A 53,724-nucleotide genomic window follows, 5' to 3' on the forward strand; every position below is an offset into this window, starting at 1 on the left:
AGATGTGTATAAGAGACAGATGCGTGCCAACGCGGTCGCCGGGTCGGAGAAGTCGATGCTGGCGATCCATTCCTCCGGCTCGTTCAAGGCCACGTAGGCATGCAGCGTGGCGTTGGCCTCCCGGTGGGCCAGGATGCCTTTGCCCGGCGCGATCGCCAGCAGCGAACCGCCACCCACGGCTTTCGCGGTGGCTCCATAGCGGTTGTCGCTGTCGAACAGGTACGTCTCGATAAAAGAGGTACCGACATAAGCGGGTGCGGCGTCGGAGAGAAGAGGGCGGACTTTCGACCAGGCGCCATCGGCACCCACGAGAAGACCGACGGTTGCCGTTGCGCCATTGGCGAAGGCGAGCGCGTGCCGACCGCCGTCCACCGGGTTCGCGGCGGTGAGCTTGTGTCCCCATTGAATCGTGCCGGCGGGAAGCGAGTCGAGCAGAATGCGGCGAAGGTCGCCTCGGTGCACTTCGGGCCGGCTGCCGTTGCCCTCGTCCAGGTCATCGAGCAGGACGATGCCATGCTTGTCGAGCACCCTCTGGGCATCGGCGCCCGCCTGGATGATCCCGAGGAACGCGTCGAAGAGGCCCGCCGCCTTGAGCGCGAGCTGGCCGTTGTACTCGTGGATATCGAGCAGTCCTCCCTGACCGCGGGCGTCTGCCGAGGTTTCCGCTTCGTAGACCGTCGTCGCGATGCCATGGACATGAAGCACCCTCGCAAGCGTCAGCCCACCCAGGCCCGCACCGATGATGGCGACAGGGGAGTTCATGAGGATGCTCCTCGCGTGAACCAGCGGGCGGCTGCGTCATCCAGGCCGCCGACATCGGGGACGCCTTCCGACACCCATGCGACGTATCCGTCCGGGCGTACCAACAAGGCACCCAGTCCGAAGGAATCCTTCGGACGTGCTGTGACATAAGCGATGTGACCGCCGTATTGGCCGGCGAACTTTTCGAGCGAGGCGTTCCCCACGAAATCAAAAAGGACACCACGGCCGTCATGCATCAGTCCACCCATCGTCCTGCCGTCGTCGAATTCGAACTCGGGAACACTGTGGCCCAGCAAGGGATGGCCCTCGCCGAAGGGATAGCGGGCGGAGATGCCCCATACCTTTCCAGCGAAATAGGTCGCGCCATCGCGCGTATCCATCAGGTCGCGGACGATCGCGTTCAGCGCGCGGGCGTGCGGCTCGGGTCGCATGATGGCGACCTGTGCGCGTGACCAGTCCAGGATCCTTTCGCCGATCGGGTGCCGCTCCGCGTGATAGCTGTCCAGCAAGTCGCCTGGTGCCTTGTTCCTGATGGCCGCGGCAAGCTTCCAGCCAAGGTTCATCGCATCGCCCAATCCCAGGTTGAGTCCCTGGCCGCCGAGTGGCGAATGGATGTGCGCGGCATCGCCTGCCAGGAAAACGCGGCCCTTGCGATAGACCGTGGCCTGTCGCGCGCGATCGGTCCACGTCGCCGCGATGTGCAAGGCGTCGATGCTCACATCGGTGTCGGAGATCCGTCGTAGAACGTCCTGCACGTGTTCCCGGGTGATGGGCGTGCCGGCCGCATGAAACGCACCGCCGTCGAAATCCTGCATTACCAGATGACCCGGTTGCGACTGCAAGTACATCCCGTAGGGCGTCGTGATGCGGCCCGGCTTCAGCTTCTCCGGATCGGCGATGTCCACTTTCGCCGTATAGCCGGTGAACTCCGGCTCGGTACCGGCGAATTCGAAGCCGCCCAGTTTGCGAACGGCACTGCGGCTTCCATCGCAACCCACGAGCCATCGGCCTTCGAAAGCCTGTTCGTGGGAATGGACGACAACCCCGTGCCCGGTCTGCTCGAAGCCCGTTACGGCTCGACCGCGCAGGATGCGGACGCCAAGGGTTTCCGCGCGCCGGGCCAGCACGGATTCGAGTTCTTCCATTTCCGATAGCAGATGGGAGGGTACCGAGCCCGGCAGACGATAGGGCCATCGGGCGGTGTCGATGTCGTCGTCATGAAAGGGGATGCCGGCGAAATGCCCCGCTTGCCGGCGTGGCCCCTGCCCGACATGTTGATGCGGACTCTGGATGCGCTTGTGGATCTGCAGTTCACGCAGCAGCCCGCGCCGGTGAAGGGCCTCGATCGTCGGCACCCAGAGCCCGCGTATCCCGAAGGGCACCCGTTTGAGCGGCGAGCCGGGGTCTTCCGTCCTTTCCAGCACCAGCACGGAGCACCGGGCCAGGGCCAGTTCGCAGGCCAGGAACAGACCCACAGGGCCAGCGCCGGAGATGATCGCGTCGTAGTTTTCGTTGTCATGGAACGTCATTCCATAATATTGGAACGCCGTTCCATTTATGTCAATATATGGCACATGGGCAAACGTGCACGACGAGAAGAATCGCTATCGCGGGACCGCATCATCGAGGCATCGATCGCGCTCCTGGACAGCCGTGGAGAAGACGGGCTCACTTTTCGGGCGCTCTCCGAGCACTTGGCGACCGGGGCCGGCGCGATCTATTGGCACGTCGAGAACAAGGGCGACTTGCTGACCGCGGCCTGCGATGCGGTCGTCGCGCGCACGATGGCGCCCTGCGCGGCCGGAGCCTCGCCTGAAGACACCATCCGCGCTTTGGCCCTCGGCCTGTTCGACGCGATAGACGCGCATCCCTGGGTGGGCTCGACACTCACCCGCGCGGCGGGGCAGGCGCCCATGCTGAGGATCGTCGAGTGCTTGGGCCAGCAGGTTCGAGCCCTCGGCCTGTCCGATGAAGACCAGTGGACGGCGGCCTCGGCACTGTTGCACTACATCCTGGGCGTTGCCGGGCAGAACGCCGCCAACACGCAATTCGCCCGCACGCACGACATCGACCGCTCCGATTTCCTGGACGCGATGGCGACGGTCTGGTCCCAACTCGATCCGAACGAATATCCCTTCACGCGCAGTGTCGCCGGCCGCATGCGCGAGCACGACGACCGCGCGGATTTCCTCGCGGGGGTCGATCTCATCCTGGGTGGCATCGCGGCGCGGGGCGGGCGCTGACGTACGCGTTTCCGACCGGTTCGACACATCCCGCCGGTGTGGTTAAAGTCGCGGGCGACGCCACCCCGACCACGGAGAAGCGAGATGACCGACGGTAAATTCACGAATTGTCTCTTGTTCCATGGCAATGAAGCGCGCGAGGCCGCGGAGTTCTACGCGGCGACTTTCCCGGACAGCCATGTGGACGCCTCGACGGATCATCCCGGCGGCCCGCCGGGCACCGAGTTGATCGTCGAGTTCACCGTGCTCGGCCAGGCCTTCGTCGGCATCAACGGTGGACCGGACGTCAAGGCCAACGAATCGGTCAGCTTCATGGTCCTGACCGACGACCAGGCCGAGACGGATCGCTACTGGAACGCGATCGTCGGCGGTGGCGGCAAGGAGAATGCCTGTGGCTGGTGCAAGGACCGCTGGGGCTACTCCTGGCAGATCACGCCACGCGCCTTGCTCGCGGCGATGAGCCATCCCGATCGCGCCGCCGCCAAGCGCGCGATGGAGGCGATGATGTCGATGCACAAGATCGATATCGCGAAGATCGAGGCGGCCGTTCGCGGCGGCTAGTCGACCTTCCGTTTGCCACCCCGCACGGGACGCATCATGACGACGGTATCTTCCGGTTGAAGAACCCTGCCGTCTTCGGAACGCGGCCGCATTTTCGCGACGGGGCGCCCCGCGTGACGATCCACGAGAGAAACGTGCCGTTCGCCCGGTTCGAAGAAGAAATCCTCGCCCCATTGCCTTAACGCGACGAGCAGGGGAAACAGGCCGCGTCCTTTTTCGGTGAGCACATATTCCTGGTAGGCGCCGCCGTCCGAGGCGGGCACCGCCTCCATGATGCCGTAAGCCACCAGGTGCTTCAGCCGGGCCGCCAGGATGTTCTTGGCGAGGCCAAGGCTCTTCTGGAATTCGCCGAAGCGGCGCAGCCCGCCGAACGCGTCGCGGACGATCAATAACGACCAGCCATCGCCGATCGCGTCGAGCGGGCGCGCGACGCCGCACGCGGAGTCTTCATGGGTGATTCTCTTGACCATGGTTGCAAGGTAAAACCTTGTCTGCTAAAAGACAAATGGTTTCATATTGAAACCATAATTCCTCAACAAGGGTTTCCCATGATCCGCTCCGATGCATCCTTCGACGGCACGTTTCCCTTCATGCCTCGATTCACCCAGGCCGCGGGGTTCCGCATGCATTACGTGGACGAGGGGCCGCGCGATGGGGAGGTCGTCCTGTGCCTGCATGGCGAGCCGACATGGGGCTATCTGTTCCGCCACCTCGTGCGGGCGCTGGCCGGAACACACAGGGTCGTGGTTCCCGATCACATGGGTTTCGGCAAGAGCGAGACGCCGGCGCACCGCACCTACTGGCTGCAGGATCACATCGACAACCTCGAACACTTCGTGCTGTCGCTGGACCTGGCGGCGATAACGCTGGTTCTCCACGACTTCGGCGGCCCCGTCGGCATGGGCCTCGCCGCGCGTCACCCCGGGCGCATTCGCCGCGTCGTCACGACCAATGGCCCGACCCCTTTCGGGCAAGCCGGACTCGGCGAGCACCTGCTGGCGAACGCCCGATCGTCGCCATGGTTCCAGTGGATCGTGGAGGCCGACTCGCACGGTCGTCTCGAGAACGTACTGGGCGAATTGCGCTTCAACATATTGAGCACGTTGAAGCTCAACGGTTTCGAGAACCATGCGTTGATCGGCGATACATGGTTGCGCGCCTATGGGGCGCACTTCGAAACGCCCGCGGATTGCGCGGGTGCGATTGGTTGGGCCAAGGGTTTCGCCACGGGTGCGCATCGTTTCGAGGTTCCCGACGCCGACGCCGTGCGCGCGCTTTCATCGAGGCCCGCGCTGGCGATCTGGGGGACGGCCGACCGTACCTTGCAGGCGGAGCATTTCCTTCCGCTCTTCAGCGAAGTGTTTCCAGACGCGCCCGTGCACACACTCGACGGTGTCGGGCACTACAGCCTGGAGGACGCGCCAGGGCCGATCGGCCGGTTAATCGGCGAATTCCTGGCGCGAACCTGATCACTCTGGCCGTGTCGCCACGCCGTCCAGTTCCGTCATCACGTCCTCGGGCAACTCCAAAGCCGAGGCGGCAAGGTTCTCGCGAAGGTGCGCGACGGACGAGGTGCCCGGAATCAGGAGGATGTTCGGGGCGCGACGAAGCAGCCAGGCGAGCGCTACCTGCATCGGCGTGGCGTCGAGTCGCTGGGCGACCCCGGAAAGAACGGACGACTGCAACGGGCTGAAACCACCCAGCGGGAAGAACGGCACATAGGCGATGTCTTGGCGGGCGAGTTCGTCGATGAGCGCGTCGTCGCCCCGATGCGCGAGGTTGTACTGGTTCTGCACGCACACGATATCGCAGATGCGCCGTCCCTCCGCGACCTGCGTCGAGGTGACATTGCTCAGCCCGATACGACGCACGAGGCCTTGCCGCTGGAGTTCGGCCAAGACGGTGAGGGGTGCCTCGATCGAGCCTTCGGCGGGACCGTGCACATCGAACATGATTCGCAGGTTGACCACGTCGAGCACGTCGAGGCCGAGGTTGCGCAGGTTGTCGTGGACCGCCTGGGTGAGCTCCTTCGCCGAGAAGGCCGGGCGCCATGACTTATCCTCGCCTCGCAGGGCGCCGATCTTGGTGACGATGACGAGGTCGTCGGGGTAGGGCGCGAGCGCTTCGCGGATCAGGCGATTCGTGACATGCGGACCGTAGAAGTCGCTGGTGTCGACATGGTTCACGCCGGAAGCGATGGCTTCGCGCAACACGGCCACCGCCGCGTCATGGTCCTTGGGCGGGCCGAACACGCCGGGGCCGGCGAGTTGCATGGCGCCGTAGCCCAGGCGCTTCACCCGGCGGTCGCCGAGGGTGAATGTTCCGGCGCGGTCGATGCTGGACATGGTGGTATCTCTTCGTGTGCGGATGAACCTTCAAGGTAGCCACTCTCCGCCGCTTCGATAATCCGGCACAATCCGTACGGGCTGTACGGAACGGCGAACAATGAAAGTCGACCTGAACGATCTGAACGCATTCGTCGCGGTGGCCCGTGCCGGTGGATTCCGTGAGGCCGCGCGGGTGAACGGGACCAGCGCGTCCAGCCTCAGCGAGGCGGTGCGCCGCCTTGAGGCGCAGACGGGCGTCCGCCTGCTCAACCGGACGACCCGGAGCGTCGCCCCCACCGATGCGGGCAAGGGTTTGTTGTCGCGGTTGGGCCCCGCATTGACCGAAGTGGAAGCGGCGCTCGAGACGGTGAACGACTTTCGCGACAGGCCAGCGGGGACGCTTCGCCTGAACGTGCCCGTGGTCGCCGCACGACTGGTGCTGCCCGCGATCGTGCCGCCGTTCCTCGCCGCCTATCCGGACATCCGCCTCGAGATCGTCGCCGAGGAGAATTTCGTCGACATCCTCGAAGCTGGATGCGACGCCGGCATTCGCTACGACGAGCGCCTGGAACAAGACATGATCGCCGTGCCGATAGGGCCTCGCGTGCAGCGTTTCGCCACGGCCGCGGCGCCGTCGTACCTCGCGCGTCGTGGTCGCCCGGAACATCCGCACGACCTTCTCGACCATGCCTGCCTGCGGGGCCGGTTCCCCAGCGGAACGATTCCACCGTGGGAGTTCGAGCGCGATGGCGAGGTCGTTCGGGTCGACCCTGCCGGACCGTTGATCGTGCGGATCGGTGGCGGTGCCGATCTCAATGTCGAGGCCGCTCTCGCCGGCACAGGCATCATCTACCTGTTCGAGGATTGGCTTCGTCCGTACCTCGACAGTGGCGCGCTCGAACCGATCCTCCAGCCTTGGTGGCAGAGTTTTTCCGGACCCTTCCTCTATTACCCCGGGCGGCGACTCGTGCCGCCGCCGCTCAAGGCTTTCGTCGACTTCGTTCGTGCCTCCGCCTCCAGGTAGGCGCAAAACATATCGGCCATGGCATCGGCATACGCCTCGATCTCCGCGTGCGTGCGTGGCGTTTCCGAAAACTGCTTGCCCACCGCGCTGAACGTCGTGGTGATCAGGTCCCCGGCGAGCATGCGGAGCGCCTCCGGGGCATCCGGCAGTGCTTCCCGCATGAAAAGCCTGATCGTACGTTCGCCCGCTGCCTTCGCCTCTCGCGCTTCGGGCGCATCGCGATAAAGCGGAGCTGCATCGTTGAGGGCCACGCGCATCGTGGCCTCTTCGCACTCGGAATGGATAAAAGCGTGGACGAGGGTGCGCAGGCGTGCGAGCGGCGGGTGGCGCGTGTCCTCGAGGATCTCGCATAGCAGGTTCGTCGTCTGTCGCCATTCATCGCTTTGCAGGCGAAAGAGGATGGCCGCCTTGTTCGGGAAATACTGGTAAAGCGAACCGATGCTGACGCCCGCTTTTTCGGCCACCCGTGCCGTGGTGAAGCGGTGCGCGCCTTCCTTGGCCAAAACCTGAGCCGCGGCTTCCAGGATGGTGGCGACAAGCCCGGACGAGCGGGCCTGCTTGGGCTGTTTTCGCGAGGAAATAGGCGGATTTCTGCGTTCGGTCATGGGCGGCGCCGTAATGCGATTAGAAAACGCGATTAAACCATCGCATTCTAATCCGGCGCGAACCCAAGCGCATTTCAGACCGGAGAAACCGCATGTCCACCCTTACCGCCACGCCGCTCGCCACGCTGATCGACCGCTTGTTCCACGAGGCGGACCAGACCTCCCCGGCAAGCGCCCCCGCCATCGCCGAGCTCTCGCGCGACGACCATGAGCGCCTCATGCGCAGCACGACCGAATACCTGGACTTCTATGGACGCCTGAAGGACATGCCGTTGGCCGTTTCCCGCGAGACGGGCAAGCTGCTCTACATGCTGGCACGCGGAAGCGGCGCGCGGACGATCGTCGAGTTCGGCACTTCGTTCGGCATCTCGACCCTGCATCTCGCCGCCGCCTTGCGCGACAACGGTGGCGGCCGTCTCATCACGACCGAGTTCGAGCCGTCCAAGGTGGCGCGGGCCCGGGACAACCTCATTGCCGGTGGTCTCGCCGACCTGGTAGAGATTCGCGAGGGCGATGCCTTGGAGACGTTGGCCACCGGCCTTCCCGAGACCATCGACCTGCTCTTGCTCGATGGTGCCAAGGCTCTCTATCCCGCGGTCCTCGACCTGGTGGAAAGCCGCTTGAGGCCGGGCGCCTTCATCGTCGCCGACAACGCCGATTACAGCCCCGACTATGTGGCGCGCGTGCGTTCGCCGGCACGTGGCTACCTGTCCATGCCCTTCGACGAGGATGTCGAGTTGTCCGTGCGGATCGGAGGTTGACGTCATCTTCGTGATGCCTTGTCCCCCTCTAAGGCATCATGAAGCATACAAGTATGCACAGAGGGGACGGAGCATGACGAAGGTACGTGTCGCTGGATTCACCTTGTCGCTGGACGGCTTCGCGGCCGGACCCGAGCAAAGCCTGGATCAACCCCTCGGGCTGGGAGGCGAGGCGCTGCACCGATGGCTGGTCGGTACGAAAACCTTCCATGCGATGACGGGCGAGGAAGGTGGCACGTCGGGGGTCGACGAGACGTATGCCGCGCGATCCATGCAAGGCATGGGCGCCTGGATCCTCGGCCGCAACATGTTCGGTCCCGTTCGCGGCGCATGGCCCGACGACCGCTGGAAGGGCTGGTGGGGCGATACACCGCCCTATCATTGCCCTGTCTTCGTCCTGACACGGCATGCGCGGGCGCCGGTCGAGATGGAAGGCGGCACGGTCTTCCATTTCGTCACCGGTGGCATCGACGAAGCACTGGCGTCAGCCAGGAAAGCAGCCGGCGCAGCCGACATCCGCATCGGCGGCGGCGCCTCGACCGTCCGCCAATACTTGCAAGCCGGCGTGATCGACGAGTTGCACCTGGCCATCTCGCCGGTGCTACTAGGCCGGGGCGAGGCCTTGTTCACGGGCATCGATCTTCCCGCCCTGGGCTATGCGGTGGTCGAACATGCCCAGGGTGAGAACGCCATGCACGTGGTGCTGGCTCGTCAAACGCCCCCGAAATAAGCCGGCTGGTCGATATCGGCAAGCAGCCCCGGCTGCGTCGGTTGCCAGCCGAGCTGCGCGCGCGTCCGTTCGCTCGATGTCGGCGCGTCGATCCCGGTGAACATGGCGAACCAGCCGAAGTGGGTCTTCGCTTCCTCGACTGTCTTGCTTGCGACGGGAATGCCCAGGCGGCGGCCGATCACCGCGGCGATGTCCCGGAACACTACGCCTTCTTCGGCGATGGCGTGAAACCGGCCGCCGATCGCATTGGCATCCAGGGCGAGGCGGTACAGGCGCGCGGCGTCCATGCGATGCACGGCAGGCCACCGGTTGGTTCCCTCGTCGATATATGCGGCCACGCCTTTCTCGCGAGCGAACTGGATGAGGCGAGGCACGAACCCGTGGTCTCCTTCGCCATGCACGGACGGAGGAAGGCGAACCACCGATGCGTGCACGCCACGCGCCGCGAGTTCGAACGCCGTCGTTTCCGAGGCGCGCGGATAGGTGCTGGATGTCGGCACCGGGCCGTCTTCTTCCGTGGCGAGACGACCATGGGCGAGATGCGCGACGCCGGAGGTGACCAGCAGGGGGCGCTGCGAGCCCTGGAGGGCGTCGCCGAGCGCAAGGATGGCGGCGCGGTCCATCGCGCAGTTTTCCGCGAAGCGGGAGAAGTCGTGGTTGAAGCCCGCGTGGATCACGGCATCCGCCATGGACGCCCCGCGGCGCAGGCTGTCCAGATCCTCCAGCGAGCCGCGATGCACCTCCGCACCCGCCTCGCGCAGTGACGCAGCGCCTGCATCGGAGCGGGCGAGGCCGAGCACGGCATGTCCCGCATTTCGCAATTCCTTCACGACGGCCGAGCCGACGAAACCCGTTGCACCTGTCACGAACACACGCATGGAAATCTCCCGTCGATCGAATGATGGGCGTACTCTCCGCAGATGATCGATCGGGGTGAAGTAGTGACGTTATACGGGTATGGGAACTAATACGATGAGTGTGCCGCTCGCCAGGAACAACGCGCTGGGAGAGTTCCTGAGGGACCGCCGCGAGAAGCTCGATGCGGCCGCCCTGGGATTCCCGTCGGTACGGCGGCGCACGCCGGGCTTGCGCCGTGAAGAAGTCGCCCAACGCGCCAACGTCAGCGCCACCTGGTACACGTGGCTCGAACAGGGAAGGGGTGGCGCTCCATCGGCCGACGTGCTCGACCGCATCGCGCGTGCGCTCATGCTTACCGATGTCGAACGCGAGCATCTCTTCCTGCTCGGCCTGGGCCGGCCGCCGGAGGTTCGCTATCAGGCGAAGGGGGACGTGACGCCGCGCTTGCAGCGCGTGCTCGACGCCTTCGACCTCAGCCCGGCCATCGTGCGTACCGCCACGTGGGACGTGGTCGCCTGGAACCGCGCCGCGGCGGCGGTGTTGACCGATTACGGCGAACTCATGGCCGCGGACCGCAACATCTTGCGCCTGATCTTCTCCCATTCCCGCGTCAGGGAGCGGCAGCTCGACTGGGAAAGCGTCGCGCGTTTCGTCGTCGCGTCGTTCCGTGCGGACGTCGCGCGCGCGGGGGCATCCAGGGAGATCGAATCCTTCGTCGCCGAGTTGCGTGGCGAGAGCGCCGAGTTCGACGCGATGTGGCGTAACCACGACGTCGGCCACCATGGCGGAGGCACGAAGATCTTTCGTCACTCGGATGGCGGACTGTTGACGTTGGAATACTCCGCGTTCACGGTCGATGGCCGGCCCGATCTCAGCATGATCGTATACAACCCGGCCACGCCCGCGGACGCGGCGCGCATAAGGGCGCTCCTCGCCGCATCGCCGGATTGAAGAAGGGTTGCCAATCCCCCGGGTGACACCATGTGGTGGGCTTGCACCTTCGAAACCCCTTCAGGAGAACCACCATGGCGCAACCCGCGCTATTCAAGCCGATCCAGGTACGTCGCCTGGAGTTGCCCAACCGTATCGTCATCGCACCCATGTGCCAGTACTCGGCAGAGGACGGCCGGATGACCGATTGGCACCAGATGCACCTCGGCCAGCTCGCCATGTCCGGCGCATCGCTGCTGACGATCGAGGCGACGGGCGTGCTGCCCGAAGGCCGCATCAGCTGGGGCGACGTCGGCCTGTACGACGACGCGACCGAGGAAGCGATGCGGCGCACCCTCGAAAGCGTCCGCCGCTGGTCGCACACCGCGATCGGCATCCAGCTCGGCCACGCGGGGCGCAAGGCATCCACGGAGGTCCCCTGGGCGGGTGGGCACCAGCTCCCGCCGGACGATCCGCACGGGTGGCAGACGGTCGCGCCATCCGCCGTACCGTTCAACGAGGGCGACGTGGCCCCCGTGGCCCTGGATCGCGAGGGCATGGTCCGTATCCGCGATGCCTTCGCGGCGGCGGCGGTCCGCGCAGCGCGCCTGGGCCTGGATTTCGTCCAGCTGCACGGCGCGCACGGTTACCTGTTGCACCAGTTCCTCTCGCCCTTGTCGAACCGGCGCACCGACGAATACGGCGGCTCGTTGGAGAACCGCATGCGGTTCCCGCTCGAGGTCTTCGAGGCGGTGCGCGCGGCATTCCCCGTCGACCGTGCGGTCACCATGCGCGTATCGGCCACCGACTGGGTGGAAGGCGGCTGGGACCTGGAGCAGACGATCGCCTTCGCCAAGGCGCTGGAAGCGCGTGGCTGCGATGCCATCCATGTTTCCACCGGCGGGCTCCACCCCGCGCAGCGCATCCCGGTCGGCCCGAGTTACCAGGTGCCGTTCGCGCGTGCCGTGAAGCAGGCGGTGAAGATGCCCGTGGTGGCGGTCGGTCTCATCACCAGCCCCGAACAAGCCGAGGCGATCGTCGCCACGGGCGACGCGGACATGGTGGCACTGGCGCGCACGATCCTCTACGACCCCCGCTGGCCTTGGCATGCGGCGGCCGAGTTAGGGGCCACCGTGCTCCCGCCAAAGCAGTACCTGCGGTCGCAACCGGCACGGCACCGTCACCTGTTCGGTGTCGATGGGCCGGTGGGGCCGACGGCGTCGTGGGAGCGCGACGAGAACGGCGCGTACTGGTGAGGTGACGGGGCGGCTGCGACAAGATGATGCAAGTCGTCCTGTCGCAGCCGTCGTTACACTGGGCGCTCCCTCCAGCAAGGAGCGCGAGCATGGCGGCGCCCATTCCCCCGTTCACGCACGAAACCGCCGTCCAGAAGGTCCGCCTGGCCGAGGACGGATGGAACAGCCGCAACCCCGAGAAGGTGGCGCTGGCGTACACGCCGGATAGCCGCTGGCGCAATCGCGCGGAGTTCGTCAACGGACGGGCCGACATCGTCGCCTTCCTCACCCGAAAATGGGCGAAGGAGCATGAATACCGCTTGATCAAGGAACTCTGGGCCTTCACCGGCGACCGCATCGCCGTGCGTTTCGCCTATGAATGGCACGACGACAGCGGCAACTGGTTCCGGTCCTATGGCAACGAGAACTGGGAATTCGACGACGCGGGCGAGATGCACCATCGCTATGCCTGCATCAACGACTTGCCGATCAAGGAAAGCGAGCGCAAGTTCCATTGGACACTCGGCCGCCGCCCCGACGACCATCCGGGGCTGTCGGACCTCGGCCTCTGATATCTTCCCCGGCCTGCGTGGACACGAGGCCGACGATTCATGAGCAAAGAACCCAAGCGTTGCGCCTGGGCGGGAACGGACCCGCTATACCTGGAATATCACGACATGGAATGGGGCGTGCCACTGCACGACTCGCGCATGCTGTGGGAGCAATTGATGCTGGAGGGTTTCCAGGCCGGCCTGTCGTGGATCACCATCCTGCGCAAGCGGGAGAACTTCCGAAAGGCGTTCAAGGGATTCGACCCCGCCAAGGTCGCCCGCTTCGGCGAGAAGGACATCATGCGACTGCTCGACGATCCGGGAATCGTCCGCTCGCGGGCCAAGATCGAGGCCACGATCGAGGGCGCGCGCATTTATGAGGACATGAGCGCCCGTGGAGAGGACTTCGACCGCTATTGCTGGTCGTTCACCGGCGGGAAGGTGCTGCGTGGGGATGGCCGTACGGTACAGGCGCAGACGCCGCTCTCCGTCACCATCTCGAAAGACCTGAAGAAGCGCGGCTTCAAGTTCGTGGGACCGACGATCACCTATGCCTGGATGCAGGCGGTGGGAATCGTGGACGATCATGCGCTGGGGTGTTTCAGGCGCTGAGGGGGACATCGCGGACAGGGTCCGCTCCCACCAGGCATGCTTATGGAGAGGTTCGGTCCCACCAGGGCATGGGTACGGTGGGGTCCGCTCCCACTGGCGCGGAGCTGGTGGCGTAGAATTCCCCGTTCCGCATACCGGGTTGCCGCCTTGCTTCCGACCGACGCCATTCCGTCCGCCAGCCACGCCACGTTCGACGAGGCCGATCGCGCGTGGATGGCCCGCGCGCTCGAACTGGCCGTGCATGCGCGCGATGCCGAAGGCGAGGTACCGGTCGGCGCCGTGGTCGTGCTCGATGGCGTGGCGGTCGGCGAGGGCTGGAACCGGAACATCACGCTCAACGATCCCACCGCGCATGCGGAGATCCAGGCACTGCGCGCGGCGGGCGAGACGCTTTCGAACTACCGGTTTCCCGGGGCCACGCTCTACGTCACCCTGGAGCCGTGCGCGATGTGCGCGATGGCGATGGTGCACGCGCGCATCGCCCGCGTGGTGTTCGGGGCCACCGATCCGAAGACCGGGGCGGCAGGCAGCGTTTTCGACACCCTGGTGTCGCCCCGGCACAACCATCGCGTCGAGGTGACGGGTGGCCTGGAAGCCGAGGCGGCGGGCGATCTGCTGCGCCGCTTTTTCCGCGACAGGCGCTAGGCGTACGGCGCCAGTGCTTCAGCGCAGGAGCGCTCGATCTTCAGCGAGATCAGCCCGTCGGCTCGCGTCACGCCAAGGTTCACCGAGGCGATGGGCAGGCCGCGGCGCGATGCCTCGAGCACGAACCGGTAGCCCGAATAAACCATCAGCGACGAGCCCACGACCAGCATGGCATCGGCCCGGCCCAGGTGCGCCCACGCGGTGTCCACGCGGGCGCGGGGCACGTTCTCGCCGAAGAAGACGACGTCCGGCTTGAGGATGCCGCCACACACCGTGCAGGGCGGAATGGAAAACGCGGAGAAATCGACTTCATCGAGATCGGCGTCGCCGTCCGGCGCGATGGTGGCCTGCAAGGCCATCCACGTGGGGTTGGCCTCTTCCAGGCGCGATTGCATGGCCTCGCGCGTGGTGAGGTCGCCGCATTGCATGCAACGCACGCGATCGAGCCGGCCATGCAGGTCGACGACATTCAGGCTGCCGGCTCGTTCGTGCAGGCCATCGACGTTTTGCGTGAGCAGCAGTTCGATGCGGCCCGCGCGCTCCATGGCGGCCAGGGCGCGATGCGCCACGTTTGGCGCGACACCGGCGAAGTGGCGCCAGCCGATCATGCCGCGCGCCCAATAGCGAGCCCGCGCGGCAGGCCCGCTCATGAATGCCTGCAACGTCATCGGCGGACTTCGTTTCCACGCCCCGCGGTCGTCGCGATAATCGGGAATGCCCGAATCGGTGCTGATGCCCGCGCCGGTCAGGACGAACAAGCGTGGATGCGCGTCGACGAAGCCGCGCAGCGGGTCCGCGATGGCGGTGTCGGGGGAGGGCAGGGTACTCACGACCCGGGACTATAGCCCATCGGCCCGACGTGTTCCCGAAGGGCTCGCAGCACCTGGCCGGCATCGTCGGCGAAGCGCAGGATCGCCTGGTCGAGGTAGCGGTTGCGCCCTTGCCCGAGCTCCCGTTCGAGCGCCAGTCCCACGCAGGACAATTCGGTGGCCTCGGCCATGCCGAGGGCGCCCGATACCCTGTGCAGCCAGGTTTGCAGGTGGCCGGTTCCCGGCTCGCCGAGCAGCGCCCCGAGGCCGGCGAGGTCGCTGCTCAGCGCGCGGTCGAGTGCGGCGATCACTTCGCGCAGCGCGTGTTCGCCACCGAGCGTGGAACGCAAGGCCTCCACGTCGATGCGTGGTGGCACGCGCGGCCGTTCGAAGGCGAGTTCGACGATGATCCGGTTGCCGATGTCCGCGTCCCATTCACGATGGACCACGCCGCCGACGGCGGCGACCATCCTCGCCACCTCGTCCAGGCAGGCATGGTCGTCCGCCGTGGGCCTGTGTTCGTCGGCCACCGTGAAATGCACGATCTGCGTCGCCGCGTCGTCGCCGACGACGTCCACGTGTAGCGCGACATACCGTGTACAGGCATGGAGCGCGTGTTCCAGCAGCAGGGACAGCGCACGGCCAAGTGCGGAAAACGGACCGTGCAGGTCGCCGTCGAGCGCCGGGTCGATCTCGAAGTCGAGCCGGATGCCGCGTACGAGCGCGTCCCGCGCGTAGTGGCGGCCAACCCTGCCCAGTAGTTGCGGCAGGCTGGTGCTGGCCTCGATGCGCCGTCGTGAAGCGACGGTCCCGCGGTGCTTCCACCATGCGGCGATGCGATGCAGGAGTGGCATCGGAAGGCGCGATGTGCTCAACTCTGCGGCCCGCCCACGATGCTCCAGACCGGCACGTGGGTGGTTGGACAAGCAAGAAAGGATGGATCACTCATGGTCTACCGCGTCATTCTGGCGGACGATCACCCCGTCGTGTTGAAGGGCCTCAGCCTCGCCCTGGCCAAAGACGGCCTCGCGACGGTGGTAGGCGAAGCCCAGTCGCCGGCCGAACTCCTCGACCTGCTCGCAGTGACGCCCTGCGACGCGCTGATCACCGATTTCAGCATGCCTGCCCCGGGGCAGGATGGTCTCGTCCTGTTGCACGAGATACGCCGGCGACATCCCACGCTTCCGGTGATGGTGATCACGACGTTGGCCAATCCGGCGTTGTATCGCGAAATCATCGGGACAGGTGTGCTCGGCCTCATCGGCAAGTCCGGCGACACCCGGGAAATTCCCGAGGCGTTGATGGAAATCCTGTCGAATCATGTCTACCTCGGTAGTTCGGTGCGCGATCTGGTCGCCACGCCACATGGCGAGCCACTGGGCAAGTCCGGGACGCTGGCCGACCTTTCACCGCGCGAACTGAAGATCCTGCGGCTGTTCGCGGCCGGTAACAGCGTCACCGATATCGCCAAGGCGACCGGGCGTGGATTGTCGACCGTCAGCCAGCAGAAATCGAACGCGATGCGAAAGTTGCGACTGGACACGGATGCCGAAATTTTCGAATACATCGAGCGGCTGCGCTTGTGATGCGCCATCGCCAGGCACAACGATAACCATCGCCGGACGCGACGGACATGGAAGATTTCTTAAAACACGTCGTATGCTTGGGGACCGGATCCCAGGAGAGCCATGGTGAGTGCCAAGATCAGCCCACTCGCGGGAAAGCCCGCGACGGAGAGCCAGCCTGTCGACGTGGCGGCCTTGCTCGCCGCCTACCACGACCTCAAGCCCGAGCCATCCGTGCCCGAACAGAGGGTGGTCTTCGGCACGTCGGGTCATCGGGGGTCCTCGTTCGACCGTTCATTCAATGAATGGCACGTGCTGGCCGTGGTCCAGGCGATTTGTGAATATCGTGCGAAGGATGGCGTCGATGGCCCGGTGTTCGTCGGCATCGACACCCATGCGTTGTCCGGTCCGGCTTTTGAAAGCACCCTGGAAGTGCTGGCCGGAAACGGCGTGGAGACGCAGGTATCCGCCGGTGGCGAGTTCACGCCGACACCCGTGGTGTCGCACGCCATCCTGGTCCACAACCGCGGCCGCGACACCGGCCGCGCGGATGGCATCGTCATCACCCCGTCGCACAATCCGCCCGACAGTGGCGGTATCAAGTACAACCCCCCGCATGGCGGTCCCGCGGATACCGACGCCACGTCGTGGATCGCGGCGCGCGCCAACGCCTTGATCGAAGGCGGCCTGCGCGAGGTGAAACGCATTCCCTTCGCCCAGGCCCGCAAGGCCGGAAGCACGCACGAATTCGATTTCCTGCAACGCTACGTCGGCGACCTGGACGACGTGCTCGACCTGGAAATCATCCGCGCGAAGGGCGTGCGCATGGGCGTCGATCCGCTCGGTGGCGCGGGCGTCCATTACTGGAGCGCGATCGGCGAGCGCTATGGCCTGAACCTCACGGTGGTGAGCGAGACCGTCGACCCGACGTTCTCGTTCATGTCGCTCGACTGGGATGGCCGCGTGCGCATGGACCCATCGTCCTCGTATGCGATGCAGCGGCTGATCGGCCTGAAGGACAAGTTCGACGTGGCCTTCGCCTGTGACACGGACCACGACCGGCATGGCGTCGTCGCGCCGAGTTCGGGCCTGATGCAGGCCAATCATTATCTTGCGGCCGCGGCCTGGTATCTGTTCCAGAATCGCCCCGGCTGGCGTGCCGACGCGGCCATCGGCAAGACCGCGGTGAGCACCGCGCTGCTCGACCGCATCGCCGGGCACCTGGGCCGCCCGTTGCGCGAGGTGCCGGTGGGCTTCAAGTATTTCGTCGCGGGCCTGTACGACGGCAGCATCGGCTTTGGCTGCGAGGAGAGCGCCGGCGCGTCGTTCCTGGCCAAGGATGCATCGGCATGGTCCACCGACAAGGACGGCATCGTGGCGGCCTTGCTTGCCGGCGAGATGACGGCTCGCCTCGGCAAGGACCCGGGTGAGTTGTATTCGGACATCACCAGGCAGCTGGGCGAACCAGCCAACGCGCGCATCGACGCCCCGGCCAACCATGCGCAGAAGGCGAAGCTGTCGAAGCTGGCGCCGGAGCAGGTCACCTCCCGGACCCTCGCGGGCGATCCGATCGTCGAGGTGACCAACAAGGCGGGCGGCCAGGCCATAGGCGGCATCAAGGTGATCTCGGCGAACGGCTGGTTCGCCGCGCGTCCGTCGGGCACCGAGGACATCTACAAGGTCTATGGCGAGAGCTTCCGCGGCAAGGAGCATCTGCAGACCGTCCTCGCCGAGGCCCAGGCGATGGTCGACCGCGCTCTTTCCGGCTGATACCGAGGTTCCGATGTCCAACGACAACACGCCGATCAAGGTCCTGGTCGGCTCGCGCAATCCGGTCAAGATCGGCGCCGTGCGTAACGCGCTGGCGCCGCTGTTCCCCGGCCGCCTGGTCGAGTGCGAGGGCATGCACGCGCCTTCGGGCGTTCACGACCAGCCCATGTCCGCCGCGGAAACCCGCGAGGGCGCGATCAATCGCATGAACTTCTGCCGGCAGCATGGCGAGGCCGATTTCTACGTCGCGCTGGAAGGCGGCGTCGATGTCACCGAGGATGGTCCCGGTACGTTCGGCTATGTCGCCATCGCGAACGGTGTCGACGTATCGGTAGGGTGCAGCGCGTGGCTGCCCCTGCCGCCTGCGGTCTACGAAGCCCTGCTCGAGGGCGAGGAACTCGGCGACGTGATGGACCGCCTGTTCAACACGGTGAACATCAAGCAGCAGGGCGGCGCCATCGGCCTGGTCACCAACGGCCATGCGACACGCGAGGGCGCGTACACACAGGCGATGGTGCTGGCGATGGCGCCGTTCCTCCATCCGGAACTCTACGGGCTCCGGCCTGCCGTCTGACCGCCCGGCGTCAGCGCATGCCGCCCGAGGCGATGATCAGTTCGCCGGTGATCCAGCGCGCGTCGTCCGAGGCCAGGAAGGCGACGATGGGGGCGATGTCGTCCACCTGGCCGACACGGCCGAGCGGCGTCTGGCTGACCGCGAAGGCCTCGAAGTCGGAACCCTCGATGCCTGCCGCCTTCACGCCTTCGGTGATCACCATGCCCGGGTTCACCGCGTTCACGCGGATACCGCGCGGACCCAGTTCGCGGGCGAGCACGCCCGTGATCGCGTCCACCGCACCCTTGGTACCGGTGTAGACGGCGCTCTCGGGCGGCGTGATGCGGGTGGCGGTGGAACCGATGTTGACGATGCTGGCACCCTTGTCCAGGTGCTTCACGGCCGCTTGGGTGACAAGGAGCGTGCCGAGCACGTTGATGTCGAAGGTGCGGCGGTACAGCTCCTCGGTCGTCACCTCGATCGAGGCGAACTCGTAGACGCCGGAGTTGTTCACCAGGACGTCCAGACGGCCGAAATGCTCGATGGTTTTAGCGACGAGGTTTTCCGCGTCCGCTTGCTTGGAGACATCGCCACCCACGGCCACGGCCTTGCCACCGGCCGCCTCGATCTCGGCCACGACCTTGTCGGCGCCGGCCTTGCTGGAGGCGTAGTTCACGATCACCGATGCGCCTTCGGCCGCCAGCGCCTTGGCGATGCCCGCGCCGATGCCCTTGGATGCGCCGGTGACCAGTGCGACCTTGTCTTTGAGCTTGCTCATGTTGATGTTCCTTGGACTAAGTGAGAGTCCGCCCAACGGGCGGTCGGCCCCGATGTGGGGCCCTGCACCGATCCATGGGGACGAGGGCGCGCGGGCTGTCATACCTCCCGGCTCATAACACTTATGCCGCCAAGGCAATGGTGATTGGGAAAGACGTACTTGAAAGGCGCGAACGGCGCCTTATTCATGTTCCGGTCGAGGTGACGGCAGCATGCCGCCCACCCAATCGCCATCGGAATCCCCACATGAACAGTTCCACCGCGCTCGAACCCGTAGATTCTTTCGATTACGTCATCTTCGGTGCCACAGGCGACCTCACGATGCGCAAGCTGTTGCCTGCGCTGTACCGGCGTTTCGCCGAAGGGCAGGTTCCCGCCGATTCGCGCATCGTGGGTACCGCACGCTCACCGCTGGACGACGAGGGCTACCGCGAGCGAGCACGCCAGGCGCTGCGCGAGCACGTGCGAGCCGACGAACTCATCGACGGGACGGTGAACCGCTTCCTGCGCATGGTTCACTATGTGAGCCTCAACGGCGCCGAATCCACGGGTAACTGGGAGGGACTGAAGTCCCTGCTGGCATCGAATGTCGCGGCCGACAGGGTGCGCGTCTTCTATCTGGCCACGGCGCCGGACCTGTACGGCGACATCGCACGCAACGTGGCGGAGAAGGGACTGCGCAGCGAGTCGTCGCGCATCGTGCTGGAGAAGCCGATCGGCACCGACCTGGAAACGGCACGCAAGGTCAACGAAGGCGTAGGCCGCTATTTCCCCGAGGGGAGCATCTTCCGCATCGATCACTACCTCGGCAAGGAAGCCGTGCAGAACATCATCGCGCTGCGTTTCGCCAACCCGATGCTGGAACGCATGTGGGATCGCGACTCCATCGAGTACGTGCAGATCACTGCCGCCGAGACCGTCGGCCTCGAAGGCCGGGGCGGTTACTACGACGGGTCCGGCGCGTTGCGCGACATGATCCAGAACCACTTGTTGCAGGTGCTCACGGTGGTCGCCATGGAACGTCCCGTGTCGCTCGACGCCGATGCGCTGCGCGACGAGAAGGTGCGCGTACTGAAATCGCTGAAGCCACTCGATCGCCACAACTTGCGGGCGAACGTCGCGCGCGGCCAGTACGTGCAGGGAACGGCAGGCGGAAAGCCGGTGCCTGCCTATCGCGAGGAGCTGCCGGGCGAGACGCCCAGCAACACCGAGACCTTCGTCGCCTTGAAGGCGGAGATCGACAATGCCCGTTGGCGTGGCGTCCCCTTCTACCTGCGTTCGGGCAAGCGCATGCCCGAGAAGCTTACCGAGGTGGTCGTGCAGTTCCGGGCGGGCGAGCCGGGCCTGTTCGGCGAGGCGCGGCCGGGCAGCCGCCTCGTGATCCGCGTGCAGCCGAACGAAAGCGTCACGTTGCCGCTGTTCGTTAAGCACCCCGGCAACAGCTTCGGCCTGGACGAGGTCGACGCGTTGTCCCGGCTCGGTGAGCCGGGCCGCATCCGCTACCGCGACTCCTACGAGGGGCTGATGCTGGACGCCGTGAAAGGCAGTCCCGCGTTGTTCGTCCGCAAGGACGAGACCGAGGCGGCCTGGCAGTGGGTGACGCCGATCCTGGAAGGCTGGCGCGAGGACGAGAACGGTCCCGACACCTATGAAGCCGGCACCTGGGGCCCCGATTCGGCCCGCGAGCTGTTGCGCCAGGCGGGTCACCAGTGGGTCGAGGACATCGCCGCCTGAAGGGCCTCCCGGCCGCCTGTCCCATTGCATCCAAGACGGGCGGCCGCATTATGTGGAGAGTGCCGGGAAGAGGGTCCCCGAGCCCCATTCCCAGGCAACCTTCCTTCCCCTGGAGGCCTCCATGTCCGAGTATCGCAAGACCCCCGAAGCATTGGCGAAGTTGACCCCCGAGCAGTTCCGGGTCACCCAGCAGAGCGGCACCGAGCGGCCGTTCCACAATGAGTTCCACGACAGCCACGCGCCGGGCATCTACGTCGACATCGTCTCGGGTGAACCGCTGTTCTCCTCGCTCGACAAATTCGACAGCGGCTGCGGCTGGCCGAGCTTCACCCAGCCACTCGAAAACGAGCATGTCGTCGAGAAGCAGGATGTCAGCCACGGCATGGTCCGGACCGAGGTCCGCTCGACCCACGCCGACAGCCACCTGGGCCATGTCTTCCCCGACGGCCCGCGCGACCGCGGCGGCCTGCGTTATTGCATCAACTCCGCCTCGCTGCGCTTCATCCCCCTGGCCGACCTGGAGAAGGAGGGCTACGGGCAGTACGCGAGCCTGTTCGCCGACGCGAAGGGAGGTGTCGCATGACCGCGCGCGCCATTCTCGCCGGCGGTTGCTTCTGGGGCATGCAGGACCTGATCCGCAAGCAGCCGGGAGTGATCTCCACCCGCGTCGGCTATACCGGCGGCGACGTGCCCCATGCCACCTATCGCAACCACGGCAGCCACGCCGAGGCGATCGAGATCGAGTTCGATCCGGACAAGCTGAGCTACCGCAAGGTGCTGGAGTTCTTCTTCCAGATACACGACCCGACCACGCTGAACCGGCAGGGCAACGATCTGGGCGAGAGCTATCGCTCGGCGATCTTCTACCTCGACGACGAGCAGAAGGCCGTGGCCGAGGACACCATCGCCGACGTGAACGCCTCCGGCCTGTGGCCGGGCAAGGTGGTGACCGAGGTGGCGCCGGCCGGACCGTTCTGGGAAGCCGAGCCCGAGCACCAGGATTACCTGGAGAAGTACCCCAACGGATACACCTGCCACTTCATCCGGCCGGACTGGGTATTGCCCCGCCGCGCCACTTGACCCGGCAGCACCCCCGGCTCTGGTATAAGAGCCGCGGGGTGCTGGCAACGCAGGGGGCGGGCAAGGCATGGAGAGTGCGATCGGTAAGGGATCTCGACCGTCCTGGCGGCATGGCCACGGCGTGTGGCCCTGGCTCGCCCTGCTCGTCGCCATCGGCGTGCTGCGCGCCACCAACCGGTATCTCGTCGACGTCGCCAATGGCCATCCGTCGCTCTTCGCGCCGAAGCTGATCGACGAACTCACCGGCTCGCTGAGCTTCGGCGTCTTCCTGCCGGCACTGTTCCTGATGCTGCGGCGCATGCCGCGTACCTGGCTTGCGCACGCGGGCTTGTTCCTCGCGCTGTCGATCGCCCAGACCAGCTTGATGATCGCCTTTCGCCAGCTCGTGTTCGGTGCGGCCGGCATGCCCGAGTTCGCTTATTCGCCGACGCACTGGCGCTACCTGATGGAGATGCCGACGCAGCTGTTCTTCTACGTGGTGATCGTGGCCGGGGTGTGGCTGTTCGACCGCTACAGGGAGGGGCAGGCGCGGGAATTGCGCGCCGCGCAACTGGAGTCCGCATTGTCCGAGGCGAGGTTGGACGCCTTGCGCCTGCAACTCAACCCGCACTTCCTTTTCAACACGCTCAACGCCGTGTCGGAGCTGATGTACGAGCGGCCGCGCGTGGCCGACGAAATGCTTTCACGTATCGGTGAGTTGCTGCGCAACACGTTGTCCGCATCCAGCCATGAGCACAGCCTCGCCGAAGAATGGCGCCTGGTCTCGTTATACACGGACATCCAGCGCGTTCGCTTCGGCGACGGGCTGGACGTGCAGGTCGAGGCGAATCCCTCGCTCGACGACCTGCGGATTCCCTTCCTGCTGCTCCAGCCGCTGGTGGAGAACGCCATCGAACACGGCGGCTCCGGCGATGGACGGCGCGTGCGCGTGGACGCCTCGCGCGAAGCCGGCAGGCTCACTGTTCGCGTGCGCGATGACGGCGGCGGTGCCATGGCCCGGCCGGGGCACGGCATCGGCCTGGGCAATGTCGGGGCACGGCTTCGGCACCTTTATGGCGAAGAGGCGGGGGTACGGCTCGAGCCAGTGGTCGGCGGCGGCAGCGTCGTCAGCGTCTGGCTGCCGGCCAGGCGCTGGGAGGTCGCATGAGCCTGCGCGCGGTCGTGGTCGACGACGAGGCTCCCGCACGGGCCAAGCTGCGTCGCTACCTCGCCGAAAGCGAGGGCGTGCAATGGATCGGCGAAGCGTCCGATGGCCGTGAAGCGGTGAGGTTGATCCAGCGCGACCGCCCCGACGTGGTCTTCCTGGACATCAGCATGCCCGGCCTCGACGGCTTCGCCGTCTTGCAGGCGTTGGGCGATCCGTTGCCGGCGGAGATCGTCTTCGTCACCGCGCACGACGACCAGGCGGTACGCGCGTTCGAGGTGCATGCTTTCGACTACCTGCTGAAGCCGGTGGGACCGGAGCGCTTCGCCCGTGCGTTGGCGCGCTTGCGCGACAAGGTGGCACCCGCGCTCGGGATAGCGGTACGCGTGGAGGGACTGCTGGGGGACGCGCCGCTTCCGCAACGCTATCTGGATCGCCTGCTACTGCCCAGTGGCGATGCCGCCGAACTGGTGCGCGTCGAGCGCATCGACCGCATCGAATCCGACCGCAACTACCTGGACGTGTATGTGGACGGCACGGCCCATCGGCTGAGGGGAACGCTGGACGCGATGCAGGGTCGCCTGAATCCCCGTCAGTTCGTGCGGGTGAACCGATCGGCGATCGTCCGTCTCGACGCGGTGCGCGAGGTGCAGCCCTGGCCCGACGGCGAACGGCGGCTTCTGTTGGCCGACGGTGCGCGAGTCACCTGGACGCGCCGCTACCTGGCGAACCTGCCCGAAGGCCTCTCCCTCGGGGCCTGAGCTTGGCTCCGCTTCCTGTCGCCGCATCCGTCCTGGCCGGGATTCGTCCCCGGCACTCCTGGCTTCGTCCCTGGCGGCACCTGCGGGCGGCCCGTGCCGCTCCACACTCCGTCCACCTGTCGGAGATCAATCATGGCGAAGAAAGCCCTTGTCGCTGCCGGAATCCTTGTCGCGCTCGGCGCCGTGGGATGGGCGGTATTCCGTCCGGATCAGGCGCTGCGTGTCGCCGCGGGTGTCGCGGCCCACCACGTCTGTTCGATGACCTTCGTGGGGAATCAGGACCCGAAGCGGACGTACGACGAACTGGTGACGCCGATGATCGGCGATACCGCCGCCCGTCTGCTCACGCCGCATGTGTCGCGAGATCCGGCCGGCGTCGAGGTTTCCGGGCCGTTCCGGTCGCTGGCCCGCGCCGAGTTCGTACCCGGGTACGGTTGCCGCCTCGTCTTGCCCGGCAACCGCCCGCTGCCCGCCGATGCGACGAGCCATGCCGTGGCGGTTGCCGATGGATTCGCACCGGCCGATGTCGTCGCCGCCACACGACCCGCGATCGCCGCCGCGGTGGACCGTGTCTTCCGGGACGCACCGGGCAAGCCGCCGAAGCGCGTGAAAGCGGTCGTGGTGGTGAAGGATGGCCGCGTGATCGCCGAACGCTATGCGCCTGGATTCGGCGTGCACACGCCCTTGATCAGCTTTTCCGTCGCCAAGTCGTTCACCAATGCCTTCCTCGGCATCCTCGCGCGGAAGGGCAGGCTGCGCGCGGACCAGCCCGTGGACGCGCCCGAGTGGAAGGCGCCGGGCGACGCACGCGCCGCGATCACGATCGAAGACCTCATGCGGATGCGCAGCGGGCTCGCCATCGAGGAAGCCGAATCGGCCTTCAGCCCCGTGGCGAGGATGGAATTCCTGCATGCCGACATGGCGGGATTCGCCGCCGCGCAACCGGCGAAGGAGCCGCCGGGCTCGTCCTTCGAATACACCTCGGGAAACACGATACTGCTCGATCGCCTGCTGGGCGAGAAGGTGGGTGGAGGTCCCGCGGGGCTTCGCGCGTTCGCACGGCGCGAATTGTTCGATCCGCTGGGCATGGGCGAGGTCACCATGGAATTCGACGGACGAGGCAGCTTCGTCGGTTCCACCTACGTGTATGCCAGCGCCCGCGACTATGCGCGCTTCGGCATGCTCTACCTGAGCGATGGCATCGCGCCGGACGGTAGGCGGCTGCTTCCCGAAGGCTGGGTCGGCTGGTCGCGAACCTCCACGCTGGGAGCCCCTTACGGCGCCGGCTTCTGGACCAACGACGGCCCGAGCGACCTGGCCCGCCGACGCGTCGAGGGTGGCTTCCCCAAGGACGGATTCTTCGCCAGCGGCACCATGGGCCAGCGCATCTACATCGTGCCGTCCGAGCATCTGGTGGTGGTGCGCTTCGGTTACTCCGCGCCGCCCGACTACGGCATCGTCGACGACGTGGGCCTGATCGAGGCGGCCATCGCGGCCACGCGGTGAGAAAGCCGGGTCAGCCGACGGCTTCGGAGGAGGCGAGGGACAGGAGTTCCGGCATGCGGTCGATCACCGCCACCGCGCCGGCACCGTACAGGTCGAGCGACTTGCGATAGCCGTAGCTGACCAGGACGAAGTCCATGCCCGCGTCGCGCGCGGCGAGCACGTCGCTCTCGGAGTCGCCGACCATCAGGCTTCGTCCGATCGGCACGCGCGCCTCGTCGGCGAGGTGGCGCAGGGGCACGCCGCTGGGCTTGCGCTCGGGCAAGGTGTCGCCACCGACGATGCCGTCGATGTAAGGCAGCATGCCGCGTACCTCCAGCAAGGGACGCACGAATTCCTCGTTCTTGTTCGTGCATACCGCCAGCTTCACACCCCGCGCGTGAAGCGCCTTCAACGTCTCGACCACGCCGTCGTAGGCGACGCCGTCGAGTGCGGTTTCCGCGTAATGCGCGAGGAAACCCGGCATGACCTCGTCGATATCCGCGTCGCTTCCCGCATGGCGGAAGGCATAGGTGATGAGCTTTCGCGAGCCCTCGCCGATCCAGCCGGTGACCTGGCTCGTGTCGTAGGTGGGCAGTTTCCAGTCCCGCAACGTGCGGTTCACCGATTCGGCGATGTCGGCCGCGCTGTCGACCAGCGTGCCGTCGAGATCGAAGATGACGAGGGAGTAGGGGAAGGACAAGGCACCGCTCCGCGCGAAAGACAACGATTCTACGCCTTCTGCGCCGCCAGCCCGTGGCCGAGCAGGGCCACGGCGTGTCGCGTGATCTCCTCCGGCCCGATGTGCTTGCGCAGGGGGTCGTCCTTCCATTTGCGCAGCGCGGTCATCGGCAACACCGTCAGGCTGAGTACCGAGGTCATCAGCAGGACGGGGTCCAGCGCCTTGTTCAGCCGGCCCTCGTCCTGCCAGCGGCGAATGGCCGTGACCAGGGCGGCCTGTCGACTCGCCTTGACCCGCTTGCGCAGGTGCTGCTTGAACAGGTCGTGGTCGTTGAGCAGCTCGCCGAAGAACACGGGGCCCATCCACGGATGTTCGGCGGCAAGCTCGACGAAACGTTCCGCGAGCCGGGCGAACGCCGCCGCCGGGTCGTTCGCGTGCGTCTGGAAGATGTCGTCGATCCGCGCTCGCATCGGCGCGATGTGTACGTCGAAGATGGTGTCGAACAGTTGCTCGCGCGTCTTGAAGTAGTAGTGCACCGCGGCGGGCGTCATGCCGGCGGCACGTGCGATCGCGGCGAGCGTGGTCGCGGTGTAGCCCTGTCGCGCATACAACTCCAGCGCGATGCCGACCAGCCGTTCTCGCTGGTCCGGGCCGTCGGGGTGGGAGGGTGGACGGCCCGGACGGCGAGCCTTGCGGGGGGAAGTAGTGACCACGGTGTCTCCGGAATCGATGACCGCATGGATACCATGAATGGCCCGGCATTTGACCGCATGCGGTGCCGGGCATATATTAACTCACCACTTAATTAATTGCAGGCGGCGCGCCGTGACGACCGAAACAGCCCAGGATGCCGCGGCGACGCCGGCCAGCATCGCCGCGCCCGATCCCGTTCCCGTCGCGCCGGCACCCGTTCCGTCGCTGCGCCTGCTGTTCATCGCCCTGATGCTGGTGATGTTGCTGGCCGCCCTCGACCAGACCATCGTCTCGACCGCGTTGCCGACCATCGTGGGCGAGCTGGGGGGCTTGAGCCAGTTGTCGTGGGTGGTGACCTCGTACCTGCTCACGTCGACGGTGGTGGTGCCGCTGTATGGCAAGTTCGGCGACCTGTTCGGTCGCAAGATCGTCCTGCAGACCGCCATCGTGATCTTCCTGCTAGGTTCCATCCTGTGCGGGCTCGCGCAGGACATGACCCAGTTGATCCTGATGCGTGCCTTGCAGGGCTTGGGTGGCGGTGGCCTGCTGGTGGTGACCATGGCGTCGATCGGCGACGTGATCCCTCCGGCCGAGCGCGGCAAGTACCAGGGCTTGTTCGGTGGCGTTTATGGACTGGCCACGGTGATCGGCCCCTTGCTCGGCGGCTTCATGGTCGACCACCTTTCGTGGCGCTGGATCTTCTACGTGAACCTGCCGTTGGGCGTGTTGTGCATCGCCGTGATCGCCGCGGTGTTCCATCCGCACGTGCGCCACGTCCGCCATACGATCGATTACTGGGGCGCGGGCTGGTTGGCGCTGGCATTGAGTTGCCTCATCCTGTTCACCACCGAGGGAGGCACCACGCTGCCGTGGGATTCGGCGCAGTTGTGGTTCATCCTCGCGTTCGCGGTGGTCGGCGTGGTCGGTTTCATCTACGAGGAAAGCGTGGCGGCGGAGCCGATCATCCCGTTGCACCTGTTCCGCCACCGCACCTTCCTGCTCAGCAGCCTCATCGGATTCTTCGTGGGCACGGCGTTGTTCGGTTCCACGACCTACCTGCCGCTGTACCTGCAAGTGGTGAAGGGCGTGTCGCCCACTGGTGCGGGCTTGCAGTTGTTGCCGCTGATGGGTGGCGTGCTGGTCAGTTCCATCGCGTCCGGGCGCCTCATCAGCCGGTTCGGCCGGTACCGTGTGTTTCCGATCCTCGGCACGCTGATCGCGGGGATCGCCCTGGTCCTGCTGGGCACGGTGCGCGACAGCGATCCGCTGTACCTGATCTACCTCTATGCCGGCTTTCTCGGCCTCGGCCTGGGCATGGTCTTGCAAGTGTTGATCCTCGCCACGCAGAACAGCGTGGAGGCGAAACACCTCGGCGTGGCGACATCGGGTGTCACCCTGTTCCGTTCGATCGGGGGTTCCATCGGCGTGTCGGCGTTCGGCGCCATCTTCAGCAATGGATTGCAGTCGCGATTGAACGACGTGATGCCCGAGGGTCCCCGCACGCCGCGCTCCCTGGGGCCCGACGCGGTGCGCGCGCTCCCGCCGGCGATCCACGACCGCTACCTCCACGCCTTCGGCGCCTCGCTGCACACGGTGTATCACGTGGCGGCGGTGGTCATGGCGGTGGCGTTCGTCCTGGCGTGGTGGCTGCGCGACGTGCCATTGCGCCGCGCGCACTGACGTGTGGGGGTCGACCCCCACCAGAGCGGCTCCCACCAAAGGGGTTGCCACTGAGCTGGGCTGCCGCCTTGAAGGGCTTTCATGGTGGAGTGGGTGTGCATTTCCGGCAGGGATGATGGGCAGACGCTATTCACGGCCATCGGGCGACGTAGTATCGATCGGCCCATCGCCGCGGCGCTTGGGTTACAGCGTTATTCCTTACGATCAAACCCCGTGCGATCCACCAAGGAGTCATCCGCTATGACGAACAACGCTTCGCAGTCCCACGATGCATCCACGAAGACCCGTGCCTTCGCCCGCCTCAGCGCCTTCGAGGTGGCCGCGGTTCCCGAGGACGACAAGGGTGGCCTGTTCCTGACCATCTACACCGATCCTGACCGTCCGGAACCGGAAATCGGCATCATCGGCGGCTGATACGTACGCATCGTCCGACCCCGCGCCCCGCACTCGCGGGGCGCATCGTCATGGGAGGTTCCATGCGTCGTCCCCTGATCCTCGCTCCTTCGAACGACCCACATGCGTGCGCACTGGCATGGGCGATCCGCCAGCAAGGCGTCGAGCCTTTATGGATGCCTTCGTTACGCGCGGAGAGAGGCATCCACTACAGCGTGCGGACGGGAGGCGAGGGTACGTCGTTCAGCGATTCGCTTCTGGCCGGCGACAGCATCGGGTCGGTATGGAACAGGCGGCTGCATGACCCTGTGCCCGACTGCGCGGAGGAAGACAGGAACTTCGCCACGTGGGAATGGAAACTGTTCCAGCGTAATGTCTTCAGTCTCGAAAGCACCTACGGCGATGCCTTGTGGGTGAATGGGCTGGCGGCATCGCAGCGGGCGGAGTTGAAGCTCGTGCAACTCGACACCTGCCGGCGCCTGGGTATTCCGTTCCCGGAGACATTGGTGACCACCGATGTCGCCGAGGTGGAAGCGCTGATCCGGCGGTGCGGTACGGTCGTGTTCAAGAGTTTCCTCGTGCACCAGTGGCAGGAGCGCGCAAGCGGCAGGATGCACGCCGTCGGCGTCACGCTGCTCAACGGCGACAGCGAATTGCCCGCGGAGGCCATCGCGGTCTGTCCAGGCATCTACCAGCGTTACATCGAGAAGCGCCACGATGTGCGCGTCACCTTCATCGGCGATCGCGTGTTCGCGATGAGCCTGGGCAAGGCGCAGGGCGACGCGTATATCGACTGGCGGGGCCAAGGCAAGGATCCGGCCTTCCGCGCAGAGGCGATAGCCTTGCCTGCGGGGGTTGAAGCGAAGCTGCGCACGTTCATGCGCGAACTCGGCCTCGTGTTCGGATGCATCGATCTCGCCGTCGACAAGCAAGGGGATTTCCATTTCCTCGAAGTGAACCAGGCCGGCCAGTTCCTGTTCGTCGAGGACTTGCTGCCCGAATACCCGGTGTTGCAAAGCATGACCGCCTTGCTCGTCACCGGGCGCACCGATGCGTCCATCGATGCGTTGGCGCCTGTCTCGATGGAGGCCTTCTGGCAGTCGGACAGCTATGCGGCCTTGCGCGCCGGCGTACGGACGAACCTGCCGGAACGTTCCCTGTTCACGCTGGAATAGGCGACGCGGCGGCGTGCGGCTATCCGAAGGTGAAGGAATAGACCTGGATACCCGGATCGAGAAACTCGATCTCGACGTCCCGGTCGGTAATCTCACCCGCCTGCCGGATCAACTGGTACATCCGCGGCTTGCTCACCGTGCCGCTGCCGTCGGCGGCGACATCGACACCGTGGCCGGCGCCCGGCGGCTTGCCGTCGATGAGCACCCGGAAACGAACGGGCGCGCCGCTCGACGACGGCCCCATCACCAGGTGGACGTCGCGTGCATGAAAACGGAAGACGATGCGAGCGTCGGCCTTGTCGGACTGCGCGGATTCCGCCTTGACCGTCCAGTCCCCGGCAAAACCCCAACCACCGGGTGACAGGTCGTCGGGACGTGCGTACGTCTTGCTCCGGCCCTGCCGCATGCCGCCTGGGGAAGCGAAGCCGTCGGCACGGTCGTAACCGACATAGGTCTCGCCCGTACGTAGTTGCGCCCAATCGGCCTGCGCTTCGACGCCTTCGGATGTCACCTTGGTCGGTCCGGCGGGCAAATCGGCGTGCCCGGCTTCGGCCAGCAATTGCCTGATGATCGCTTCGGTATGTTCGTATTCGCCTTCGCCGAAGACGTGGTGGCGGATGCGTCCCTGGCTGTCGACGACGTAGAGGGCGGGCCAGTATTCATTGTCGAAGGCACGCCACACGGCATGGTCGCTGTCGACGGCGACCGGATAACCGGGAGCGATGTCCTTCACCGCGGTGCGCACGTTGTCCAGGTTCTTCTCGAAGCCGAACTCCGGCGAGTGGACGCCGATGACGACCAGGCCCTGGTTCCCGTATCTGGCGGCCCATGCGCGAAGGTAAGGGACTTGCCGGAGTGAATTGATGCAGGAGTACGTCCAGAAATCGACGAGCACCACCTTGCCGCGCAACGCGGCGGGCGAGAGTGCCGGGGAGCCGATCCAGGTCGTCGCGCCGGTGAGGGACGGCATTCGGCCCTCGACCGGGAGTTCGATCGCCGAGGGGGGCGAAGCGACGGCATCGCCACCAGCGGCCGGCTGGGAAAACACGGTGGTGAACGCCAGCGAGATCGCCAGCAACGTGTATGGTTTCATGAAGCGCTCCCGGTATCCGGCGACATGTCACTACAATTCGCACCGGATCTCTTGGAGGGACGTGCCTTCGTGGCGAGGCCTCAGTCTTGCCTGTCTTGCGGAAGCAGGCGGTCGTATTCCCGTTTGACCACGGCATAGCATTCGCAGGTACGTCGCTCGAGCCCTTCGCGATCGAGCACAGTGATGTGTCCACGCCGATAGTGGATCAACCCGGCACGCTGCAAGTGTCCGGCAGCCTCCGTGACGCCTTCGCGGCGCACGCCAAGCATGTTGGCGATCAGTTCCTGGGTCATGACGAGGTCGCTCCCGCCCAGGCGATCCAGGCTGAGCAGTAACCACCGGCACAGCTGCTGGTCGAGCGAATGGTGTCGATTGCAGACGGCGGTCTGCGACATTTGCGTGATGAGGGCCTGCGTATAACGGAGCAGCAGGTGGAGAACCGGCCCAGCGCGATTGAATTCACGCAGCATCGCCGCCGCTTCCAGCCGGAATCCCTTTCCCGCGCTTTGCACCAGCGCCCTGCTGGGGGTCGATTCCCCGCCCATGAAAAGCGAGATGCCGACGATGCCCTCGTTACCGACCACGGCGATTTCCGCCGAGGCGCCGTCTTCCATCACGTAGAGGAGGGAAACGATGGACGTGGTGGGAAAATAGACGTGGCCCAGCCGTACACCCGGCTCGTACAACACCTGCCCCAGGGGCATATCGATGGGTTCGAGCAGGGGCGACCACGACGCGAGGGAGTCATCGGGCAACATGGCGAGCAAACGGTTGTCGCGCGGATCCAGAGCCGAGGCCATGCGCTTTCCTCCATGGGGTCCGCCCCGGGAGTCTACTACCTAAGTGCGCCAGCGCACCGACAATACGCTCGCATGGGTGCAGGGTGGGCGTCTGCCCGGCATCCTGGGCCCAAAGAGTGCCATGATCCCTTTTCCCCGCACCAGCGCCGGCGTGTGACCGGCAAGACCATGTGGCGCACCGCCACGAAAGCGCCTGCCGCCGAACGTGAACCGGCGCTCCGTTCCGAACTCTTCAACGCCGACCAGCTGGAAGCCCACGGGTCCGTACTGGCGAGCCGCCATGGACTCGCGCGGAAGCGATCGTCGGAATGGCTACTCCCACGGCTGGCCGAAAACGAGACCGTCATCCTCGAAGCCTGCCGGGCGTTGGTGGCGGCTGGCCGGCGTGTGGATGGCGCCACCCCCGCGGGGGAATGGCTGCTCGACAATCTTTACCTGATCGAAGAACACATACGGATCGCCCACAAGGACTTTCCCAAAGGCTATAGCCGGGAGCTGGTACAACTGGAGAACGGCGCCTCGAAGGGCCTGCCGCGGGTCTACGATATCGCCCTGGAAGTGATCTCGCATGGCGACGGCCGGCTCGACGCGGCAGGCCTGGCGCGTTTCCTCAAGGCTTACCAGGCCATCGTGCCGCTCAGCCTGGGCGAGTTGTGGGCCATTCCCATCATGCTGCGCCTGGCCTTGATCGAAAACCTGCGGCGCATCGCGGTGAGGGTGATGCTCGACCGTTCCCGGCGGCACCGTGCCACGCGCTGGGCGGACGCCATGACTCGCATGGCCGTGAACGATCCGAAGAACATCGTCCTCGTGGTCGCCGACATGGCGCGTTCCTCGCCGGTGATGAGCGCACCCTTCGTCGCTGAGCTGGCGCGCCGGTTGCAAGGGCAGGGCCCGGCACTGGCCATGCCGCTGGGCTGGGTCGAACAGCGGCTGTCGGAATCCGGCCGCAGCATCGACTACCTCGTGCAGGTCGAATCGCAACAGCAGGCCGCCAACCAGGTTTCCGTCGCGAACAGCATCGGAAGCCTGCGCGCGCTGGCGACCATCGACTGGCGCGACTTCGTCGAGGAAGCGAGCCAGGTCGAGGCTATCCTGCGCGAGGATCCGGCGTCGATCCATGCGGCGATGGACTTCGCCACGCGCGACCGTTACCGGCATGCCGTGGAGCGCCTGGCCCGAACGAGCCGCCGCGATGAAGTGGCGACGGCGCGTGCCGTATTGGCCGCCTGCGGGAGACCGGACAACGACGAGTTGGCCAGGCATGTCGGTTTTCACCTGATCGGCGCCGGCGCGCGCGCGATGGAAGACGAGCTGGGAGTACGGCCCGGATTCGCCACGCGCTGCCGGCGTATCTTCGACACGGCTCCCTTTGCCTTCGCGCTGTCCGCCCTGGTGGTGGTCACGGCGGTGTTGGGCCGTGGAGTCATCGCGACGGCTTCGTCGCCGCCGGTGCCCGCGTGGGCGATGGCGGGCATCGTCATCGGCTCGCTGCTAGTGGCGAGCCAGCTCGCGATAAGCCTGTTGAACCTGTTGGCCACATTGGTCACGACACCCGATTCGCTGCCACGGATGGACTATGCGGAGGGCATACCGGCCCAGGCGTCCACGATCGTGGTGGTGCCGACGTTGCTGGGCTCCATGGACGATGTCGAGTCCATCGTGGAATCGCTCGAAGTGCGGTTCCTCGCCAATCGCGACACCGCCCTGTATTTCGCGTTGCTCACCGATTTCATGGATGCGGACTCCGCCTCGATGCCAGGCGATGCGGCCATCCTCGATTCGGCGCACCGGCTGATCGCGTCGCTCAATGCGAAGTACGCATCGCCCGACGCCGACCGCTTCTTCCTTTTCCACCGGCCCCGGACATGGAGCGAGACGGAGCGCCGGTGGATCGGCGCCGATCGCAAGCGCGGGAAGCTGGTGGCGCTGAACGCGCTGCTTCGTGGCAAAGGCTCGGAGGCCTTCATGCGCGTCGTGGGGCGATTGTCCAGCCTGCCGTTCCTTCGCTATGTGATCACGCTGGATACCGATACGCAGCTACCGCGCGATACGGCGCACCTGCTGGTCGCCGCGATGGACCATCCATTGAATCGGCCGGTGTTCGCCAGCGACGGAAGGAAGGTGCTTTCCGGTTACGGGATCATGCAACCCCGTGCGGGCATCGGCCTGCCTGCACGCGCGCGTTCGCTCTTCGCGCGCCTTTATGGAAGCGACGCGGGAATCGATCCTTACACGCGCGCCGTGTCCGATGTCTACCAGGATCTCTTCCACGAGGGCTCGTTCATCGGCAAGGGCATCTACGACATCGATGCGTTCGAGCGTGCACTGGCGGGACGGCTGCGAGACGAGCGTGTCCTCAGCCACGACTTGATCGAAGGCTGCTTCGCGCGTTCCGCCTTGCTCAGCGATGTGACCGTGTTCGAGGAAATTCCCGAACGGTACGTCGACGACATGCTGCGGCGCCATCGTTGGATACGTGGAGACTGGCAGCTGTTGCCCTGGTTGCTGCCGAAGGTCCCCGGCAGGACGGGCTGGCGGCGGAACGACCTGTCGGCGCTGTCGCTCTGGAAGATCTTCGACAATCTGAGGCGCAGCCTGGTGCCATTGGCGTCGGTGGCGCTGCTTGTCGTGGGCTGGTTGTGGATACGGCCCGCGCCGACCTGGACCCTGGCGATACTGTCCATGACCTTCGTGCCCGTACTGCTCCAGGCACTCATGGAGGCCTCGCGCAAATCGAGCGACATCGATTGGTCGCAGCACCTTCGCGTGTCGTTGGCGGGGGCGGGCCAGCACGGCGCGAGGCTGATACTGTCCATGGCGTGGCTGCCCCACGAGGCGGCATCCGGGCTCGATGCGATCCTGCGTTCCCTCTGGCGCATGGCAGTGAGCCGGCGGCATCTGCTCGAATGGCGTTCGTCGAGCGAAGTCGAACGGCGGGGGCGTGGATCACGGAGTGTTCCATGGCGGGCGATGTGGGCCGGACCCGTGCTGGCATCCGGCCTGGTCGCCACGCTCTGTTTCGTCCGCCCGGCGGTGCTGCCGGTGGCCATGCCCGTTCTTCTCCTATGGTCGTTTTCGCCGGTACTCGCCTGGTGGATCAGCCGCCCCAGGATCGGATCGGCCTTCGAGCCGAACGACGCCGAGCGGCGTTTCCTTCGCGGCCTGGCAAGGCGTACATGGTCGTTCTTCGAGGAATATGTCGGTCCGGCGGATCGCTGGCTTCCGCCCGACAACGTGCAGGTGACCCCGGACCCGGTCGTGGCGAGGCGCACATCGCCAACGAACATGGGCCTTGGGCTGCTCTCCGGCCTCGCCGCCTACGATTTCGGTTTCATCGGCATGGGCCGCTTCATCCAGCGGACATCCGCCACGCTGGAGACGATGCGCTCGCTAGAGCGACACCGCGGGCACTTCTACAACTGGTACGCCACCGATACGCTCGCTCCCTTGCCGCCGCTGTATGTCTCCAGCGTGGACAGCGGCAACCTCGCCGGTCACCTGCTCACGCTGCAACGTGGACTGTTGGCCCTGGCGGACGAACCGGTCTTCCGGATGTCGTCGCTGCTCGGCTTGCGCGACTCGGTGGACATATTGGCCCACGAAGCCGGCACGGCCGATGCGAAAGCCGACCTGGGAACCTGGTCGGCCGCATTGGCGAGCGCGATGGATTCACCCCCGGCCAACCTCGACGAGGTGCTCGCCCTGGCGATGCGTCAGGGCGAGCACCTGCGGACGGTGACCGCGCGACTGGCGCGCACCTCATCCGCCGAGGTGGCGTTCTGGCTCGAACGCGTGGGCGTCCAGTGCGAAGAGCTGCTTGCCGATGCGCGACAGTGGCAAGGCGCTTCCACCGCGTCCTCCGCGATCCCGACACTGGGCGGTATCGCCGCCTCCGAACCAGGGACTCCGGCGCAAGTCCTTGCGGTCGAGCGCATGCGCGATGTCTCGGCACTCGCGGCGCTCGCCCGTGAGTTGTCGATCATGGATCACGCTTTCCTCTACGACGAGCGCCGGCACTTGTTCTCGATCGGCTACGACGTCGAAAGGCGGGCCCTCGATGCCTCGTTCTACGACTTGCTGGCATCGGAGGCCCGGCTGGGCAGTTTCGTCGCGATCGCCGAAGGCCAGGTACCCCAGGACAACTGGTTCGCGCTGGGCAGGTTGCTCACCACGTCGGGGACATCCACGGTGTTGTTGTCGTGGACCGGGTCGATGTTCGAGTACCTGATGCCGATGCTGGTCATGCCCAGCTACGAGGGAAGCCTGCTGGAACAGACCTGTCGTGCCGCCGTCGCGCGGCAGGTCGCCTACGGCAAGCAACGCGACGTGCCGTGGGGTGTCTCCGAATCGGGCTACAACACCATCGACGCCCAAGGGACGTACCAATATCGCGCCTTCGGGGTGCCGGGACTCGGACTCAAGCGGGGGCTGGGCGACGACCTGGTCGTCGCGCCTTACGCCAGCGCGCTGGCCCTCATGGTCGCTCCGCAAGTGGCGATCGTGAACCTTCGCCGCCTCGTGGACCTGGGCATGGCGACGCGTCATGGCATGTACGAGGCGATCGACTACACGCCCTCCCGGGTCCCGCCCGGGCAAGGCGCGGCGGTGGTTCGTTCGTTCATGGCGCACCACCAGGGCATGGCGTTGCTGGCCATCGAGCATCTCCTGCTCGACCAGCCCATGCGGCGCCGCTTCGAAACGGATCCCTCGGTGATGGCCACGAGCCTGCTGTTGCAGGAACGCATTCCGCGAACGGCGTCGGAGTACCTGCACGCCACCGAGTTCTCCGATGGCGCCACCACGACACCGACGCCCGAAGCGCGCCTGCGCCTGTTCACCGATCCCGGCAGGTCGCGGCCGGCCGTGCAATTGCTGTCGAATGGCCGCTACCACGTCATGATCAACAGTGGCGGTGGCGGTTACAGCCGGAGGAACGCCATGGCGGTCACCCGCTGGCGTGAGGACATCACGTGTGACGCGCATGGCATGTTCTGCTACTTGCGGGACCCGGAGTCTGGCGATACCTGGACGACGTCGTACCAGCCCATCGGTCGCCGCACGGAACGATTCGAGGCTATTTTTTCCGAGTCCCGGGCGGAGTTCCGTGTCCGGCAGCGTGGGTTCGAGACGCATACGGAGATCGTCGTCTCGCCCGAGGACGACATCGAATTGCGCCGCACCCGCGTGACCAACCACGGTCGTACCCGTCGCAGCATCGAACTGACGAGCTACGCCGAGGTGGTGCTGGCCGATCCGATCGGTGACGCGATGCATCCCGCCTTCAGCAAGCTTTTCGTGACGACGGAGATCGTCGAAGAGATGCAGGCGCTGCTATGCAAACGCCGGCCACGATCCGCCGACGAGCAGATTCCATGGATGTGCCACCTCGTGGCGGTGCACGATGCCGACGTGGATGCCATATCGTACGAGACCGATCGCTCCCGCTTTATCGGCCGGGGGCGAAGCACCGCGCATCCCGCGGCGCTCGATCCCGGGGTGTCCCATCTGTCGGGAAGCGACGGTGCCGTCCTCGATCCCATCGTCTCGATCCGCGTCAGCGTGACGCTCGATCCCGGGCAGACGGCGACCCTGGATTTCGTCACCGGTGTCGCGGACGGCCGTGAGGCCTGCCTGCGCCTGATCGAGAAGTACCGCGATCGCCACCTTTGCGATCGCGTGTTCGACCTCGCCTGGACGCATAGCCAGGTGCTGTTGCGTCAGGCCAATGCGACGCTCGCCGACGCCCAGCTCTACGAGCACATGGCGACCTCGATCCTGTACCCGAACCTGGCCTTGCGCGCGGAGCCCTCGTTGATCGCGGCCAACGCGCGTGGGCAATCCGGCCTATGGGGCCAGGCCGTTTCCGGCGACCTTCCGATCGTCCTGCTCCGGATCGGCGACATGGCCCGCCTGGATATCGCGCGCGACCTCGTTCGCGCCGCCGCGTACTGGCGAATGCGCGGACTCCTGGTCGACCTGGTGATCTGGAACGAGGACAGCACCGGCTACCGTCAGGCATTGCACGACGCGCTGACCGGATTGCTGGCGTCCGGCTCCGAAGCCAGCCTGCTGGACCGGCCCGGCGGTGTCTTCATCCGGGCGGCGCAGCCGCTTTCCCACGAAGACCGGATGGTGATGCAGGCAAGCGCGCGCATCGTGGTGGTGGACACCCTCGGTTCGCTCGCGGAGCAGATGGAACGCCACCGGCTCGACTCACGGCCCCCGCCGGTCGAAGCGGCCTCCTGGCCGCAGAGACCGGCATCACCGCCAGCCGATCGGACGACGGCGGCCGGGGCGTTCTCAGACGACGGCAGCGAATACGTGATCGAACTGCCCCCCGGCGCGGTCACCCCCGCCCCGTGGTGCAACGTGCTGGCCAATCCCTCGTTCGGCAGTATCGTTTCCGAGAGCGGCTCCGCCTATACATGGGCCGAGAACGCCCATGCCTGCCGCCTGACGCCGTGGCACAACGATCCCGTGGAGGACGCGGGCGGCGAGGCGATCTACCTGCGTGACGAGGCCAGCGGCCATGTATGGTCGCCGACCCCGTTTCCCGTGCGGGGCGCCGGCGGTTACACGACGCGCCACGGCTTCGGCTACAGCACGTTCGAACACGTCGAGGAAGGCATCCGTTCGCGGCTCGATCTATTCGTCGCGATCGACCTTCCCGTGAAGTTTCATGTGTTGAGGCTAACGAACGAGGGAAACGCTCCCAGGCGCATATCGATCACCGCGTACGTGGAGTGGCTGCTCGGAGACATCCGCGAAAAGAACGTGATGCATGTGGTGACCGATATCGACGCCGCAACGGGTGCCTTGTTCGCACGCAATGCCTATAACAGCGACTTCCCGGGGCGCGTGGCGTTCCTCGACGTGGGAGATCCGGAGCGCAGGATCGGCGGTGACCGCACCGAGTTCCTCGGCCGCAACGGATCGCTCGCTTCGCCGCTGGCGATGCGCCGCCAGGACTGGTCGAACCGTGTCGGCGCGGGACTCGATCCCTGCGGCACCCTGCGCATGGAGGTATTGCTGTCTGCCGGCGAGTCCCAGGATATCGTCATCCGCCTGGGGATGTGCTCCAGCGACACCGAGGCCCGTGCGCTGGTGAAGCGTGTGCGAATGGACGGCACCGCGGAGGCGGCACTCGCGACGGTGCGCGCCCACTGGCGGGATGTACTGGGCAGGGTACGGGTCGAGACACCCGAGCCCGCCATGGACGTGCTCGCCAATGGCTGGCTCCTTTACCAGACCATCGCCAGCCGGATGTGGGCTCGCAGCGGTTACTACCAGTCCGGGGGCGCGATCGGTTTTCGCGACCAGTTGCAGGATTCGATGGCGATGCAGCATGCCGCGCCGGCGCTGGCGCGTGCGCAGTTGCTGGTATGCGCCGCGCATCAGTTCGTCGAAGGCGATGTGATGCACTGGTGGCATCCACCGACGGAGCGAGGCGTACGCACCGCGTGCTCCGACGACTATCTGTGGCTGCCACTGGCGACGAGCCGGTACGTGGCATGCAGCGGCGACGTCGACGTCTTGCACGAGACGGTCGAATACATCGAAGGACGCGCCCTGCGGGCCGGTGAGGAATCCAACTACGATCTGCCACGCCCCTCCGGGCAGAGCGCGACCCTCTACAAGCATTGCATGCAGGCGATCGAGCACGCGATGCCCCGTGGGCGCCATGGCCTGCCCTTGATGGGCGGCGGCGACTGGAACGATGGCATGAACCTGGTCGGCATCGGCGGGCAGGGGGAGAGCGTATGGCTGGGCTTCTTCCTCAGTCATGTACTGCGCGAGTTCGCCGTGACCGCGCGAGGACATGGCGATGCGGCTTTCGCGGACCGTTGTCTCGCCGAGGCCGACACGCTGGCCGCCAGCCTGGAAGCGGAAGCCTGGGATGGCGACTGGTACTGCCGCGCATGGTTCGACGACGGCACGCCGCTGGGATCGGTCGGGAACGAGGAATGCAGGATCGACTCCATCGCGCAGAGCTGGTCGGTACTGTCGGGCGTGGCCGGCACCGAACGGGCGACGCAGGCGCTGGCCTCGCTGGACGGCCACCTCATAGACCGCGACGCGGGCTTGATCCGGTTGCTCGATCCCCCGTTCGACCGGACGGCGATGGAGCCCGGCTACATCAAGGGCTACGTTCCAGGCGTACGCGAAAACGGTGGCCAGTACACCCACGCCGCGGTCTGGGCGGCGATGGCATTCGCCAGGACAGGACAGCCGGACCGGGCCTGGGAGCTTGCCCGCATGATCGGACCAGCCAGCCATACGGGCGACATCGCTTCCGTCGAGCGCTACAAGGTCGAGCCCTATGTCATCGCCGCGGACGTCTACAGCGTCGCGCCTCATGTCGGGCGTGGCGGATGGACGTGGTACACGGGTTCCGCTGGATGGATGTACCGGCTGCTCGTGGAATCCCTCCTGGGAATACGGCTCAGCGGCGGCAAGCTGCGCTTCGAGCCGAACGTGCCAGGGGCATGGGCGGGATACCGCGTGGAGTACCGCCACGGCACCACGACCTGGGACATCGATCTTCGTCCTACGCAGGCGGGCGAGGAAACGAGCGTTCGCCTCGATGGCCTCGTGGTCGATGGCGGGGAACTCGAGCGAATCGATGACGGGCTTCGGCACGACGTGCACGTGACCTATCCGCGCCGCTGACGGTGGCCCGGCGCGATAACGACCGAATCACGCCCCTGCCGGCGCCGGCATGCTCTCCTGCCAGCGCACGGTCATCGCCGTCAGGCTCTGTTGCACGAAGCGCACGAAGTTCAGTGTCGCCTCGCTGACTGACCGGCTCGACATGGTCAGCGCGTGCAAGGGCAGGGGCTGGGGTTCGAACGCCTCCAGCACGATCCGCAGGCGGCCACTGGCGATGTCGTCGGCGACCATATAGAGCGGGAACTGGGCGAATCCGAGCCCGGCGCGGGCAGAGGCGAGCAAGGCGCCGAGATCGGCCGAGGCCATGCGCGCGTGGCGGCGCTGCGATACCGGCCCGCGGAACATCCGGTACCCGGATGTCTCGCCCGAGGCGTAACTGAGGTAGTGGCTTTCGTCCAGGCTGGCCGGATGCGCGGGCCTGCCGAGGCGGCGCACGAGGTCGGGGCTGCCCACCGTGACCAGCCGTACCGTTCCGAGCGGACGAGCGACGATATCGCTGCTGTCGGGCAAGGTCTCGCGAAGGCTGAGGATCACGTCCGCCTGCTGCCGCAACAACGCCTCGATGTCGCTGCCATGGGTGGTCACCGCCAGCCGCGTGCGCGGATGCGTGACGGCGAAACCCGGCAGGAGTTCGGCCACCAGGGGCGACAGCAAGCCCTGTGCCTCGATGCGCACCAGGCTGGCCGCATTCGCCGGGGGAGCCGCGGCGTGTTCCGCTGCGATCGCCGCTTCACACATCGCCGCCGCATGGCGATAGACCCGTTCCCCCGACTCGGTGATCGCGAACCGGCGCGCGTTCCGATGCAGGAGGCGCGTGCCCAGTCGCTGCTCCAGGGCGATGATGCGCCGGCTCAGGAGCGAACGGGTCGTACCCAGCCGGGCCGCCGCCGCGGAAAAGCCGCCCGCTTCGACCACGTGGACGAGCAGGAAGAAATCGCCAAGGTTGTTGATCTGTTCCATCCGCCCGTACCCCGCCGCCACATCGGGCGCCAACACCTCATTCTAGTGAGCGCCATACGGCCCATCTTTTGGACGGGCGACGAATTCCTTTGCCGGAGCGGAAATGGATCGGTTAAAGGACATATACTTCGCCGAAAACGCGCCGGACCGCCGTCAGTGGCCGGAGCGACCGCAGGGGGGAAAGCCATGTCCGTTCAGGATGCTCATATTCTGGTCATCGACGACGCGCCGGAGGAAATCCGGTCGTTGCTGCACGCGTTGCGCGCCCAGTCCTGGCGCGTGACGCTGGCCACCACGGCGCAGCAGGGATACCAACGCGCCCAGCTCCTGGCACCCGACCTGATCCTGCTGGACGTGCGCATGCCGGGCATGGACGGTTTCGCCCTGTGCCGCCAGTTGCAGGAACTGCCGCGGGTGCGCCATATCCCGATCCTCTTCCTTACCTCCGCCGCCAGCATCGAGGAACGCCTGGAGGGCCTGAGCCAGGGCGGCGTGGACTATATCCTCAAGGGTTGCGAGCCGGCCGAGCTGCTGGCGCGCGTGCAGATCCACCTGCGCCTGGCCCCCCGGCCGGAGGCGTCCGTCCCGAACGTCCAGGACGCGACGGCGCCGAGCCAGGACGAGGTGATCCTTCGCGCCGCCATGCGGTTCATCGGCCGGCGCTTGTCCGAGCCGTTCGCGCTCGAACAGATCGCCAGCGCCGTCGGCACCTACGACAAGCGCCTCTCCACCATTTTCCGCCAGCGGCTGGGCATGACCGTGTTTGCCTGGATCCGCGAGGAACGCCTGCGCAAGAGCCGTCAATTGCTGGTCGATACCGAGCTGGGCATGCAGGAGATCGCCGAGAACATCGGCTTCCGCAGCGCCTGCAATTTCACCACGGCGTTCCGCGAGCGCCTGGGCGTGACGCCCAGCCAGTACCGCAAGGCCGCGCGGCAGGATGTTCCGGCCGATGCGGATGCCGTGGGTGCGTGACCGGATGAGCGCCCGCCACGTGCCGTTCCTGCGGCATGCCGTGATGGCCTGGCTCGTGATCGTCGCGTGCCTCGGCGGCTGGACGCCCTCGCGCGCCTCGGCCGTGCAACTGCCCTTGACCGTCTACGACCAGTCCAACGGACTGACCAGCCTCTCCGTGATCCGCATGATCCAGGACAGGGAAGGCTATCTCTGGGTCGGCACCGAAAAAGGCCTCTACCGTTTCGATGGCGTGGGCTTCCGCCAGGTCGATGCCGCGAATGGTTTCCAGACTTCGGAAGTCATCGGTTTCGCGGAGGACGCCGGCGATCACCTGTGGGTGGCTTCGCGGGCGGGCCTGCAACGGCGGGAAAGCGACGGCACGTTCCACTGGGTGCGTCCCGGCGGCATCCAGGTCATGGCCGACCGTGGCCAGACCCTCGCCGCCGACGACCGCGACGGCATGCTCGTGGTGAGCGGGCACCGCCTGTTGCGGTTGACCCAGGATGCCGGCGGACGCTGGACGGGGGCGCCGCTGTTCGGTGCCGGCGCGGAACGCCACGGCGACGACCCGGGCGATGTCGCCGCGGTGCTCCAGCGCAACGGCACCACATGGTTCGGCTGCGGCGTCGCCTTGTGCCGCCTGCGCGATGGCCTGCTGACCCGGTACGGCGTCGAGCAGGGCGTTCCCGCGGACAAATGGGTGGGCATCCTCGCCGCGCGGGACGGCAGTATCTGGGCGCGTGGCATTCGCAACGTGTTGCGGCTGGCGGCCGGCGCCTCCGATTTCACGAGCCACGAGATCCCCGGTGGCCATACCGAGGTCGCGGCGTCCAGCATCGACATCATCGAGGATCGCGCGGGACGGATCGTCACCCGCACGGACGTCGGCATCGCCCGCTGGGATGGCGCGCGCTGGGAATTGTTCGACACCGGTTCGGGCTTGCCCGGCGTGGGCATTTCCTCGCTGCTGGCCGATCGTGACGGCATGGTCTGGATGGGCACGTACGGCCGCGGCGTCGTCTACTGGAGCAACGCCGACGCCGTCGAGAACTGGACCTCGGCGCAAGGCCTGAGCAATAGCCTGATCTGGTCGATCGCCCGCGGCGACGCCCGTTCGGTCTGGGTGGCCGGCGAAGCCGGCGCGGAAGTGATCGTGCCGGAAGAAGGGCGTGCGCATCGCGGGCCGCTGAAGGCCGCGCCGCCCAACCAGGCGCACGCCGTCATCGTCGATGGCGGCGGCATCATCTGGTACTTCCTGTTCGATGGACGCGTGTTGCGTTACGAACCGAAAACGGAGAAGACCACGCAGGTCGCCGTGTTGCCGTACCTGGTGCGCGGCGCCTATCTCGACCGGGCCGGGCATTTCTGGGCCTACACGCTGGGCGGGCTGTACGAAGTCGATCCGGCGCAAGGACGCGTATCACCCGCCGCGCCCTCGCTCATGCCGTCCACCATGTGCTCTGACCTGGCCGAAGACGCCGCCGGCGACCTCTGGGTGGCTTGCAGCGGCGGATTGTTCCGGCACGACGCCGCCGGCTGGGCGCGCGTACGCGTGCAGCCGGAGGAAGCCTCCGGCGGCTACGAGAACGTGGCGGTCACGCCCGACGGGAGGCTGTGGCTGAGCTCGTTGCAGCCCGGACTGCTCGTCGGCCGGATCACGGACGCGGACCAGGTGACGATGGCGCCGGTGGACGATCCGCTGCTCGCGGATACCCGCTTCTATTTCCTGCGCGCCGACCGGCGCGGCCGCTTGTGGGCGGGCGGAGGCAACGGCGTCGATGTCTTCGACGGCGGCGACTGGACCCGGCTCTCCACGCGCGACGGCCTGCTCTGGGACGAGACCAACCATGGCGCGTTCTTCGCCGACGACGACGGCTCCATCTGGATCGGCTCGCCGATCGGCCTGACCCATATCCTCGACCCGGGACAACTCCTCGCGCCCCGCCGGATCCTCCCGCTGCTCATCTCCGCCCGCTACGGCGACCGCGATGTCGGCGGACCGGATGCCGCGTTGTCCTTCGAGGAAGCCGCGCCCCTCGTGCTGCGCTTCGGTGTATCGGGCAATGGCGCGGGGCAGCCGGTACGTTTTCGTTACCGCCTTTCCGGAGCCGACAAGGACTGGGTGGAAACCGCGCAGCGCGAGGTGCGCTACGCCTCGCTGCCGCCGGGCCATTACCGCTTCCAGTTGCAGGCGATCGATGCGAACCGGCGCAACGTGTCCGAGCCGGTCACGCTCGATTTCAACGTGGCCCCGCCATGGTGGCTCACGCGCTGGGCCTTCGCGGCGGCGGCGCTGCTGGCCCTGGCGTTCGTCGTGTTCGCCTGGCGCTGGCGCACGCGCGTGCTCATCCACCACGCGCAACGGCTGGAGCAGGTGGTCGAGGAACGCACGGCGGAACTGCGGCAGTCGCTGCAGTCGCGGCGCATGCTGCTGGCCCACATCGGCCACGACCTGCGCTCGCCGCTGGGCGCGATCCTGGATGCGGTGCGCCAGTGGCGCGCGGGCAGGACGGGGCGCGACTATCCACGGGCCATCGAACGGCATGTGCGCCAGCAGATGGACCTCATCGACGAACTGCTGGAGTTCTCCCGCGGCGACCTGACCGAACTCACGCTCGAACCCGTGCCGGGTTACCTGCACGGATTCCTCCACGACGTGGCGGACCATGCGGCACCGCTGGTGGAACGCCATGCCAATCGCCTGGAGTGCCACTTCGATCCGCGCCTGCCGTCGTTGGCGGTCGCCGACTTCCGCCGCCTGAGGCAGGTGCTGTTGAACCTCCTCGGCAACGCGGCCAAGTTCACCCACGACGGCCTCGTCGTCTTCCGCGTCGAACCGCGGGGTGGCGACGGCCTCCGCGTGCACCTGGCCTTCTCGGTCGAGGACACGGGCATCGGCCTCGGGGCCGACGTGGCCGCCGCGCTGGCGCAGCCTTTCACCCGTGGCGGCAATGCCGCGCAGCACGAGGGCAGTGGTCTCGGCCTGGCGATCGTGACCCAGTTGCTCGATCACATGGACAGCCGTCTCGTGGCCGAGCCCGTGGCTTCCGGTGGAAGCCGCTTCGGTTTCGAAGTGGCCTTGCCCCTGGCGAGCGAAGACGATCTCGAACCGGAGCTCGAGACGGGCGGCGACATAGGGGACATCGACGGCGAGGGCAGGGCCGTGCTGGTGGTCGAGCCGCATCCCGCACGACGCGCCGTGTTGTGCGACCTGCTCGATGGCTACGGCTTCCGCAGCCTCGCCGCAGCCGATGGCAGGAGCGCCATGAACACGCTGCGCGACGACGCGCCCGATGTGGTCGTGACGGAACAGCGGTTGCCGGACATGGAGGGATGGCGATGGTTGCTGACGTTGCGGCGTGAGCACCCGGGCTTGCCCGTGCTGCTCTATTCGGCCTTGCCGCCGCGACGTCCCGCCGATGCGGCGACCACGGAAGACTTCGACGACGTCCTGCTCAAACCCGCCACGGCGGCCGAGTTCATCGCGCGTGTCGTGCGTCTGCTCGAACCGGTAACGGATGAAACGGCGGCCGTCGCGCGCGACGACGTGCGCTGATCCTTCCTCCTTCACAAAGAACACGCGTCCCTTCGGGCAAAGGCCCGCCTCCACGACCCTGACGCCACGATGGCGGCCGGTAAGGCCTGGCCGCCCCGTGCCCGCGCGGCCGCCTCGTCCCACCTTTGCCGGAGCGGATCGTCGTCACGCCTTGCATGACGCAATTTCCCATCCCGCCGCCTTCTCATCGTCGACGTCCATGCATAGCATCGGCGCCGCCGCTGTGACGTAAATCACAGCTTCACATCGATAGCGATTCCCGAAGGCCTCCCGGCCCTCGGGATGGAGCCCGTCGGCCTACGTCATGCCCCGTCACCTTGAAGGCGATCCCATGCCAGGGACAAAGTCACCGAACCCCTTCCGTCCGCGTTCACACCGCTATGCGCTGGAGCCGCGCCAGATGTACGACGGTGCCGCGCTCGTGGAAGCGGCCAGCCACCATGTCGATCCCGCGGAAGCGGTGCATGACGGCGGCAAGTTCCATAGCGCCGCCGTGGAACAACCGGGTCATGCCACGGCGCCGCCGCCGGCGCCCAGCGTCCCTGCGCCGACCCAGGTCTACGTCATCGACCAGAGCGTGGCGAACTGGCAGTCCCTGGTCGCCCAGCTGCCGCCGGGCGGCCAGGTCGTGGTGCTGGACGACAAGTCCTCGGGCCTGACGCAGATCGCCGACGCGCTGCGTGGCGAACACGACATCGCCGCGATCCACATCATCAGCCATGGCGCCAGCGATTCCATTTCGCTGGGTACCGACACGGTCACCGCCGGCAATATCGCCTCCTACGCGAGCCAGCTCGGCGACATCGGCGCCACGCTTTCGACGAACGGCGACATCCTTCTCTACGGTTGCGACGTGTCGCACCAGGACAACGCGCTGGTCACCCAGCTGGGCCGCCTGACCCAGGCCGACGTGGCCTCGTCCACCGATGCCACCGGCGCCGCCGCGCTCGGCGGCGACTGGGTGCTGGAAAGCTCGGTGGGGCACATCGAGACGCGCTCGCTCGCGCTCGACTACGACGGCCTGCTGGTCGCGCCGAGCATCGGCACCACCAGCACCGGCCTCACCGTTTCCGAACCCAGCACGCTCAATGCGGCGGGCGCGGACCGCGGCACGCTCACCGGCTGGTCCATCGTCGACGATGGCGTCGGCGGCGACCGTGTGACCGTCACCGCGGTCGTCGCGGACCCCGCCAAGGGCACCCTGGTCACGGGTACGGCCGCCACGGCGGTCGCCGGCGGCTACCGGTTCACCGGCACCGTCGCCGAAGCCAACGCGTGGCTCAACCAGCTCAGCTTCGTCGCCGCCGACGTCGAACTGGGCAATACCGCCGCGCGCACGACCATCGATGTCACCGTCACCGATGCGCAGTCGCTCTCGGCGACGCGCTCGCTCGATGTCACCATCACGCCTTCGAACGATCCGGTGGCCGTGCCCGATGCCACCAAGACGGTGCTGGAAGTCGGCGCCGGCGACAGCCCGAGCGTCACCGTGATCGGCGCCGACACCCTGGTCGCCTCCGACGCGGAAGTGACCATCGGCACGCAGTCCGCCAGCCAGATCGTCTACAGCCTCACGGCGCTGCCGCAGTACGGTTACCTCACGCTCGACGGCAACCGCCTGGGCGCGGGTTCCGTGTTCACCCAGCAGGACGTGATCGACGGCCGCCTGAGCTACGTGCACACGGCCACCGGCGCGAACCAGGACGCCGCGGACGGCTTCGACGCCCGGGTCAACGACGGTGCGACGCCGCTCGACCGTTCCGCCACCGTCCACGTCAACCTGGCGGTGCAGCCGGTGAACCAGGCACCGACCGTCGGTGGCGCCGGCATGGTCTATGAAGGCCAGCCGGCCAACGCCGTGGACACGGGCAACGTGGGCCTGTACATCGTCGCCGGCAGCGGTGGCGATCCGCAGGACACGGCGCTGCAGGTCACCATCACGGCGCTGCCGACACACGGCACGCTCTATTACAACGGCGTCGCGGTCACGGTCGGCCAGAGCTTCGACTACGCCAACCGCAACCTGCTCACCTATCGCAACGACGGCGTCGACGGCGTCACCCAGGACAGCTACGGCGTGCGCGTCACCGATCTCGGCGGCGGCACCGGCACGCCGGGCAGCGCCGATGGCACGATCGTCCTCGATGTGCATGCCGTGGACGACGATCCCTCGCTGGACGTCGGCAGCACGCGCACGGCCACCGTGACCGGGGGCGGGAACGGCAGCGCGGGCCCGTACTCGGTCGTGCTCACCACGGCCATGCTCGGCGCGACGGATGTCGATTCGCCGGAACAGAACATCAGCTTCGTCACCAACCAGGCCGGGCTCACCCATGGCTACCTGCTGCTCAACGGCGAGGAGTTGAAGGACGGCGCCACCTTCACCATGGCCGACGTGCGCGCCGGCCGCGTGCAGTACGTGCAGGTGACCGGCGCCACGGCCGGGCAGCAGGATACCTTCCATTTCCAGGTGGTGGACAACACCACCGCGCTGCGCTGGAACGCCGACGGCACCACGTTCACGCGCATCGGTGGCGACTACACCGGTGGCGCCTCCACGGACACCCTGCGCGACTACACCTTCACCATCGCCCTCGCACCGACCCCCGATGGCAACAACGGCGGCTTCCCGGTCCACGATGTGACCACGGGCCAGCAGCAGTCGACCTATGCGGGTGTCGATCCGTCCGGCAACGCCATCGGCAGCGTGTCCGAAGGCGGCGCCATCGTCCTGCACGGTACGACGACGAACGGGCAGCCGACCGACTTCCACGCCATGCCCGGCCTCAGTTACACGGCCGAAGGCGTGGACCCGTCGCAGGTGGTCTACACCTTCCTCGGTTTCACCAGCGACGGCGCGGGCACCGGCACCGCCGGCACGTTGCAGAAGCAGGTGAACGGCACCTGGGTCGACGTCGCCGCCTATGGCACGTTCACCCAGGCCGACCTCGACGCCGGCCGCATCCGTTTCCAGCACGACGGCGCCAGCGAAGACTTCCACGCCACGGCCAACTTCTCGGTGTCCGCCGGCCTGATCACCGTGCAGAACGGCCAGGCGGTCGTGGACAGCTGGACGCCGTCGTTCGACATCTACGTGACGCCGACCAACGACCTGCCAACGGTCGTCGGCTCGTCCACCACGGTGATCAACGAGGGCGAGGTCGCCTATATCACGAAGGACCAGCTCGGCCTGGCCGACCCGGACGACGCCACCAGCGCGAGTTATCTCGAAAACTCGCCGACGCTTCCCGATGGCAGCCCCAACTACGCGTACAACAACGACGCCACGGGCGCCAACGCGCTGAAGTTCGTCATCACCAGCCTGCCTGCGGGCGGCAAGCTGCAATACTCCACCGATGGCGGCGCCAGCTGGCAGGACGTGACCGCGAATACCTTGCTGGATGCGTCCATCATCACCGGCAGCGCGGGCACCACGGGCCTGCGCTTCGTCAGCAACGGCTCGGAAGTGCGCAGCGCCAGTTTCACTGTCGAGGCGCAGGACCGTTGGGGCGCGCGTTCGGCCACGGACGCCACCGTCACGATCCAGATCACCAACGTCAACGACGCGCCGCAGATCGCGAAGGATCCCACCCAGGCCGATCCGTCCGTGCCCGTCGACTCGCCGAACAACATCGGCGGCACGCCGGTCAACAATCCGCTCACCGTGGCGGAAGGCGGCTACGCCCAGATCACCACGGCCATGCTCCAGGCCTACGATCCGGACAGCTCGGCCGAGCAGGTGCAGTACACGATCACCGGTGGTCCGGCGCACGGCAAACTGGCGTATTCCACCGACGGCGGCGCGACCTTCCACATCCTCGGTGCGGGTTCCTCCTTCACCCAGGCGGATGTCGCCGCGGGCCGTATCTACTATCTCAACGACGGCACCGAATCCACCGGCGCCAGCTATCCGTCGGCACCGGACGACCGCTTCTTCTTCACCGTCTCCGACGGTGACAAGGAGCAGGCGGGCAACGAGTTCTGGGTCTACACCGATCCCACCAACGATGCGCCGAAGGTTACCGCGCCGGCCGGTCCGGTCGACCTCGACAGCGCGGACCCGCAGTTCAACCCGGTGCCAGGCTTCAGCGTGGCCGATCCGGACCTCACCACCGTGGGTGGGGGCGAGACCGATTACTTGCAGGTCACGGTGCGCCTGCTGCATGCCGACGGCAGCGCGTTCTCGGCCGGTGAATACACCGCCGATGGCGTCACGATCGGTTATGCGGCCGGTGGCGGCGTGGTCGTGGATGGCGACAAGAACGGCGGCGGCGACTATCTCGTGCTGAGCGGCACGCGCGCGCAGGTCAACGCCGCGCTGGCCGGCCTCACCGTGAACTTCGCCGGTGACCGTGACGCGAAGTACCAGGTACAGGTGATCGCGGACGATCGCCTGCGCGACGCCAGCGGCAACCTCGTTGGCGGCGCGAACGGCGGCGACGTGAACCAGCCGGCCACGCCGGGTACCGGCGGTGCGACCACGCCCATCGATGCCACGAACTACGACTGGTACAGCGACGCGGCGCCCACCAACAGCGGCGACATCGCCGCCGCCTCCGTGGTGGTCCGCGCATCCAGCGTGAACGAGCCGGGCACCTTGACCGGTCCCACCAGCGGCACCGTGTACGAAGACCAGGCGACCCACATCGGTGGCGGCTTCGTCGTGGCCGATCCCGAATCGGCCGCGTTCGATACGCCGGTGACGGTGCGCGTGACCGTGCCCACCGGCACGCTCGGCATCGGCGGCAACGGCAACCAGACCAGCTTCACGCCGAGCGCGCCGGGCAGCCTCGCCGTCACCATCAGTGGGGACAACACCGGTACGCTGGTCCTGACCGGCCGTGCCAGCGATATCCAGGCGTTGCTCAACGACGCGACCAACGGCCTCACCTATCGCAGCGCCGCCAACGTCAACCACGACACGAACGGCGCCGCCGCGGGCGATGTCACCGTCACGCTGCACTTCGACGACACCGGCTCGAAGATCGGTGGCGATACCGGGGCGGGCAGCGTCGCCAACAATCCGGCCGACATCCAGGTCGCGCTCGACATCGTCGCCGTGAACGACGCGCCGACCGTGACGGCGGGCGCGGGCACCGTCTACCTCAACGGCAGCACGGCGGTGGGCGGCTTCGTCGTCGGCGACGTCGATTACACCGATGGTGGCGGGATCACCCAGGGCGAGCAGGATTTCATGCAGGTGACGGTGCGCGTCACCGATGCCGCCGGCAACCCGCTGGCGCAGTCGGCCTACGCGAACATCGTGCTGGGCTCGAGCAACGGCGGCACATCCGGCGCCACGGTGGACGGCACCTACGACGGGACCGATGCCGCGCTGGTCATTCGCGGCACGCGGCAACAGGTGAACGATTATCTCGCCGGCCTGCAGGTGTCGATCGGCGGCGATCTCGCCAATGCCGACCAGTCGTATCGCGTGGAAGTGATCGCGGACGATCGTCTGCGCGACACGGCCAGCGGAAGCCTCGACGGGTCCGGTGCCGCCAATGGCGGCCAGAACGCCGCCGCGAACGGTACCCAGGCGGTGCCGACCACGGCCGTCGATCCGTATGCGGTCGTGCCGGGCGGGCTCACCCAGAACGTGGCCTCCTCGTCTCGCGAGGTGTTCCCGTCCTCGATCAACAACCCGACGGCGATCGGTATCACCGGTCCCAACGGCACCAACGAAAGCGCCGCCGGCCTGTACACGCTCAGCCACATCACCCTGGCCGATCCGGATGCGGGCACGGACAGCATCACCGCCACGGTGACGCTGCAGAGCGGCTTCAGCATCCACGACGTCAATGGTTCCACGGCGACCTCCGGCAGCTTTGCGGGTGCCACGTATACCTTCGGCACCGATGGCCAGGGCCGCAGCACCATCACCATCACCGGTTCCATCGACCAGGTGCAATCGGCGATCAACGCGGTGGGCGTGCAGTTGCCGTCGGCGGAAGCGGGCGACAACAACGCGTACTGGAACGGCACCTTCCAGGTGCAGGTGGCCGTGAACGACAACGGCAACCACGGCAGCCGCCCGGACCGGCCGACGCTCGACGGCGATGCCGCATCGAACGCGGGTAGCGATCCCAGCACCGCCGGCGACCAGTACGGTTACGCCGACGGCGAGGCGGGTTCCTCGAACGCCCTCGTCACCACGCGCGTCTTCGATGTCACCGTCAGCAGCCGCACCCAGGTCAGCGAGGCCGGGTTGGCCGACAACAGCGGCAGCCAGGGCGTGGACGGAACCGAAACCTTCGCCCTGTTCAACGGCCTGGACAGCGTGACGATCGGCGATCCGGCCGCGGGCGCGGGTCATTCCGTCACGCTCACGCTGGCGCAGCTGCAGGACATCGCCAACGTGCCGCTCGCCGAGCGCACGATCCAGACCGATCACGGCACCCTGGTCGTGACCGGCTACCTTCCCGGTGCGGATGCGGGCCACGGCACGCTCGTCTACCACTACAGCCTCAACGGTCCCGTGGACCAGCCGGGCGCGACCGGCAGCAGCGAGACGATCGCGATCGCCACGCGCGACAACGCGGGTTTCACGGACAGCGGCAGCATCACGGTGGATATCGCCGACGACGTGCCCGTCGCGCACGCCGACACGAACACGGTGGACGAAGACGGTGCGCCGGCCACGGGCAATGTCGTGCTCACCGGTGGCGGTGCCGACCATGTGGGTGGCGATGCCACGCCGACGCCGGTGTCCGGCGTGGTGTTCGGCAACGCGGGTGGTCCAGTCAGCGGCAACGTCGGCGCGCCGATCGCGGGGCAATACGGCTCGCTCACGCTCAACGCCGATGGCAGCTACGGCTACACGCTGGATAACGCCAATCCCGTCGTCAACGCCTTGAAGGATGGCGAGACGCGTACCGAGGTCTATACCTACACGATCACCGACGCGGACGGCGATACCAGCACCACGACGTTGACCATCACCATCGTGGGTCATACCGATGGCGGCCCCGCCATCGTGCCGCACGACGGCAACGGCGCCGGCAATGGCGTGAACACCACCGGCGAAACCACGGTGTGGGAGTCGGGCCTGACCCCGAACGGTCCGGCGGGGCAGCCGCGTGACGCGACGGATACCGTCGCCATCTCCGCGCCGGACGGTCTCGTCAGCGTCACCGTGGGTGGCAGGACGCTCACCGCCGCGGAGCTTTCCGCGTTGAGCGCCGGCGCCCCGGTGACCATCGCGACGGCCCACGGCACGCTCGTGCTGACCGGCTTCACCGCGACCGCCGAGATCGGCGGCGTGCCGACCGCGGGCATGCTCACCTATACCTATACCTTGGGCGGATCCATCGCCCAACCCGGCGCGGACCACAGCACCGACGACATCGCCTTGTCCGTCACCGATGCCGGTGGCGGCAGTGCCACGGGCACCCTCGTGGTCAACATCGTGGACGACGCGCCGACCGCCCGTCCCGATAGCGCCGACATCGGCGAGGACGGCACGGCGGTCGTCAATGGCAACGTCGTCTCCGCGACGGGTCCGGGCGATGTCGCCGATCGCCTCGGTGCCGACGGAGTCGCT

41 protein-coding genes are annotated in these 53,724 nt (G+C 66.7%); 27 read left to right on the forward strand and 14 right to left on the reverse strand.

Annotated elements, in window-relative coordinates; all coding sequences use genetic code 11:
• Both ACR9ZJ_RS05430 and ACR9ZJ_RS05435 read right to left on the reverse strand, forming a co-directional pair.
• The coding region (locus ACR9ZJ_RS05430; protein ID WP_481287100.1) for an FAD-dependent oxidoreductase at positions 1-762 on the reverse strand (762 nt) is incomplete at its 3' end.
• Entirely contained in the window at positions 759-2,291 is a 1,533-nt protein-coding gene (locus ACR9ZJ_RS05435; RefSeq protein ID WP_481287101.1) for an FAD-dependent monooxygenase, read from the reverse strand. The genes ACR9ZJ_RS05430 and ACR9ZJ_RS05435, both read right to left, overlap by 4 nt.
• On the opposite strand from ACR9ZJ_RS05435, the gene ACR9ZJ_RS05440 reads away from it, so the two are divergent.
• Both ACR9ZJ_RS05440 and ACR9ZJ_RS05445 read left to right on the forward strand, forming a co-directional pair.
• Entirely contained in the window at positions 2,280-3,005 is a 726-nt protein-coding gene (locus ACR9ZJ_RS05440; RefSeq protein ID WP_481280302.1) for a TetR/AcrR family transcriptional regulator, read from the forward strand. The two genes, ACR9ZJ_RS05435 and ACR9ZJ_RS05440, sit on opposite strands and share 12 nt — an antisense overlap.
• Positions 3,006-3,089: 84 nt before the next feature.
• Positions 3,090-3,566, forward strand: a complete 477-nt coding sequence (locus ACR9ZJ_RS05445) for a VOC family protein (RefSeq protein WP_481280303.1) — start codon at positions 3,090-3,092, stop codon at positions 3,564-3,566.
• Here the strand turns inward: ACR9ZJ_RS05445 and ACR9ZJ_RS05450 are convergent.
• Positions 3,563-4,036 (reverse strand): winged helix-turn-helix transcriptional regulator, encoded by a 474-nt coding sequence (locus ACR9ZJ_RS05450; RefSeq protein ID WP_481287102.1) that lies wholly within the window; start codon positions 4,034-4,036, stop codon positions 3,563-3,565. The two genes, ACR9ZJ_RS05445 and ACR9ZJ_RS05450, sit on opposite strands and share 4 nt — an antisense overlap.
• A gap of 78 nt (positions 4,037-4,114) precedes the next feature.
• Between ACR9ZJ_RS05450 and ACR9ZJ_RS05455 the strand changes: the two genes are divergently transcribed.
• Positions 4,115-5,035, forward strand: coding sequence for an alpha/beta fold hydrolase (locus tag ACR9ZJ_RS05455; protein ID WP_481287103.1), 921 nt, complete (start codon positions 4,115-4,117; stop codon positions 5,033-5,035).
• Here ACR9ZJ_RS05455 and ACR9ZJ_RS05460 read toward each other — a convergent pair whose 3' ends face one another.
• The gene (locus ACR9ZJ_RS05460; protein ID WP_481287104.1) at positions 5,036-5,911 is read right to left on the reverse strand and encodes an aldo/keto reductase family oxidoreductase; all 876 of its coding nucleotides are present in this window, start codon (positions 5,909-5,911) and stop codon (positions 5,036-5,038) included.
• A gap of 121 nt (positions 5,912-6,032) precedes the next feature.
• Here ACR9ZJ_RS05460 and ACR9ZJ_RS05465 point away from each other — a divergent pair, with 121 nt between their 5' ends.
• On the forward strand, positions 6,033-6,917 hold the full coding sequence (locus ACR9ZJ_RS05465; protein ID WP_481287127.1) for a LysR family transcriptional regulator: 885 nt from the start codon (positions 6,033-6,035) through the stop codon (positions 6,915-6,917).
• Here the strand turns inward: ACR9ZJ_RS05465 and ACR9ZJ_RS05470 are convergent.
• On the reverse strand, positions 6,842-7,522 hold the full coding sequence (locus tag ACR9ZJ_RS05470) for a TetR/AcrR family transcriptional regulator (RefSeq protein WP_481287105.1): 681 nt from the start codon (positions 7,520-7,522) through the stop codon (positions 6,842-6,844). The genes ACR9ZJ_RS05465 and ACR9ZJ_RS05470 overlap by 76 nt on opposite strands.
• A 92-nt stretch (positions 7,523-7,614) precedes the next feature.
• On the opposite strand from ACR9ZJ_RS05470, the gene ACR9ZJ_RS05475 reads away from it, so the two are divergent.
• Together ACR9ZJ_RS05475 and ACR9ZJ_RS05480 are read left to right on the forward strand one after the other, a co-directional pair.
• Positions 7,615-8,283, forward strand: coding sequence for an O-methyltransferase (locus ACR9ZJ_RS05475; protein ID WP_481287106.1), 669 nt, complete (start codon positions 7,615-7,617; stop codon positions 8,281-8,283).
• A 73-nt stretch (positions 8,284-8,356) separates the two neighbouring features.
• A complete protein-coding gene (locus ACR9ZJ_RS05480) occupies positions 8,357-9,013 on the forward strand; it encodes a dihydrofolate reductase family protein (RefSeq protein WP_481280309.1) in 657 nt (218 codons plus the stop codon).
• Here the strand turns inward: ACR9ZJ_RS05480 and ACR9ZJ_RS05485 are convergent.
• Positions 8,995-9,891, reverse strand: coding sequence for an SDR family oxidoreductase (locus ACR9ZJ_RS05485; protein ID WP_481287107.1), 897 nt, complete (start codon positions 9,889-9,891; stop codon positions 8,995-8,997). The two genes, ACR9ZJ_RS05480 and ACR9ZJ_RS05485, sit on opposite strands and share 19 nt — an antisense overlap.
• Positions 9,892-9,985: 94 nt before the next feature.
• On the opposite strand from ACR9ZJ_RS05485, the gene ACR9ZJ_RS05490 reads away from it, so the two are divergent.
• From ACR9ZJ_RS05490 to tadA, 5 genes are all read left to right on the forward strand, one after another.
• Positions 9,986-10,822, forward strand: coding sequence for a helix-turn-helix transcriptional regulator (locus tag ACR9ZJ_RS05490; protein ID WP_481287108.1), 837 nt, complete (start codon positions 9,986-9,988; stop codon positions 10,820-10,822).
• A 74-nt stretch (positions 10,823-10,896) separates the two neighbouring features.
• Positions 10,897-12,057, forward strand: a complete 1,161-nt coding sequence (locus tag ACR9ZJ_RS05495) for an NADH:flavin oxidoreductase/NADH oxidase (protein WP_481287109.1) — start codon at positions 10,897-10,899, stop codon at positions 12,055-12,057.
• A gap of 89 nt (positions 12,058-12,146) precedes the next feature.
• Positions 12,147-12,608 carry a nuclear transport factor 2 family protein gene (locus ACR9ZJ_RS05500; protein WP_481287110.1) on the forward strand — a complete coding sequence of 154 codons (462 nt, stop codon included), beginning with the start codon at positions 12,147-12,149 and terminating at the stop codon, positions 12,606-12,608.
• 39 nt (positions 12,609-12,647) lie between these two features.
• Positions 12,648-13,199, forward strand: a complete 552-nt coding sequence (locus ACR9ZJ_RS05505; protein WP_481287111.1) for a DNA-3-methyladenine glycosylase I — start codon at positions 12,648-12,650, stop codon at positions 13,197-13,199.
• 147 nt (positions 13,200-13,346) lie between these two features.
• A complete protein-coding gene (gene tadA, locus ACR9ZJ_RS05510) occupies positions 13,347-13,844 on the forward strand; it encodes a tRNA adenosine(34) deaminase TadA (protein WP_481287112.1) in 498 nt (165 codons plus the stop codon).
• Here tadA and ACR9ZJ_RS05515 read toward each other — a convergent pair.
• On the reverse strand, positions 13,841-14,665 hold the full coding sequence (locus ACR9ZJ_RS05515) for an NAD-dependent protein deacetylase (RefSeq protein ID WP_481287128.1): 825 nt from the start codon (positions 14,663-14,665) through the stop codon (positions 13,841-13,843). The two genes, tadA and ACR9ZJ_RS05515, sit on opposite strands and share 4 nt — an antisense overlap.
• 5 nt (positions 14,666-14,670) lie before the next feature.
• The gene (locus tag ACR9ZJ_RS05520) at positions 14,671-15,507 is read right to left on the reverse strand and encodes a hypothetical protein (RefSeq protein WP_481287113.1); all 837 of its coding nucleotides are present in this window, start codon (positions 15,505-15,507) and stop codon (positions 14,671-14,673) included.
• Between the two features lie 93 nt (positions 15,508-15,600).
• On the opposite strand from ACR9ZJ_RS05520, the gene ACR9ZJ_RS05525 reads away from it, so the two are divergent.
• The 3 genes from ACR9ZJ_RS05525 (at position 15,601) to yjjX (ending at position 18,562) form a co-directional block, all read left to right on the forward strand.
• The gene (locus tag ACR9ZJ_RS05525) at positions 15,601-16,239 is read left to right on the forward strand and encodes a response regulator (RefSeq protein WP_481280316.1); all 639 of its coding nucleotides are present in this window, start codon (positions 15,601-15,603) and stop codon (positions 16,237-16,239) included.
• Between the two features lie 102 nt (positions 16,240-16,341).
• Positions 16,342-17,988 (forward strand): phosphoglucomutase (alpha-D-glucose-1,6-bisphosphate-dependent), encoded by a 1,647-nt coding sequence (pgm, locus tag ACR9ZJ_RS05530; protein ID WP_481287114.1) that lies wholly within the window; start codon positions 16,342-16,344, stop codon positions 17,986-17,988.
• 13 nt (positions 17,989-18,001) lie between these two features.
• Positions 18,002-18,562, forward strand: coding sequence for an inosine/xanthosine triphosphatase (gene yjjX, locus ACR9ZJ_RS05535; RefSeq protein WP_481287115.1), 561 nt, complete (start codon positions 18,002-18,004; stop codon positions 18,560-18,562).
• A 10-nt stretch (positions 18,563-18,572) separates the two neighbouring features.
• Here yjjX and ACR9ZJ_RS05540 read toward each other — a convergent pair whose 3' ends face one another.
• The gene (locus ACR9ZJ_RS05540) at positions 18,573-19,319 is read right to left on the reverse strand and encodes a glucose 1-dehydrogenase (protein WP_481280319.1); all 747 of its coding nucleotides are present in this window, start codon (positions 19,317-19,319) and stop codon (positions 18,573-18,575) included.
• A gap of 245 nt (positions 19,320-19,564) precedes the next feature.
• Between ACR9ZJ_RS05540 and zwf the strand changes: the two genes are divergently transcribed.
• The 6 genes from zwf (at position 19,565) to ACR9ZJ_RS05570 (ending at position 25,543) form a co-directional block, all read left to right on the forward strand.
• On the forward strand, positions 19,565-21,052 hold the full coding sequence (gene zwf / locus ACR9ZJ_RS05545) for a glucose-6-phosphate dehydrogenase (protein ID WP_481287116.1): 1,488 nt from the start codon (positions 19,565-19,567) through the stop codon (positions 21,050-21,052).
• 121 nt (positions 21,053-21,173) lie between these two features.
• Positions 21,174-21,635, forward strand: a complete 462-nt coding sequence (gene msrB / locus ACR9ZJ_RS05550; protein ID WP_481280321.1) for a peptide-methionine (R)-S-oxide reductase MsrB — start codon at positions 21,174-21,176, stop codon at positions 21,633-21,635.
• Positions 21,632-22,132 carry a peptide-methionine (S)-S-oxide reductase MsrA gene (msrA, locus tag ACR9ZJ_RS05555; RefSeq protein ID WP_481280322.1) on the forward strand — a complete coding sequence of 167 codons (501 nt, stop codon included), beginning with the start codon at positions 21,632-21,634 and terminating at the stop codon, positions 22,130-22,132. The genes msrB and msrA overlap by 4 nt, the downstream gene beginning before the upstream one ends.
• 121 nt (positions 22,133-22,253) lie before the next feature.
• Positions 22,254-23,279 carry a sensor histidine kinase gene (locus ACR9ZJ_RS05560; RefSeq protein WP_481280323.1) on the forward strand — a complete coding sequence of 342 codons (1,026 nt, stop codon included), beginning with the start codon at positions 22,254-22,256 and terminating at the stop codon, positions 23,277-23,279.
• On the forward strand, positions 23,276-24,037 hold the full coding sequence (locus ACR9ZJ_RS05565) for a LytR/AlgR family response regulator transcription factor (protein WP_481287117.1): 762 nt from the start codon (positions 23,276-23,278) through the stop codon (positions 24,035-24,037). The genes ACR9ZJ_RS05560 and ACR9ZJ_RS05565 overlap by 4 nt, the downstream gene beginning before the upstream one ends.
• A 132-nt stretch (positions 24,038-24,169) precedes the next feature.
• On the forward strand, positions 24,170-25,543 hold the full coding sequence (locus ACR9ZJ_RS05570) for a serine hydrolase domain-containing protein (protein WP_481287118.1): 1,374 nt from the start codon (positions 24,170-24,172) through the stop codon (positions 25,541-25,543).
• A 10-nt stretch (positions 25,544-25,553) separates the two neighbouring features.
• Here the strand turns inward: ACR9ZJ_RS05570 and gph are convergent, their stop codons facing one another.
• Together gph and ACR9ZJ_RS05580 are read right to left on the reverse strand one after the other, a co-directional pair.
• Positions 25,554-26,222 carry a phosphoglycolate phosphatase gene (gph, locus tag ACR9ZJ_RS05575; protein ID WP_481287119.1) on the reverse strand — a complete coding sequence of 223 codons (669 nt, stop codon included), beginning with the start codon at positions 26,220-26,222 and terminating at the stop codon, positions 25,554-25,556.
• Positions 26,223-26,251: 29 nt separating this feature from the next.
• Positions 26,252-26,914 carry a TetR/AcrR family transcriptional regulator gene (locus ACR9ZJ_RS05580; protein ID WP_481280327.1) on the reverse strand — a complete coding sequence of 221 codons (663 nt, stop codon included), beginning with the start codon at positions 26,912-26,914 and terminating at the stop codon, positions 26,252-26,254.
• Between the two features lie 112 nt (positions 26,915-27,026).
• Between ACR9ZJ_RS05580 and ACR9ZJ_RS05585 the strand changes: the two genes are divergently transcribed.
• The 3 genes from ACR9ZJ_RS05585 to ACR9ZJ_RS05595 all read left to right on the forward strand — a co-directional run bounded on the left by ACR9ZJ_RS05585 (position 27,027) and on the right by ACR9ZJ_RS05595 (position 30,142).
• A complete protein-coding gene (locus ACR9ZJ_RS05585) occupies positions 27,027-28,574 on the forward strand; it encodes an MDR family MFS transporter (RefSeq protein WP_481287120.1) in 1,548 nt (515 codons plus the stop codon).
• Positions 28,575-28,814: 240 nt separating this feature from the next.
• On the forward strand, positions 28,815-28,988 hold the full coding sequence (locus tag ACR9ZJ_RS05590) for a hypothetical protein (RefSeq protein WP_481280329.1): 174 nt from the start codon (positions 28,815-28,817) through the stop codon (positions 28,986-28,988).
• Between the two features lie 62 nt (positions 28,989-29,050).
• A complete protein-coding gene (locus ACR9ZJ_RS05595; protein ID WP_481287121.1) occupies positions 29,051-30,142 on the forward strand; it encodes an ATP-grasp domain-containing protein in 1,092 nt (363 codons plus the stop codon).
• 19 nt (positions 30,143-30,161) lie between these two features.
• On the opposite strand, the gene ACR9ZJ_RS05600 is transcribed toward ACR9ZJ_RS05595, so the two are convergent.
• Together ACR9ZJ_RS05600 and ACR9ZJ_RS05605 are read right to left on the reverse strand one after the other, a co-directional pair.
• Positions 30,162-31,235, reverse strand: a complete 1,074-nt coding sequence (locus ACR9ZJ_RS05600; protein ID WP_481287122.1) for a redoxin domain-containing protein — start codon at positions 31,233-31,235, stop codon at positions 30,162-30,164.
• Positions 31,236-31,315: 80 nt separating this feature from the next.
• Positions 31,316-32,035: a Crp/Fnr family transcriptional regulator gene (locus tag ACR9ZJ_RS05605; protein ID WP_481287123.1), complete on the reverse strand. Its 720-nt coding sequence runs from the start codon at positions 32,033-32,035 to the stop codon at positions 31,316-31,318.
• A gap of 153 nt (positions 32,036-32,188) precedes the next feature.
• On the opposite strand from ACR9ZJ_RS05605, the gene ACR9ZJ_RS05610 reads away from it, so the two are divergent.
• A complete protein-coding gene (locus tag ACR9ZJ_RS05610) occupies positions 32,189-40,708 on the forward strand; it encodes a glycoside hydrolase family 94 protein (protein WP_481287124.1) in 8,520 nt (2,839 codons plus the stop codon).
• Positions 40,709-40,735: 27 nt separating this feature from the next.
• On the opposite strand, the gene ACR9ZJ_RS05615 is transcribed toward ACR9ZJ_RS05610, so the two are convergent.
• Positions 40,736-41,668, reverse strand: a complete 933-nt coding sequence (locus ACR9ZJ_RS05615) for a LysR substrate-binding domain-containing protein (RefSeq protein ID WP_481280334.1) — start codon at positions 41,666-41,668, stop codon at positions 40,736-40,738.
• Positions 41,669-41,854: 186 nt separating this feature from the next.
• Between ACR9ZJ_RS05615 and ACR9ZJ_RS05620 the strand changes: the two genes are divergently transcribed.
• The 3 genes from ACR9ZJ_RS05620 to ACR9ZJ_RS05630 form a co-directional block, all read left to right on the forward strand.
• A complete protein-coding gene (locus ACR9ZJ_RS05620; protein WP_481280335.1) occupies positions 41,855-42,643 on the forward strand; it encodes a response regulator transcription factor in 789 nt (262 codons plus the stop codon).
• A complete protein-coding gene (locus tag ACR9ZJ_RS05625) occupies positions 42,621-46,181 on the forward strand; it encodes a ligand-binding sensor domain-containing protein (RefSeq protein ID WP_481287125.1) in 3,561 nt (1,186 codons plus the stop codon). Before ACR9ZJ_RS05620 ends, ACR9ZJ_RS05625 begins: the two co-directional genes overlap by 23 nt.
• Positions 46,182-46,512: 331 nt before the next feature.
• A partial coding sequence (locus ACR9ZJ_RS05630) for a cadherin-like domain-containing protein (protein WP_481287126.1) occupies positions 46,513-53,724 on the forward strand: 7,212 nt, incomplete at its 3' end.

The sequence above is a fragment of the Luteibacter sp. KNZ12-1A genome, from assembly GCF_056755675.1.

Bases quoted from the DNA above. Each gene is read 5' to 3' on its own strand.
- ACR9ZJ_RS05605 (WP_481287123.1), bottom strand. From the start codon at position 32,035: ATGGCCTCGGCTCTGGATCCGCGCGACAACCGTTTGCTCGCCATGTTG.
- ACR9ZJ_RS05565 (WP_481287117.1), top strand. From the start codon at position 23,276: ATGAGCCTGCGCGCGGTCGTGGTCGACGACGAGGCTCCCGCACGGGCC.
- ACR9ZJ_RS05455 (WP_481287103.1), top strand. From the start codon at position 4,115: ATGATCCGCTCCGATGCATCCTTCGACGGCACGTTTCCCTTCATGCCT.
- ACR9ZJ_RS05525 (WP_481280316.1), top strand. From the start codon at position 15,601: ATGGTCTACCGCGTCATTCTGGCGGACGATCACCCCGTCGTGTTGAAG.
- ACR9ZJ_RS05435 (WP_481287101.1), bottom strand. From the start codon at position 2,291: ATGACGTTCCATGACAACGAAAACTACGACGCGATCATCTCCGGCGCT.
- ACR9ZJ_RS05445 (WP_481280303.1), top strand. From the start codon at position 3,090: ATGACCGACGGTAAATTCACGAATTGTCTCTTGTTCCATGGCAATGAA.
- ACR9ZJ_RS05480 (WP_481280309.1), top strand. From the start codon at position 8,357: ATGACGAAGGTACGTGTCGCTGGATTCACCTTGTCGCTGGACGGCTTC.
- ACR9ZJ_RS05475 (WP_481287106.1), top strand. From the start codon at position 7,615: ATGTCCACCCTTACCGCCACGCCGCTCGCCACGCTGATCGACCGCTTG.
- ACR9ZJ_RS05570 (WP_481287118.1), top strand. From the start codon at position 24,170: ATGGCGAAGAAAGCCCTTGTCGCTGCCGGAATCCTTGTCGCGCTCGGC.
- ACR9ZJ_RS05460 (WP_481287104.1), bottom strand. From the start codon at position 5,911: ATGTCCAGCATCGACCGCGCCGGAACATTCACCCTCGGCGACCGCCGG.
- pgm (WP_481287114.1), top strand. From the start codon at position 16,342: ATGGTGAGTGCCAAGATCAGCCCACTCGCGGGAAAGCCCGCGACGGAG.
- ACR9ZJ_RS05495 (WP_481287109.1), top strand. From the start codon at position 10,897: ATGGCGCAACCCGCGCTATTCAAGCCGATCCAGGTACGTCGCCTGGAG.
- ACR9ZJ_RS05520 (WP_481287113.1), bottom strand. From the start codon at position 15,507: ATGCCACTCCTGCATCGCATCGCCGCATGGTGGAAGCACCGCGGGACC.
- ACR9ZJ_RS05490 (WP_481287108.1), top strand. From the start codon at position 9,986: ATGAGTGTGCCGCTCGCCAGGAACAACGCGCTGGGAGAGTTCCTGAGG.
- yjjX (WP_481287115.1), top strand. From the start codon at position 18,002: ATGTCCAACGACAACACGCCGATCAAGGTCCTGGTCGGCTCGCGCAAT.
- ACR9ZJ_RS05470 (WP_481287105.1), bottom strand. From the start codon at position 7,522: ATGACCGAACGCAGAAATCCGCCTATTTCCTCGCGAAAACAGCCCAAG.
- ACR9ZJ_RS05625 (WP_481287125.1), top strand. From the start codon at position 42,621: ATGCGGATGCCGTGGGTGCGTGACCGGATGAGCGCCCGCCACGTGCCG.
- ACR9ZJ_RS05505 (WP_481287111.1), top strand. From the start codon at position 12,648: ATGAGCAAAGAACCCAAGCGTTGCGCCTGGGCGGGAACGGACCCGCTA.
- ACR9ZJ_RS05615 (WP_481280334.1), bottom strand. From the start codon at position 41,668: ATGGAACAGATCAACAACCTTGGCGATTTCTTCCTGCTCGTCCACGTG.
- ACR9ZJ_RS05540 (WP_481280319.1), bottom strand. From the start codon at position 19,319: ATGAGCAAGCTCAAAGACAAGGTCGCACTGGTCACCGGCGCATCCAAG.
- msrB (WP_481280321.1), top strand. From the start codon at position 21,174: ATGTCCGAGTATCGCAAGACCCCCGAAGCATTGGCGAAGTTGACCCCC.
- ACR9ZJ_RS05620 (WP_481280335.1), top strand. From the start codon at position 41,855: ATGTCCGTTCAGGATGCTCATATTCTGGTCATCGACGACGCGCCGGAG.
- msrA (WP_481280322.1), top strand. From the start codon at position 21,632: ATGACCGCGCGCGCCATTCTCGCCGGCGGTTGCTTCTGGGGCATGCAG.
- ACR9ZJ_RS05485 (WP_481287107.1), bottom strand. From the start codon at position 9,891: ATGCGTGTGTTCGTGACAGGTGCAACGGGTTTCGTCGGCTCGGCCGTC.
- ACR9ZJ_RS05500 (WP_481287110.1), top strand. From the start codon at position 12,147: ATGGCGGCGCCCATTCCCCCGTTCACGCACGAAACCGCCGTCCAGAAG.
- ACR9ZJ_RS05450 (WP_481287102.1), bottom strand. From the start codon at position 4,036: ATGGTCAAGAGAATCACCCATGAAGACTCCGCGTGCGGCGTCGCGCGC.
- ACR9ZJ_RS05440 (WP_481280302.1), top strand. From the start codon at position 2,280: ATGGAACGTCATTCCATAATATTGGAACGCCGTTCCATTTATGTCAAT.
- zwf (WP_481287116.1), top strand. From the start codon at position 19,565: ATGAACAGTTCCACCGCGCTCGAACCCGTAGATTCTTTCGATTACGTC.
- ACR9ZJ_RS05595 (WP_481287121.1), top strand. From the start codon at position 29,051: ATGCGTCGTCCCCTGATCCTCGCTCCTTCGAACGACCCACATGCGTGC.
- ACR9ZJ_RS05590 (WP_481280329.1), top strand. From the start codon at position 28,815: ATGACGAACAACGCTTCGCAGTCCCACGATGCATCCACGAAGACCCGT.
- ACR9ZJ_RS05600 (WP_481287122.1), bottom strand. From the start codon at position 31,235: ATGAAACCATACACGTTGCTGGCGATCTCGCTGGCGTTCACCACCGTG.